The organism is Caulobacter sp. S45, assembly GCF_903642205.1.
Lineage (GTDB): Bacteria > Pseudomonadota > Alphaproteobacteria > Caulobacterales > Caulobacteraceae > CAHJWH01.
On the sequence record NZ_CAHJWH010000003.1, the window covers coordinates 1 to 55,808 of the forward strand.

At 67.6% G+C, this 55,808-nt stretch carries 56 protein-coding genes and 2 pseudogenes; 31 read left to right on the forward strand and 27 right to left on the reverse strand.

Annotated features, from left to right (window positions below; all coding sequences use genetic code 11):
• The 4 genes from HUV06_RS00655 to HUV06_RS00670 all read right to left on the reverse strand — a co-directional run.
• Positions 1–916: aldehyde dehydrogenase family protein (locus HUV06_RS00655; protein WP_217433576.1), on the reverse strand; the 916-nt coding region annotated here is incomplete at its 3' end.
• Positions 917–943: 27 nt separating this feature from the next.
• Positions 944–1,933 carry an amidohydrolase family protein gene (locus HUV06_RS00660; protein WP_174299342.1) on the reverse strand — a complete coding sequence of 330 codons (990 nt, stop codon included), beginning with the start codon at positions 1,931–1,933 and terminating at the stop codon, positions 944–946.
• Between the two features lie 30 nt (positions 1,934–1,963).
• Positions 1,964–3,580 carry an NAD(P)/FAD-dependent oxidoreductase gene (locus tag HUV06_RS00665; protein ID WP_174299343.1) on the reverse strand — a complete coding sequence of 539 codons (1,617 nt, stop codon included), beginning with the start codon at positions 3,578–3,580 and terminating at the stop codon, positions 1,964–1,966.
• Positions 3,581–3,622: 42 nt separating this feature from the next.
• Positions 3,623–4,534 (reverse strand): NmrA family NAD(P)-binding protein, encoded by a 912-nt coding sequence (locus HUV06_RS00670; RefSeq protein WP_174299344.1) that lies wholly within the window; start codon positions 4,532–4,534, stop codon positions 3,623–3,625.
• A gap of 83 nt (positions 4,535–4,617) precedes the next feature.
• On the opposite strand from HUV06_RS00670, the gene HUV06_RS00675 reads away from it, so the two are divergent.
• Positions 4,618–5,520 carry a LysR family transcriptional regulator gene (locus HUV06_RS00675; protein WP_174299345.1) on the forward strand — a complete coding sequence of 301 codons (903 nt, stop codon included), beginning with the start codon at positions 4,618–4,620 and terminating at the stop codon, positions 5,518–5,520.
• Between the two features lie 137 nt (positions 5,521–5,657).
• Here the strand turns inward: HUV06_RS00675 and HUV06_RS00680 are convergent, their stop codons facing one another.
• The 3 genes from HUV06_RS00680 to HUV06_RS00690 all read right to left on the reverse strand — a co-directional run bounded on the left by HUV06_RS00680 (position 5,658) and on the right by HUV06_RS00690 (position 8,327).
• Positions 5,658–6,260, reverse strand: coding sequence for a VOC family protein (locus HUV06_RS00680; RefSeq protein WP_174299346.1), 603 nt, complete (start codon positions 6,258–6,260; stop codon positions 5,658–5,660).
• A 73-nt stretch (positions 6,261–6,333) separates the two neighbouring features.
• Positions 6,334–7,482 carry an NAD(P)-dependent alcohol dehydrogenase gene (locus HUV06_RS00685; RefSeq protein ID WP_174299347.1) on the reverse strand — a complete coding sequence of 383 codons (1,149 nt, stop codon included), beginning with the start codon at positions 7,480–7,482 and terminating at the stop codon, positions 6,334–6,336.
• Between the two features lie 137 nt (positions 7,483–7,619).
• Complete coding sequence (locus tag HUV06_RS00690) at positions 7,620–8,327, reverse strand: GntR family transcriptional regulator (protein ID WP_174299348.1); 708 nt, start codon at positions 8,325–8,327, stop codon at positions 7,620–7,622.
• 84 nt (positions 8,328–8,411) lie between these two features.
• On the opposite strand from HUV06_RS00690, the gene HUV06_RS00695 reads away from it, so the two are divergent.
• The 14 genes from HUV06_RS00695 to HUV06_RS00755 all read left to right on the forward strand — a co-directional run bounded on the left by HUV06_RS00695 (position 8,412) and on the right by HUV06_RS00755 (position 21,525).
• Entirely contained in the window at positions 8,412–9,272 is an 861-nt protein-coding gene (locus tag HUV06_RS00695; RefSeq protein ID WP_174299349.1) for a fumarylacetoacetate hydrolase family protein, read from the forward strand.
• A gap of 56 nt (positions 9,273–9,328) precedes the next feature.
• Positions 9,329–10,285 (forward strand): VOC family protein, encoded by a 957-nt coding sequence (locus HUV06_RS00700; protein WP_174299350.1) that lies wholly within the window; start codon positions 9,329–9,331, stop codon positions 10,283–10,285.
• Positions 10,285–11,913: an FAD-dependent monooxygenase gene (locus HUV06_RS00705; protein WP_174299351.1), complete on the forward strand. Its 1,629-nt coding sequence runs from the start codon at positions 10,285–10,287 to the stop codon at positions 11,911–11,913. Before HUV06_RS00700 ends, HUV06_RS00705 begins: the two co-directional genes overlap by 1 nt.
• Before the next feature lie 533 nt (positions 11,914–12,446).
• The gene (locus HUV06_RS00710) at positions 12,447–14,531 is read left to right on the forward strand and encodes a TonB-dependent receptor (protein WP_174299352.1); all 2,085 of its coding nucleotides are present in this window, start codon (positions 12,447–12,449) and stop codon (positions 14,529–14,531) included.
• Between the two features lie 248 nt (positions 14,532–14,779).
• Complete coding sequence (locus HUV06_RS00715) at positions 14,780–15,526, forward strand: hypothetical protein (RefSeq protein ID WP_174299353.1); 747 nt, start codon at positions 14,780–14,782, stop codon at positions 15,524–15,526.
• A gap of 49 nt (positions 15,527–15,575) precedes the next feature.
• Positions 15,576–15,965, forward strand: a complete 390-nt coding sequence (locus HUV06_RS00720) for a DUF6152 family protein (protein WP_174299354.1) — start codon at positions 15,576–15,578, stop codon at positions 15,963–15,965.
• Positions 15,966–16,040: 75 nt separating this feature from the next.
• Positions 16,041–16,667, forward strand: coding sequence for a nuclear transport factor 2 family protein (locus HUV06_RS00725; protein ID WP_174299355.1), 627 nt, complete (start codon positions 16,041–16,043; stop codon positions 16,665–16,667).
• 119 nt (positions 16,668–16,786) lie between these two features.
• Positions 16,787–17,401, forward strand: a complete 615-nt coding sequence (locus tag HUV06_RS00730) for a VOC family protein (RefSeq protein WP_174299356.1) — start codon at positions 16,787–16,789, stop codon at positions 17,399–17,401.
• A 129-nt stretch (positions 17,402–17,530) separates the two neighbouring features.
• Positions 17,531–18,115 (forward strand): cytochrome b, encoded by a 585-nt coding sequence (locus tag HUV06_RS16115; protein WP_254600804.1) that lies wholly within the window; start codon positions 17,531–17,533, stop codon positions 18,113–18,115.
• A gap of 10 nt (positions 18,116–18,125) precedes the next feature.
• On the forward strand, positions 18,126–18,689 hold the full coding sequence (locus HUV06_RS16120; RefSeq protein WP_254600805.1) for a YceI family protein: 564 nt from the start codon (positions 18,126–18,128) through the stop codon (positions 18,687–18,689).
• A 64-nt stretch (positions 18,690–18,753) separates the two neighbouring features.
• Positions 18,754–19,257 (forward strand): DUF6644 family protein, encoded by a 504-nt coding sequence (locus HUV06_RS00740; RefSeq protein ID WP_174299357.1) that lies wholly within the window; start codon positions 18,754–18,756, stop codon positions 19,255–19,257.
• A gap of 42 nt (positions 19,258–19,299) precedes the next feature.
• Positions 19,300–19,800, forward strand: a complete 501-nt coding sequence (locus tag HUV06_RS00745) for a DUF6644 family protein (protein ID WP_174299358.1) — start codon at positions 19,300–19,302, stop codon at positions 19,798–19,800.
• A 52-nt stretch (positions 19,801–19,852) separates the two neighbouring features.
• Positions 19,853–20,443, forward strand: a complete 591-nt coding sequence (locus tag HUV06_RS00750) for a DUF4142 domain-containing protein (protein ID WP_174299359.1) — start codon at positions 19,853–19,855, stop codon at positions 20,441–20,443.
• Between the two features lie 134 nt (positions 20,444–20,577).
• Positions 20,578–21,525 (forward strand): MBL fold metallo-hydrolase, encoded by a 948-nt coding sequence (locus HUV06_RS00755; protein WP_174299360.1) that lies wholly within the window; start codon positions 20,578–20,580, stop codon positions 21,523–21,525.
• Between the two features lie 61 nt (positions 21,526–21,586).
• Here HUV06_RS00755 and HUV06_RS00760 read toward each other — a convergent pair whose 3' ends face one another.
• Together HUV06_RS00760 and HUV06_RS00765 are read right to left on the reverse strand one after the other, a co-directional pair.
• The gene (locus tag HUV06_RS00760; protein WP_174299361.1) at positions 21,587–22,249 is read right to left on the reverse strand and encodes a glutathione S-transferase family protein; all 663 of its coding nucleotides are present in this window, start codon (positions 22,247–22,249) and stop codon (positions 21,587–21,589) included.
• Positions 22,250–22,253: 4 nt separating this feature from the next.
• Complete coding sequence (locus HUV06_RS00765) at positions 22,254–23,096, reverse strand: fumarylacetoacetate hydrolase family protein (protein WP_217433577.1); 843 nt, start codon at positions 23,094–23,096, stop codon at positions 22,254–22,256.
• A gap of 372 nt (positions 23,097–23,468) precedes the next feature.
• Between HUV06_RS00765 and HUV06_RS00770 the strand changes: the two genes are divergently transcribed.
• On the forward strand, positions 23,469–24,785 hold the full coding sequence (locus HUV06_RS00770; RefSeq protein WP_174299363.1) for an MFS transporter: 1,317 nt from the start codon (positions 23,469–23,471) through the stop codon (positions 24,783–24,785).
• Positions 24,786–24,824: 39 nt separating this feature from the next.
• On the opposite strand, the gene HUV06_RS00775 is transcribed toward HUV06_RS00770, so the two are convergent.
• Together HUV06_RS00775 and HUV06_RS00780 are read right to left on the reverse strand one after the other, a co-directional pair.
• Positions 24,825–25,343 carry a MarR family winged helix-turn-helix transcriptional regulator gene (locus HUV06_RS00775; RefSeq protein WP_174299364.1) on the reverse strand — a complete coding sequence of 173 codons (519 nt, stop codon included), beginning with the start codon at positions 25,341–25,343 and terminating at the stop codon, positions 24,825–24,827.
• Positions 25,344–25,404: 61 nt separating this feature from the next.
• Positions 25,405–26,883, reverse strand: coding sequence for an aldehyde dehydrogenase family protein (locus HUV06_RS00780; RefSeq protein WP_217433578.1), 1,479 nt, complete (start codon positions 26,881–26,883; stop codon positions 25,405–25,407).
• A gap of 158 nt (positions 26,884–27,041) precedes the next feature.
• On the opposite strand from HUV06_RS00780, the gene HUV06_RS00785 reads away from it, so the two are divergent.
• From HUV06_RS00785 to HUV06_RS00795, 3 genes are all read left to right on the forward strand, one after another.
• Positions 27,042–28,154: an iron-containing alcohol dehydrogenase gene (locus tag HUV06_RS00785; protein WP_174299365.1), complete on the forward strand. Its 1,113-nt coding sequence runs from the start codon at positions 27,042–27,044 to the stop codon at positions 28,152–28,154.
• 34 nt (positions 28,155–28,188) lie between these two features.
• Positions 28,189–29,211 (forward strand): amidohydrolase family protein, encoded by a 1,023-nt coding sequence (locus HUV06_RS00790; protein ID WP_174299366.1) that lies wholly within the window; start codon positions 28,189–28,191, stop codon positions 29,209–29,211.
• A gap of 71 nt (positions 29,212–29,282) precedes the next feature.
• Positions 29,283–30,113, forward strand: a complete 831-nt coding sequence (locus HUV06_RS00795) for a hypothetical protein (protein ID WP_174299367.1) — start codon at positions 29,283–29,285, stop codon at positions 30,111–30,113.
• Between the two features lie 13 nt (positions 30,114–30,126).
• Here HUV06_RS00795 and HUV06_RS00800 read toward each other — a convergent pair whose 3' ends face one another.
• The 7 genes from HUV06_RS00800 to HUV06_RS00830 all read right to left on the reverse strand — a co-directional run bounded on the left by HUV06_RS00800 (position 30,127) and on the right by HUV06_RS00830 (position 35,260).
• On the reverse strand, positions 30,127–30,696 hold the full coding sequence (locus HUV06_RS00800; RefSeq protein WP_174299368.1) for an RNA polymerase sigma factor: 570 nt from the start codon (positions 30,694–30,696) through the stop codon (positions 30,127–30,129).
• Positions 30,697–31,164 carry a periplasmic heavy metal sensor gene (locus HUV06_RS00805; protein WP_174299369.1) on the reverse strand — a complete coding sequence of 156 codons (468 nt, stop codon included), beginning with the start codon at positions 31,162–31,164 and terminating at the stop codon, positions 30,697–30,699.
• Entirely contained in the window at positions 31,161–31,463 is a 303-nt protein-coding gene (locus tag HUV06_RS00810) for a hypothetical protein (RefSeq protein WP_174299370.1), read from the reverse strand. The genes HUV06_RS00805 and HUV06_RS00810 overlap by 4 nt, the downstream gene beginning before the upstream one ends.
• 113 nt (positions 31,464–31,576) lie before the next feature.
• Positions 31,577–32,773 (reverse strand): HupE/UreJ family protein, encoded by a 1,197-nt coding sequence (locus HUV06_RS00815; protein ID WP_174299371.1) that lies wholly within the window; start codon positions 32,771–32,773, stop codon positions 31,577–31,579.
• On the reverse strand, positions 32,770–33,714 hold the full coding sequence (locus tag HUV06_RS00820; RefSeq protein ID WP_174299372.1) for a peptidylprolyl isomerase: 945 nt from the start codon (positions 33,712–33,714) through the stop codon (positions 32,770–32,772). The genes HUV06_RS00815 and HUV06_RS00820 overlap by 4 nt, the downstream gene beginning before the upstream one ends.
• Positions 33,711–34,430 (reverse strand): c-type cytochrome, encoded by a 720-nt coding sequence (locus HUV06_RS00825; RefSeq protein ID WP_217433579.1) that lies wholly within the window; start codon positions 34,428–34,430, stop codon positions 33,711–33,713. The genes HUV06_RS00820 and HUV06_RS00825 overlap by 4 nt, the downstream gene beginning before the upstream one ends.
• 215 nt (positions 34,431–34,645) lie before the next feature.
• On the reverse strand, positions 34,646–35,260 hold the full coding sequence (locus HUV06_RS00830) for a YceI family protein (protein WP_174299374.1): 615 nt from the start codon (positions 35,258–35,260) through the stop codon (positions 34,646–34,648).
• 270 nt (positions 35,261–35,530) lie between these two features.
• Between HUV06_RS00830 and HUV06_RS00835 the strand changes: the two genes are divergently transcribed.
• Positions 35,531–36,472 (forward strand): aldo/keto reductase, encoded by a 942-nt coding sequence (locus HUV06_RS00835; protein WP_217433580.1) that lies wholly within the window; start codon positions 35,531–35,533, stop codon positions 36,470–36,472.
• Positions 36,473–36,589: 117 nt separating this feature from the next.
• On the opposite strand, the gene HUV06_RS00840 is transcribed toward HUV06_RS00835, so the two are convergent.
• The 3 genes from HUV06_RS00840 to HUV06_RS00850 form a co-directional block, all read right to left on the reverse strand.
• Positions 36,590–37,348 carry a hypothetical protein gene (locus HUV06_RS00840; protein WP_174299375.1) on the reverse strand — a complete coding sequence of 253 codons (759 nt, stop codon included), beginning with the start codon at positions 37,346–37,348 and terminating at the stop codon, positions 36,590–36,592.
• Between the two features lie 891 nt (positions 37,349–38,239).
• On the reverse strand, positions 38,240–39,178 hold the full coding sequence (locus HUV06_RS00845; protein WP_174299376.1) for a zinc-binding dehydrogenase: 939 nt from the start codon (positions 39,176–39,178) through the stop codon (positions 38,240–38,242).
• 17 nt (positions 39,179–39,195) lie between these two features.
• Positions 39,196–40,059, reverse strand: coding sequence for an alpha/beta fold hydrolase (locus HUV06_RS00850; protein WP_174299377.1), 864 nt, complete (start codon positions 40,057–40,059; stop codon positions 39,196–39,198).
• 188 nt (positions 40,060–40,247) lie between these two features.
• Here HUV06_RS00850 and HUV06_RS00855 point away from each other — a divergent pair, with 188 nt between their 5' ends.
• The 5 genes from HUV06_RS00855 (at position 40,248) to HUV06_RS00875 (ending at position 43,869) form a co-directional block, all read left to right on the forward strand.
• Positions 40,248–40,433 carry a DUF1427 family protein gene (locus tag HUV06_RS00855; protein ID WP_174299378.1) on the forward strand — a complete coding sequence of 62 codons (186 nt, stop codon included), beginning with the start codon at positions 40,248–40,250 and terminating at the stop codon, positions 40,431–40,433.
• Positions 40,430–40,990, forward strand: coding sequence for a VOC family protein (locus tag HUV06_RS00860; protein WP_174299379.1), 561 nt, complete (start codon positions 40,430–40,432; stop codon positions 40,988–40,990). The genes HUV06_RS00855 and HUV06_RS00860 overlap by 4 nt, the downstream gene beginning before the upstream one ends.
• Before the next feature lie 67 nt (positions 40,991–41,057).
• Positions 41,058–41,873, forward strand: coding sequence for a sugar phosphate isomerase/epimerase (locus HUV06_RS00865; RefSeq protein WP_256429983.1), 816 nt, complete (start codon positions 41,058–41,060; stop codon positions 41,871–41,873).
• A gap of 107 nt (positions 41,874–41,980) precedes the next feature.
• Positions 41,981–42,859 carry a transporter gene (locus tag HUV06_RS00870; RefSeq protein WP_174299380.1) on the forward strand — a complete coding sequence of 293 codons (879 nt, stop codon included), beginning with the start codon at positions 41,981–41,983 and terminating at the stop codon, positions 42,857–42,859.
• Positions 42,860–42,939: 80 nt separating this feature from the next.
• Complete coding sequence (locus HUV06_RS00875) at positions 42,940–43,869, forward strand: LysR family transcriptional regulator (protein ID WP_174299381.1); 930 nt, start codon at positions 42,940–42,942, stop codon at positions 43,867–43,869.
• A gap of 618 nt (positions 43,870–44,487) precedes the next feature.
• Here the strand turns inward: HUV06_RS00875 and HUV06_RS16125 are convergent.
• From HUV06_RS16125 to HUV06_RS00900, 5 genes are all read right to left on the reverse strand, one after another.
• Entirely contained in the window at positions 44,488–44,718 is a 231-nt protein-coding gene (locus HUV06_RS16125) for an alpha/beta hydrolase-fold protein (RefSeq protein WP_254600806.1), read from the reverse strand.
• Between the two features lie 60 nt (positions 44,719–44,778).
• Positions 44,779–45,888, reverse strand: coding sequence for an S-(hydroxymethyl)glutathione dehydrogenase/class III alcohol dehydrogenase (locus tag HUV06_RS00885; protein ID WP_174299382.1), 1,110 nt, complete (start codon positions 45,886–45,888; stop codon positions 44,779–44,781).
• Positions 45,889–46,116 (reverse strand): DDE-type integrase/transposase/recombinase, encoded by a 228-nt coding sequence (locus HUV06_RS16545; protein WP_174299394.1) that lies wholly within the window; start codon positions 46,114–46,116, stop codon positions 45,889–45,891.
• 137 nt (positions 46,117–46,253) lie between these two features.
• Entirely contained in the window at positions 46,254–47,954 is a 1,701-nt protein-coding gene (locus tag HUV06_RS00895; protein ID WP_174299383.1) for an ATP-binding protein, read from the reverse strand.
• An 8-nt stretch (positions 47,955–47,962) separates the two neighbouring features.
• Positions 47,963–49,477, reverse strand: a complete 1,515-nt coding sequence (locus HUV06_RS00900; RefSeq protein WP_174299384.1) for an ATPase domain-containing protein — start codon at positions 49,475–49,477, stop codon at positions 47,963–47,965.
• Between the two features lie 169 nt (positions 49,478–49,646).
• Between HUV06_RS00900 and HUV06_RS00905 the strand changes: the two genes are divergently transcribed.
• Positions 49,647–49,850 (forward strand): hypothetical protein, encoded by a 204-nt coding sequence (locus HUV06_RS00905; RefSeq protein WP_174299385.1) that lies wholly within the window; start codon positions 49,647–49,649, stop codon positions 49,848–49,850.
• A gap of 34 nt (positions 49,851–49,884) precedes the next feature.
• Here the strand turns inward: HUV06_RS00905 and HUV06_RS00910 are convergent, their stop codons facing one another.
• Complete coding sequence (locus HUV06_RS00910) at positions 49,885–51,228, reverse strand: M20/M25/M40 family metallo-hydrolase (RefSeq protein WP_174299386.1); 1,344 nt, start codon at positions 51,226–51,228, stop codon at positions 49,885–49,887.
• A gap of 346 nt (positions 51,229–51,574) precedes the next feature.
• Here HUV06_RS00910 and HUV06_RS00915 point away from each other — a divergent pair, with 346 nt between their 5' ends.
• The 5 genes and pseudogenes from HUV06_RS00915 to HUV06_RS16555 form a co-directional block, all read left to right on the forward strand.
• On the forward strand, positions 51,575–52,102 hold the full coding sequence (locus HUV06_RS00915; RefSeq protein ID WP_174299387.1) for a hypothetical protein: 528 nt from the start codon (positions 51,575–51,577) through the stop codon (positions 52,100–52,102).
• A gap of 93 nt (positions 52,103–52,195) precedes the next feature.
• Positions 52,196–53,161 carry a GSCFA domain-containing protein gene (locus HUV06_RS00920; RefSeq protein ID WP_174299388.1) on the forward strand — a complete coding sequence of 322 codons (966 nt, stop codon included), beginning with the start codon at positions 52,196–52,198 and terminating at the stop codon, positions 53,159–53,161.
• Positions 53,158–54,828, forward strand: coding sequence for a Stf0 family sulfotransferase (locus HUV06_RS00925; RefSeq protein ID WP_174299389.1), 1,671 nt, complete (start codon positions 53,158–53,160; stop codon positions 54,826–54,828). The genes HUV06_RS00920 and HUV06_RS00925 overlap by 4 nt, the downstream gene beginning before the upstream one ends.
• Positions 54,829–55,081: 253 nt before the next feature.
• Positions 55,082–55,580, forward strand: a pseudogene (locus tag HUV06_RS16550) (NAD(P)H-dependent flavin oxidoreductase); the annotation flags it as partial.
• Between the two features lie 33 nt (positions 55,581–55,613).
• A pseudogene (locus HUV06_RS16555) lies at positions 55,614–55,724 on the forward strand (glutathione S-transferase C-terminal domain-containing protein); the annotation flags it as partial.
• Positions 55,725–55,808 lie beyond the last annotated feature (84 nt).

Sequence of the window (55,808 nt, forward strand, 5' to 3'; positions counted from 1 at the left end):
CCGCCAGGCCGGCCTTCAGCCGGTCCGCGATGCCGCGCTGGACCAGGATGCGGCTGCCGGTCATGCAGAACTGGCCGGCGAAGACGGTGGAGGACTTCTCCAGCACCGGTAGCACCGCGTTCAGGTCCGCGTCGTCGAAGACGAGGTGCGGGGTCTTGCCGCCGAGCTCCAGGCCCACCCGCTTCAGGTGGACGGCGGCGGCCTGGGCGATCAGGCGGCCGGTGTGGGTGCTGCCGGTGAAGCTGATCACCGGCACATGCGGCGAGTCGACCAGCCAGCGCGCCCCCTCGGCGCCGGACTCGGTGAAGATGTTCACCACGCCGGGCGCGATCTCGGGGATGGCCCCGATGATCTCGCTGTGCAGGGCGGCGGTCTGGGCGGCCTGGGCCGGCATCTTCACCACCGCCGTGCAGCCGGCGGCGAGCGCGGGCGCCAGAGCGCGGATCATCAGATAGGCCGGCGAGTTCCACGGGATGATCAGGCCCGCCACGCCGACGGCCTGGCGCAAGGATAGCGACTGCTGGCCGGGCTTGGGATCGAAGGCCCGTCCATGGCTCTGGGTCGCCAGGCCCGAGGCGTAGCGGAGCGCACGGATGATGAAGGTGGCCTCGAAGGTCGCTTCCCCGCGGACCTTGCCGTTCTCCAGGCACAGGGTGTCTATTACCTCCTGAAGGCGCGCGGCGTAAGCGTCGGCCATGTGGCTGAGTGCTGCGGCGCGCAGCATGGGGTCGTGGGGCCAGGGCTCGGCGCGGAAGGCCTTGCGCGCGGCCTGGATCGCGCTCTCGGCGACCTCCCGGCCGCCCTCGGCGAAGGCGCCGATGACCTCGCCGGTGGCCGGGTTGACGCTCTGGCCCTCAAAGGCGTCGCCCACCCACTCGCCACCGATCCAGTGACGCACGTTGCGCTGCATACCCATGTTTTCTCTCCCTTATCCGTGCATGTTCTACGCCTTGCCGGCGTCCAGCTTGAACAGTTTCTGCGCGTTGGTACGGCCGATCTTGACCCGGTCGGCCTCGCTGATGCTGCAGGCGTCGAACCAGTCGGCGGCGTGGTCGATGTTCTCGAACGGCCAGTCGGTGGAGAACAGGATGCGGTCGGACCCGATCTCCAGCATGGCGTCGATCATCGTTTGGGTGCGGAAATTGCCCGAGGTGGTCAGATAGAAGTTGGCGTGGAAGTAGTCGGCCAGCGGCTTCTCGGCCGGATAGGCCGGCTTCAGCTTCATCCAGGCGTTGCGGTTGTCGATCCGCCACATGCTGTAGGGCAGGCCTTCGCCCATGTGGCCGAGGATGATCTGCAGCGACGGATGACGGTCGAACAGGCCCGACGCCATGAGCCTCAGCGCATGGACCGCCGTCTCCTGCCCGAAGGCCCAGGTGGGGCCCATCAGCCAGGGATGGCCGGCGTAGATGCGCGCGTCCTGGGGCAGCGGGTTTCTTGGATGCAGGTAGAAGGGGACGTCCGCCGCCTCCGCCGCCGCCCAGAAGCCTGCGTACCGCGGCAGGTCGTAGTAGACGGGCCCGTCCACGCCCGCGATCTCGGAGAAGCCGTTCACCAGGGCGCCGCGGAAGCCGAGGTCGCGCACGCAACGCTCCAACTCGCGGGCCGAGGCGTCCGGGTCCTGCAGGGGAAGGGCGGCGAGGCCCTGGAAGCGGTCCGGGCGCTTGGCGACCTCCTCGGCCAGGTAGTCGTTGGCCCTGCTGGCGAGGTCGACGGCGCGGGCCGGGTCGGCCACCGACTGCACCGCCGGAGCGTTCAGGGACAGGAGCATCAGTTCCATGCCATGCGCGTCCATGAGGCGAAGACGCCGCTCCTGGATGTCCAGGAGCCGCTCCCGCAGCTCCGGCCAGATCACGTCCGGCATCTGGCCTTTGGAGTCCTGGAGCGTCTCTTCGAGGGCGAAATGCTCCTCGAGCCCGATCTTGCCGTCCATTTGCGTCCGTTCTCTTCGATGGGGCCGCCGTCAGGTCGCCGAGGCGACGACCTGGTCGAGGCTGCGCCCCTGGTCCTTCAGAATGACTTCGGCGGCATTGCGGCCGGGAAGGCCGCTGATCCCGCCGCCGGGTGCGGTGCAATCGCCGGTCTGGTACAGTCCCGAGATCGGCAGCCGATAGGGGAAGAAGCCGCCCGCGCGCTTGTCGAAGCCATGCACGTTGCTCCGCCACATGGAGGCGTTGCCCCGCTCGATGTCGAGCGGGCTGACGATGTGGCGGGCCAGGACCTTGTCCGGCGTGAGGTTGGCCGTCAGCTTCATGTAGCGGGACATGACCGTGTCGGCGACCTGGTCCTTGATCTCGTCCCAGCGCGCCGGGCCGCCCTTCAGGTCGTAGGTGACATAACCCTGCACCTTCACCGAGCCGCAGCCGGGCGGGACCCGGGTGGGGTCGAAGGCGGATTGATGGCAGACCTGCAAAGGATAGTCCGCGAGGTGGAGTTCGCCTTCCGCCGCGTCCCGGTCTGGGACGAAGATGCTGGCGGGGTCCTCCATCGCCGCCGCCTCAGGCGTGAGCATCGTGCCGCCGGATGCCAGGGGGTAGCGCGGGGGCTCCGTCAGCGCGCAGTGGACGACGAACATCCCCAGCTCCGACTGCATCAGGTCCACCTGCTGGGTGAAGGCCTCGCCCCAGAGCGCGGCGGGGGCCATGGCGACCAGATGCTTGGGATGCAGGGTGGAGACCACCGCCGTCTCCGCGCGGAACCGGCGCCCGTCTGCGCACTCCACGCCCCGGCAGCGGCCGGCCTCAAGGATCAGGCCGGTCACAGGCATGCGCGTCAGGACCACGCCGCCGTGCGCCTTGATGTAGCGGCCGAGCGCGATCGCCAGCATGCCGGAGCCGCCCCTGGGGAACGGCCGCCCTTCGAGGTTGGCCATCATGGACAGGGACTGGCTCCCGGTTCCGAAGTCGCTCCCGGACACGCCGGAGAACCGGCCGCCCGCCAGGGCGGCCGCCTGCAGGTGCGGGCTGCGCCAGACCTGCCGCGCCGCGGCGTAGCCGCTCATCTGGCCGAGCGTCTTCATGTAGCTTGCGGCCAGCGCGTCGCCGGCCGCGGCGGCGCTCTTCAGGGCCGCCATCCGCCGGAAGGTCTCCGCGTCCGCCTTGGACACCTGCGCGATCGTCGCGGCGCTGCGCTCCAGGTCGCCCCTGAAGATGGTGAACGAGGCTCCGTCGCCGAAAGGGTAGTGCATCACCACGTCGGGACGCAGGATCTCGTAGCCATATTGTTCCAGGCGCAGTTCGTCATGCGAGACCAGGGGATTGCTGGCGATCAGGCCGTGAGTGGCGGAGCACCAGTCCTCCTTGAAGCCCGGCAGCAGCCGCTCGGTGGTCTTGCAGCCACCGCCGATCTCGGGCTGGCCTTCCACCACCAGGACGCGGTAGCCCGCCTTGGCGAGGTAGGCGGCGCAGATCAGGCTGTTGTGGCCCGCGCCTGCGACGACATAGTGGAAGCGGTCGGACGGGAGCGGGGGGCGGGGCGACGACGGGGGCGCCGCGACCGCTTCGCGGCCGAGTCCGGCCAGCAGCATCGGAGCGGCGACGGCCGCCTTCACGAGCTCACGGCGGTCCGGGAGACCCGTCATCTCAATCGCGGTCCTTGCCGACCAGGGTGAGGAACTCGACCGTCATCGGGCTGCGGCCTGGAAGCGGCCGTACTCCTTGCGAAGATACTCTTCGACCGTGGTCGGAGTCCGGCCCAGGAGCCAGGTCAGCACATTCGGGTTGCCCACGAAATCGGACTCCGAGTAGCAGGCGCCGATGGCGCGGAACACCTCGAACTCGTAGGGGAAGTCGGCGGAGGTGACGGTCCGGCCGGCGTCCAGCAGCGCCTGCATGGCGTGGTGCTTGCGGTGCTTGACCATGAACGCGTCGGCGCTCACTTCCTCCGCCCGGATCGGGCGGCCGGTGACCTTGGCGAAGCGGTCCGCGATCTCGTAGGCCGTGAGGCAATCGCCGGAGCTGAGCTCGTAGGTCGCGCCGTGATGGACGGCGCCCTCCAGGATCACCTTGGCGGCCACCTCGGCATAGTCGTCCAGCACGATCAGCGACTGGCGCCGGTCCAGCGACCACCACAGCCTGAACACCTCGGTCCTGAACACCGGATAGGACCAGGCCGGCAGCATGTAGTTGGTCGGCTGCAGTATGGTCCAGTTCAGGTCAGAGACGATGATGCGCTGCTCGATCGCCAGCTTGGAGCGGTGCTGGAGCAGCCGGTCCTCGATGGCGTGCAGGACGGAGCTGAACACCAGGTGCTTGACGCCCGCCCGTTCCGCCGCCTCGACCACCGCCAGGCCCATGGCCTCCTCGCGAGGGTGGAGCGAGGGCCCGATGTGGTAGACGGTCTCCACGCCCTCCATGGCGCGGGCGAGCACGGCGGGATCGCTGGCGTCGCCTTGCAGGGCCTCGGTGGCGCCCAGCGCCTTCAGCGCCTGCAGGTCGCCCGAGGCGCGAAGGGCGCGCACCGTCTTCCCGGCCTGCGCCAGCAACGGAATCAGACGTTGGCCCTGGTTCCCGTAGGCGGCTGTGACAAGGATCATGGCGATCTCCCGGCGTTCGGCTTAACGCCCGTTCCTGGCCTGGCCTATAAGGCGGAGAGGATACCTCCAATGCCGTCCAAGCTATGATCCCCGAACGCCTCGACGCCGTCAGCCTGCGTCTCCTGAGGCTGTTCGAAGCCGTCTATCGGACCCGCAACATCTCGCGCGCCGCAGACGAGCTGCGGACCAGCCAGCCAAGCGTGAGCCTGAGCCTCGGACGGCTGCGGCGGACCTTCGACGATCCCCTGTTCGTGCGGGTGGGCTCCAACATGCAGCCGACCTCCAGGGCGGAGGACTTGATCCGGGCCGTGCGCGACGTGCTGCGGATCGCGGGCGATCATTTCGTCGAACGCGCGGTGTTCGACCCGCAGACCTCGGATCGTCGCTTCGTCCTGCACATGGCCGACCCGGCCCAGACCATCCTGATGCCCCACCTGATCGCGCGGGTCTCCCGTCTCGCGCCCCGCGTACGCCTGCGTGTCCGGGAGATCGCAGAGGACAGCCAGTCCATGCTCTCGGACGGCGCGGTCGACCTGATCGTCGGCTATCTGGCTCCGGAGGCCGACGACCTCAGGCAATACAAGATCCACGACGAGCACTATGTGTGCATCGCGCGTGTAGACCACCCGCGGATACGCGACGCCCTGAGCCTGGAGCGCTTCAAGTCCGAGTCCCACATCGTGACCGCGATCGCAGGCACCGGGCACACCCATGTCGAACCGGGGTTTGGCCAGCTCAGGGCCGAAGCGAACATCGCGCTGGAGGTCTCTAGCTACTTCGCCGTCGGCGTGACGGTCGCCCAGACCGACCTGATCGCCGTCGTCCCGTCCAGGCTCGCCGCCCAGCTCGCCGCCGAGGGGCAGGTCAAGGTCTATGAACTGCCCGTCACCAGCCCGACCTTCCAGGTGCGCCAGTACTGGCATAGCCGCAACCACAACGATGCGGGCAATCAATGGATTCGAACCTTGCTGACCAAGATTAACTGAGTCCATTAGAACTGGGAGATGTCCTCGAGCGCCGTCGTCTCAGTGTCGATGTTCTCGAAGCAGGAGGCGTCGTCGAGCGCGTCCTTATGCGGCTCGATCTTGCGGCGCCCCCCGAGCCCGCCGCGCCGCCGCCGAGGTCACAGCCCGCGCAGTACGGCGTCCGGCTCAGGCAGCCCGATGTTGGGGATCACATCCGGCTTATAGTCACCCTGCCGGATGTCGCGGCTGAGCGTTTCGAAGTCTGTTCCGGCCTTGTGCGCCTGAAGCACCTTCTCCGCGTCGAAGAAGGAGCCGATCGAATTGGTCCGGAAATCCTCCGACACCTGCATCCACCGGGTGGACTTGGCCCAATCGCCGAAATTGTCGACCTGCAACTCGACGAAGTTCCGGTCAGGATCGCGATAGTAGAGCGAGATGGTGATGCCGTGGTGGAGGCAGAAGGCCGGCTTGATGTTCTCTCCGGCCATTCGCGAATATGATTCCATAAGCGCGTCGAGACTTTCGTACTCGAAGGCGCTGTGGTGCATGCAATTATGCTGAAATTTGTCCGGATCCTCCACGATCCCCGGGACCGACAGGAAGGCCACCCTGTGGTTGGCGGCGTCGTTGGTGGTCCAGGCGTTGTGCTCGTCCTGGAAAGTGACGGTGACCCCGACGACCTTGCCGTACCAGTCGACCATTTCCTGCAGCCGGCTGGTCCTGAAGGTGACGTGGTGAAGGCTGGGCTTAATTATCGGCATTGCTAGGAGTCTTTCTAGAGGTCGCTTTCGCGCGTGGGCAGTGGGCCGGCTTGATGACCGGCCGCTCCGCGGATCAGGACATGTGCAGGACGGGCTTGATGGCCTGACCCTTGGAGGACGCCGCGGCGGCGTCGTTGATCTCGGAGAAGGCGAAGCTGGTCACCAGACGCTCCACGGGCAGGCGTCCGCGGCGATGCAGCTCGATCAGGCGGGGGATGAAGGTGTGCGGGTTGGCGTCGCCCTGGTTGGTGCCGACGAGGCGCAGGCCCTTGGAAACAAGCTCGATCAGGTCCACGCCGGCCCGCGCCAGGTCCGCGGGCACGCCCACGACCACGCAAATCCCGCTTGCGCGGAGGCTGGAGATGGCGGCCTGGAGGGACGAGGCGACGCCGCTGGTCTCGATGGCTCCGTTCAGGCCCGCGCCCTGCGTAAGGCGCGCCATCTCCTCGGCGACGTCGACGTTGCGGGCGTTGATCGTCTCGGTGGCGCCGAGCTCGCGGGCGAGTTCGAGCCGGGAGTCGTGGATGTCCACCGCAATGATCTGCGCCGCGCCGGTGAGCTTCAGCCCCATGACCGCCGACAGCCCCACCGCCCCGGCCCCGAACACCGCCACCCGGTCGCCCGGGGCCGGTTGGAGCACCAAGGTGGCTGCGCCCACGCCGGTCATCACGCCGCACCCGAGCGGGGCGAGCACCGCGGCGGGGAGGTCCTCCGGCACGGGGATGACAGCGCGGGCCTTGGTCAGCAGGTGGCGCGAGAAGGCGGACTGGCCGAAGAAATGGCCGTGCAGGTGAGCGCCTTCGCCGGTCAGTTCGCCGGCCAGGGTGTCGGACCCGTCGCCCCGAGCGCCCCCGAATAGGTTCAGCCGCGGCCAGTCCTGGCAATAGACAGGCGCCCCGCCGAGGCATTGGGGGCAGTGTCCGCAGGAGGCTGAGCTGACGACCACCCGCTGGCCGACCCGCACCGTCTCCACCCCCGAGCCCACTTCCAGGATGCGTCCCAGGCCCTCGTGACCCAGGACGCCGGGCAGCGGGAAGGGCATCTCGCCCGCGCTGGCCGCGAGGTCGGCGTGGCAGACGCCGCAGGCCTCCACCTCCACCACCACCTCGTCGGGCCGCGGCGGGGAGAGCGTAACCGGGCTGAGCACGAACGGCGCGCCGGGACTTCGGACGACCGCCGCTTCAGTGCTGCGGCCCGAAGGGGAGGGGAGCGCCGCGTCCATACCGTTCATCCTTCGCCCGGGTCACTGGCAACTATAATTCTAGGTGATCTGCTTGTGCTCGACCACGGCGTCCAGTGAGGCGAGACCGCAGAGCCGACGACGAAATAGCCTCGCCGTTGTCCTCACCGGCAGCGGGGTCAGGCGATCACGGCCGCCGAAGCGCGCGAGGCGCTGACGATCTTCAAGGTCGTGGTGCGCAGGTGCGCGCACATCAGCTCGACGAGCCGATCCGCATTCCGATCCAGGGCGGCGTCGACCAGCCCCTGGTGTTCCGCATCGATGTCACGTTCGCCTTCCACATAGATGGAGAGCCCCCGGTAGCGTTCGCTCTGCTGGTACAGCTGCGCGATGATGTCCAGGAGCCGGCGGTTGCCGCAGGCGCTGACCAGCGCTGCGTGGAAGGCGGCGTGGCGATCGACCCACTCCGAGGTCAGCGTCCGCTCGGGGTCCGAAAGCATCTTGCTGCGGCGGAGCCGGTGGGCGGCGGCCAGCACCTGGGCCTCCCATCCCTCGTCCCCGAGCGTCACCGAGCGCCTGAGTCCGATCGCCTCCATCTCGCAGCGAAGGTCGGTGAGATCTTCCAGATCCTGGATAGAGAGCGGCGCGACCACAAAGCCCTTCTGGTCGCGCGAGACCACCAGCTGTTCGGGCACAAGTCTCGAGAGCGCCTCCCGCACCGCCCCTGGACTGACGTCCAGCGCCGCGGCGAGATCGGTGATCTTCAGCCGTTCGCCGGGCGCATAGCGCCCGCCCAGGAGGTCGCGACGAATGCGGGCGTAGGCCAGACTGGTCTGGCTGCGCGGTCCAAGCGGCTCAGAGTTCGTAGACTCGACAAGGCTCAGCATAAGATATTTATTGCCTCAGGAAAGTTGAAATGGCAAGGGCGCGGCGACAGCGCTCGGCGCTCGCGGCGCTGTTGGAGACCCTGCATGAGATTGCTGCGATTTGGAGAAGCGGCCGCGCCTCGGCTCGGCGCGATGAGGGATGGCCGCGTCGTCGCACTGGATGCACTGAAGGCGAGCTATCCAACCATGTACTCAATAGCTGCCGGCGGTCCGCAGGCGCTGCGGGCGGTCGGCGAAGCGGTATCGGCGGCCTCCGAGACCCTGGAACTGGACGGGCTGCGCCTGCTGGCGCCCATCGAGCGTCCGGGCAAGTACTTGGCCATCGGCATGAACTACCAGAAACATGTCGAGGAATCCCGGCGCATCGGCGTCGAGGCGCCCAAGCAGCAGCTCTGGTTCAACAAGCAGACCACCTGCCTGGCGGGGCCCTACGACAACATCGATCCGGGCGTGACCGAGAAGCTCGACTATGAGGTCGAACTCGGCGTGGTGATCGGCGAGCCTGCGAAGGGCGTCTCGGAGGCCGACGCGCCCAAGCACGTGTTCGGCTACTTCGTCGCCAATGATGTGTCCGCGAGGGACTGGCAGTTCCATTCTCCAACCTTCACCCTAGGCAAGTCCTTCGACACGCACGGTCCGATCGGCCCCTGGATCGTCACGGCCGACGAGGTCGTCGACCCGCACAGGCTAAAGCTCCAGTGCCTGGTCAACGGCCAGGTCCGCCAGGAGAGCGAGACCTCCCAGATGATCTTCAACATCTGGAAGCAGATCAGCTATCTGTCCACGGCCTTCACCTTGGAGACCGGAGACCTGATCGCCACCGGAACGCCGGAGGGCGTGGGCGTGGGGATGCAGCCGCCCTGCTTCCTCCAGCCGGGCGATGTGGTCCGCTGCGAGGTTGAAGACCTGGGCTTTATCGAGAACAAGGTCGTGAGGCCGGCTTGAGGCCCGTGCGCCTGCACGGACCCCTGAGCCGGTAAAATTGTGCAAGCGAGGTCGTCATGCCTGTCCTGTCCGCCCTCTCCGTCACCCTTGAAGTCCCCGAGCTCGAGCCCGGCCTGAAGTTCTACACCGACGCCGGGCTGGAGGCCGCCAGCGATGGCTCCGCAGCCCGCCTGCGCTGTCCGGGCCAGGAGCGGGACTCCATCGTGCTGATCGGCGGAGCGGAGAGGAAGCGGCTGCACCACATTGCGCTTCGCGCCGACCGTCTGGAAGAGATCGCCGAACGCGTTCCCGCTGCGGGCGGCAAGGTGGTGGCGCCGCCGGAGGGTTTCTCGGACAATGGCCTGTGGGTGGAGGATCCCCACGGGATGCTGATCCATCTCCAGGACCATCCGGCCGATCCCGAACTCGCCGAAGCCCCGGCCTTCGAGGTCAACGGACCCGGGCGGGTGGTGAGGAAGCGCCGCTCCGCCATGCTGCCGTCCGCCGCCTATCAGCCGGCCAGGCCGCTCCGGCTCGGCCATATCCTGGTGTTCTCCCCCGATGTGGCGAAGAGCGTGGCCTTCATGACCGAGGCCCTGGGCATGGGCCTCGCGGACCGGGCGCAGGACGTGATCGCCTTCTGCTGCGCACGGAAGGATAGCGATCACCACGTGGTCGCCTTCGCCAAGTCGCCGGCGGTCGGCTTCCACCACGCGAGCTTCCAGGTCGGCGACCCCGACGAGGTCGGCCGCGGCGGCCGGGCCTTGGTGGAGAAGACCCGGGAGGCCGCGATGAACGGCGACTGGGGCTTCGGCCGCCACACTATTGGGTCGAATTTCTTTCACTATATCCAAGACCCTTGGGGCTCCTGGTTCGAATATTTTTCGGACATGGACCACATCGATGATTACTCGCTCTGGACTCCCACCAACTACGACATGTCCGACAGCTTGGCGAACTGGGGCCCTGCGGTGCCCGAAGACTTCGTGCACAACTATGAGGCGGACCCGATCCGCGAGACCAGGGCCGCCTGATGCCTGTGGACGTCGACGTTCTGGTGATCGGGGCAGGCCCGGCGGGCCTGGCCATGGCGATAGAACTCGGGAGCCGGGGCGTCAGAGTGCTTCTGGCCGAGCGCAACGTGCGCGGGGGCGCCGCACCCCGGGCCAAGACCACCAACGTGCGAACCCGCACCCATCTCAGGCGGTGGGGTGTTGCGGACACATTGGCCGACGCCTCGCCGCTCGGGACCGACTATCCCAACGACATCCGCTTCGTCACACGACTGGCGGGATACCCGCTGGCGCACTTCAGCGACGCCTTCAACGCCGCCCCCAAGCGCAGCGACCTCTACCCCGAGCACGCGCAGTGGGTCCCACAGTACACCTTGGAGCGGGTGCTGCTCGACCACGTTCGCACCTTGCCCTCGGTCGAGGTCTGCTTCGGCCTCGGCTTCGTCTCGGCCACCCAGGAAGAGGATGCGATGGTCTCCCGCCTGGCGTCGGAGGGCGGGGAGCGCCAGGTGCGCTCCCGATACCTCGTCGGCGCTGACGGGGCGCGGAGCGCGGTGCGTGAGCTGATCGGCGCGCGGATGGAAGGCCGATACGGCATCACCCGCAACTACAACATCGTGTTCCGCGCGCCGGGGCTGGCCGAGGCCCATGCGCAGGGGCCGGCTGTTCAGTACTGGCAGGTCAATTCCGACGGCGCCAGCCTGATCGGCCCGATGGACTCGGGCGATATCTGGTTCTTCATGCCGACGGGCATGAAGGAGGGCGAGACCCTGTCGAACGCCGACGCGGCGGCCGCCATCGCGCGGGCCACGGGCATCGACCTGCCCTATGAGGTCCTGAGCACCGACGAGTGGATGGCCAGCCGCCTCCTGGCCGACCGTTACAGCAAAGGTCCGGTCTACCTCGTCGGCGACGCCTGCCACCTCCATCCGCCCTTCGGCGGCTACGGCATGAACATGGGTATCGCCGACTCCGTCGACCTCGGCTGGAAGATGGCGGCGACCCTGCAGGGCTGGGGTGGCCAGACGCTGCTCGACAGCTATGAGGCCGAGCGCCGAGCCGTCCATGAGATCGTCATGGAGGAAGCGGTGGCCAACAACGCCCTGCTCGGCGGGCAGCTCTATCAGGAAGGGCTGGAGCATGACACGCCGGACGGGGAGGCGCTCAGGCGCGAGACCGGCGAGCGTATCCTCGCCGCCAAGTCGCGGGAGTTCTTCACGCTCGGCACCGTGCTAGGCCTCGGTTACGAAGACTCTCCCGTAATCGCTTCGGATGGCACGCCCGCACCGTCCCGCGACGGCAAGGTTTATACGCCCAGCGCGCGGCCCGGCTCGCTTGCGCCTCACGCGTGGCTCTCCGACGGACGCTCGCTCTATGACCTGTTCGGCCCGGGCCTGGCGCTCGTCGCCGCGCCGGAGGCCTCATCACAGGATATCGCCCGGGCCGAGGCGGAGGCGCGCGAGGCCGGCGCGCGCCTGCGCGTCGTACGCCCCGAAGGCGTGCCGGTGCGGGAGCTTTACGGGGCGGCGCTGACGCTGGTCCGGCCCGACCAGTACGTCGCCTGGAGGGGCATGCGTTGGTCGCCCGACACCCTGCGCCACACGCTAGGCTTTCAGCCGGCGCGCGAGATGGTCAGCGGGGCGGCCTAGCAAACACAACAACCGGCGGCTCTGCGGGCGTTGGCGACGTCTCCCTCGCTCGAGATACCCGACCGTGCGCGCTTTGCGTCGTCCATTACTCTTCAACATCTGGGCGACTTGAAGGGCAGGCTGCACGCTGCTGCGGCATTGCAGCCACATGTCGGGTTTCAGCCCCAATGCAACGATCCTCAGCTTGACGAGGAGAGTTTTTTCTCGATCATAGACGAAGAGCCTGGAAAAAACACAGGTGGAGGTGACTGCGCCTAGCGGCGCCTCAATCTAGATATTAGGGGGGATGCGTGCGACCAAACGCTCTGCTGGCTTGCGCTTCAATTATTGCTCTGTCCTGGGCGACAGCCGCGTCGGCGCAGACCGGCCAACCGGCCGCCGCCTCGTCCGGAGCGTCGTCGTCGTCCGTCTCCACGGGTACGGGCGACCAATCCCCCCCGCCTGCGGGCGCTCCGAACGGGACTGGCCCGTCGGCGGGTAGCGCTCCGTCGCTTGCTGCACCAGCGCCCGACGTCGCGCAACTGCAGGAGGTTGTGGTCACCGCGGAAAAGCGGGAGAGCACCGCGCAGAAGACGGCGGCTTCGCTGGACGTGGTCAGCAGCGACACGCTCGCCAAGCAGAACATCGTGCAGATCCAGGACCTGAACGCGGTCCTTCCCAGCGTCCAGCTGTTGCCCTTCGTCAATTCGATCCAGGTCGCCATTCGAGGCGTCGAGTCGAACTTCATTGATCCACGAGCCGATCCCGCCGTGTCTGTGAGCGTCAACGGTCTTTTCTTCGACCGCCCGTTGCCTACCGGCTTCGCCTTCCTGGACGTGTCCCGTGTCGAAGACTTGAATGGTCCGCAGGGCACTCTCTACGGCCGCAACGCGGTCGGCGGCGCGCTGAACATCATCACCAACCAGCCGACCAACAAGTTTGGGGGCTCGGTGACCGCTGAGGGCGGCAACTTCGCGCAGAACAACTTCACCGGCGTCCTCAACGTGCCGCTGACCGACACCCTGGCCGTGCGGCTGGCCTATGGGCGTGATCGGCGCGACGGCTATCTAGGCGACTATTACGACGACGAAAATTCCGACGTCGCCCGCGCTTCCGTGCGCTGGCGGCCGACCGACAAGCTGACGCTCTATGGTGAAGCCGACTACCTGCACCAGGGCGGTCACGGCTCGGTCCAGGAGTCCTATCCCTGCACCGGCTCCCAGGCCTGGTCGCTCACCGTGCCGGGAACGTCGGCCTACATACCGGGCGTCACGAAGCCGACAGGCTGCACTGACTTCGGAGGCGGGCAGATCGCGACCGGCGGCAGCACGGACACGTTCGACGAAGCCTACCAGGGCCACGTGGATTATGACTTTGGCTGGATGACGGCGACGTCGATCACCGGCTTCGTGGGCACCCACCAGCGGTTCTTCGACCTGCCGAACGCCGTCGTCAACCTCAACAGCACGCGCTCCAACGACTACGACTACTCGGAGGAAATCCGGTTCGCCGGTCACGATCAGGCCACACATGCCGGAGGGCTCGCCTGGCAGGCGGGTGGCTTCTTCTTTGACAGTACGGGAAATTACTTCGAGACCACGCAGCTGGCCTATGATAATCCGATCTTAGGACCGCGGCTCGGCTCGACCAAGGTCACTTATACCGGCCTCCCGCAATCCTCCGAGGCTGGGTTCGTTCAGGCGACCTACGGGATCACCGACCGGCTGCGGCTGACGGGCGGCGTCCGCTACACCAGAGACCACAAGGGCGTGCAACAACCCGGCCTCGCCAAGCTGCAGCAGGACGAGTACCACACCACCTACAAGGGCGGCGCGGAGTACGATCTGGCTCACGGCAAGCTGCTCTACGCCAACATCTCCAGCGGCTACGTGGCTGGCGGCCCCGACGGCGGCAGCCCGACCCTGCCGACGCCGGCGAACCGGGCCCCTGTCTTCTTCCTGCCGGAGACGATCACAGCCTATGAATTCGGTTCCAAGAATCGATTCCTTGGCAACCGGCTGCAGCTCAACGGCGACTTCTACTACTACACCTTCCACAATCTACAGATTACCGAGCCCGCCACTTACAACACCGCTGCCGCGGGCAGCAACCTCTCCGTCTTGAACGCGGGAGGCCTGTCGACCTACGGCCTTGAGTTCAACGGCCAGTTCGCCCTGACGCCCGTCGACCACCTCTCGGCGTCGCTGACCCTGGCGCACGGGACCTATGACGGGGCGACGTTCGCGGAAACGCCCGCCGGAACGCCGACCACGACGAGCATCCCCGCGGGCCAGAAGCTGGTCAACCTGCCGCTCGTGTCGGCCTTGCTGGGCTATGATCACACCTGGCGCATCACCGAGGGCCAAGCCCTGACTGCGAGCGTCAACACCAAGATCTCGTCTTCCTACCCGCTGGAGTTCGGCACTCCGATCATCGCCGCGTATGACACCCAGTCGACTTACGTGATGACCGACGCCAGCCTGAACTACAGCTTCCAGGACAACAAGTACCTGCTCCGGATGTACGTCAAGAACATCGAGAACCAGCCCGTGAACATCTACGGGGAGACGGGCGGCAACCACGCTTACGGCATCTTGGCGCCACGCACCTACGGCGGCAGCGTGACGGTGAACTTCTAAGATCGAGCGCTTCGGCATCTCGCCCTTCGACGGGCGGGTGTAAGCCTTGAGGAGGTGGGTGCGATCGTATATTTCTGTCTGATAGGCAGTTTTAATCTCAAAACGCCGATGCCGCCCCTGCCAGGCGGCGACCGGCGCATCTTGAGGGGCGAGGCTGCACGGCTTGAGAACAGGCCATGGTTTTTGAAGGCTCTTGCATGAACTCGCACCTGGGTAGGGCTGGCGCATCGCGTGTCGGCCGATCGTTGATGTACGGCGTCCTGGCCACCATTCTTGTGGGCGCGGTTGGGATGCAGGCCCTCGCGCAGCCGCCGGCGCCCCGTCCGCCCGAGCACCTCAGCTGGTATGGCGACCCCTCCGCGCCGGACATCAGCGGCGTGTGGGTGCGCCAGCCGTCGACCGGCTCGGCTTCGAAGGAGGGCTGGATGCCGTGGCCGCCCCCGCTAAAGCCCGCTTTCGCGGCCAAGTGGACGGCGCGCGTGGAGGAGGCGAAGGCCGGGACCCGGACCGATGATCCCATCCAGGCCTGCCTGCCCCCGGGCATGCCTCGTTTCATGACCGGGGCCAAGGGGCCGCTTCTGATCCTGCAGACGCCCGGGCGCGTCATGATGTACCGCGATGGAGACCCCGTGCGGCGGATATGGCTGGACGGCCATCCGTTCCCGGACGCCAAGGACCTCGAGAGCTTCTCCAACGGCAACGCCCGAGGCCGCTATGACGGCCGGGATCTGGTCACCGAGGTCGTCGGCATAAAGGACCAGCCGATCGACGGCACGGGGGTTCCTCGCAGCGACGACCTGAAGATCACCGAGCGCTACCACCGGGTCGACGCCGGCACGCTCCGCGTGGAGGTCACCCTGACCGATCCCACCGCCTACGACCGGCCCATGACCGACACCGTCATTTACAAAGCTTTGAACGACCCGTCATGGGAGCCGAAGGAATTCATCTGTACGCCCAAGACGAACTACGATCCGGATGCCTACATCCACTGAACAAGAACAGGCCGCCGGCTACGTCGTGGCGCGGAGGCGGGAGACGCAGATGAACCGCAAGACTATCCTGGGCCTGATTGCGGCGGCGGCGCTGGTTCCGATGCCCGCCTTCGCCCACCACTCCTACGCGATGTTCGACCACACTAAGGAGGTCACGCTGAAGGACGCCACGGTGGTGAGCTGGGAGTGGACCAGTCCGCATACCTGGCTCTATCTCCTGGTGCCGAACGGGACCAAGGATCCGACCAAGTACAGCGTGGAGGGCGGCAATCCGGGACTTCTCCGCCGGCTGGGCTTCAGCAAGGGCTCGATGTCGCCCGGCGACAAGGTGACCGTCTACATTTCGCCGCTGAAGAGCGGTGACAAGGGCGGGGCCCTCAACGCCGTCCAGCTCGGGAGCGGCCAGCTCCTCGGCGAGCGTACGAGACTGATCCAGTAGGCCCCGGATCACCGCCACGCCTCCAGCCTCTCTCGAGGTGGGTCTCTCAGCCATGACGGAATGCAACGGACGTTCATGAACGACAGCCAGCTTGAAGACCGTCAGCTCATTCGCGAGCTTATCGAGGCGTGGGTGATCTGGCGGGACGGCGGCGACTTCGAGCGGCTGGCGAGCCTTTGGCGGCCCGACGGCTTCATCATGACCACCTGGTGCGAGGCGACGGCGTCCGAGTTCGTCGAGCGGAGCCGCCGCGTCTGGGAGGCCGGCGGCCAGGTCTTCCATAGCGTCAACGGCGCGCACGTGGAGGTGAAGGGCGAGCGGGCCATCGCGCTGACCAAGATGCAGATCATCCAGCGGGCGCCCCTCCACGGCGTCATGGTGGACGTGACCTGCCGGGGCCGCTTCTGCGACGCCTTCGAAAAGCAGGACGGCCGCTGGGGCCTGCTGTCGCGCCAAGCCGTCTACGAGGGCGACACCCTGGCGCCGCTCGATCTGGGGGCGGAGGTGAAGCTCGATCCCGATCTGCTCTCCACCTTCCCGCAGGGCTATCGCCATCTGGGCTACCTGCAGACCCTGGCGGGCCACCCGGTGAACAAGAACCTGCCCGGCGCTCGCGAGGCCGTCGAACTCGTTCAACGCTTGCGCGCCTGGCTGGGTGGCGGCGAGCGGGCGCTGATCCGCTCGGCGGCGGCCACCACCTGAGGCCTGTGTGAAGAGGCGTTGGCGGCGGGTCAGGGCGTCCCGGTCGCGACCGCCGCAGAATCATTGTCGCCAGGCCAATGAAGATCGGCTAGAAAATAGACGATCATTGGGAAAGTACCATGAGTGAGCCCATCAGCGGAGCAGCCCCAAGCGACTGCTCCCGCTTCAAGATCAGCGAGACGATCTTGAAGACGGGTCAGCTGGAGGTGATGAAGCCCTGGTATGAGACGGTGCTCGGGGTCGCTCCCTTCTTCGAGCACGCTCCCTCCAAGACCGCGAGGCCCGGCGACTTCGGGGGCCAGACCCGGGCGTCTGATCTTCGGATGTGTTTCTTCCGGCTTTCGGCGGCCTATCCCTATACCCAGGTCATCGGCCTGTTCGAGGAGCCGGGCACCGCCACCGCCGCCGCCAGGGGTGCGCCAGGGCTTCATCACATGCAGCTGATGACGGAGAACGTCGCTGAACTGATCGCCAAGTACGACTCATTTGCCGAGGCCGGCCTGCATCCCCACCGCAGCGCCAACCATGGCCCGTTCACCAGCTTCTATTACCGCGATCCGGACGGCAACAACGTGGAGCTGACGACGCAGAACTTTCCGACCTTCGAAGCCATGACCGAGTTCATGCGCTCCCCCGGCTTCAAGGCCAACCCCTCGGGCGTGGAGCTCAATCCGGAGGCGTTCGTGGGTCGCTTCAAGAGCGGCGTGAGCGTCGAGGAGCTGGTGCGGATCTGAGGACGCGCGGCTTCGACAGGCGGGCTTGGGCGGTCAGGATGCAGTGTCCTCTGGAGGGTGGCTTTGCAGAGCTCGGCTGATCGTCTTCCTCAGGGATCCTTCGGCGGCCCGCATCTGGCGGAGCGGGACTTGGCCGCCAGCCTTCAGAGGGCGCGCTACACTCACGTCGCCATGGCCTTCCACTGGCTGATCGCCGCCCTCATCCTGCTGAACCTGGTGCTGGGCTTTCGCATGGCCTTCCTGAAGGGCCTGGCGCAGTTCAACATCTTCCAGCTGCACAAGTCGGTAGGCGTCACCATCCTGCTGCTCAGCCTGGGCCGGCTGGCCTGGCGGCTGATCAACCCGCCGCCGCCCGAGCCCGCGGGCCTGCAGCCCTGGGAGAAGGCGGCCGCCTTGGCGGTGCACTGGGCCTTCTACGTCATCATGATCGGCATGCCGCTGACGGGCTGGCTGGTCGTCTCCACCAGCCCCTACAACCTGCCGACGCTCCTCTACCATCTGGTTCCCTGGCCGCACCTGCCTGTGGTGCATGACCTGGCCGCGCCGCAGAAGGCCGCCGTCAACCACCTGTCGGGAACCGCGCACGTCGTCCTGGCCTGGAGCACCGTGACGCTCCTGGCGCTGCACGTGGGCGCGGTGGTCAAGCACCAGTTCCTGGACGGCCATCCCGTGCTCGGCCGCATGACGCCGGGCTCAGGCGCGCCGCTCGATTGAGAAAGGTCCCATGATGCGTCTCGCCCTCGCCGCCGCTCTCGTCCTCTTCGCCGCTCCTGCGGTCGCGGCGCCCGTTCCCACCTGGACGGTGGACAAAGGCGCCTCCCGCATCGGCTTCCAGGGGGCGATGAACGGTCAGACGTTCACCGGCGGGTTCAGCCGCTGGGATGCGAAGATCGCCTTCGACCCCGGCAATCTCGCCGCTTCCAAGGTCACCGCCGTGATCGACACGGGCTCCGCCAAGAGCGGCGACCAGACCCGTGACGAGGCCCTGCCGACGGAGGACTGGTTCTCGGTCAAGCTCTTCCCGCGCGCCACCTTCGTCAGCCGCAAGATCGCCGCTGCGGGTCCGGGCCGCTACGTCGCCCAGGGCGACCTGACGATCCGCAACGCCACCCACCCGGTGACGCTGCCCTTCACGCTCGCCATCGCCGGCGACACGGCGAAGATGTCGGGCTCTCTGCCGCTCGACCGCAGCGCCTTCGGCGTCGGCCAGGGCCAGTTCAAGACGGGCGACACGGTGGCGCTCAAGGTCCAGGTCGACATCGCCGTCACCGCCAGGCGGGCGCATTGACGGCGAGGGAAGTTCCGATGGCCTGCGTACCCCTTACGACAATCCGGTAGCCGGACCCCAGCTCATGGCCCTTTCTCTCCATCATTTCTGCGAGTGGCTGGCCAGCACGCCGGTCAGCAACACCATCCAGAACGTGGCGTGGATCATCCCGCTGACCCAGACGGTGCACATCATCTGCATCGCCCTACTGCTCGCCTCCGCCGCCATGCTGGACCTGCGCCTGTTCGGCATCGCCGGCCGCAGCGACAGCGTGGCCGGGACCGCCAAGCGGCTTCTCCCCTGGATATGGGGGACCCTGCCGATCCTGCTCCTGACCGGGGCGATCCTGACGGTGGCCGAGCCTTCCCGCGAGTTGGAGAACTCGACCTTCGTCAAGAAGATGATCCTCATCCTCGTCGCCATCGGGGTTACAGCCGCCCTTCAGCTCGCCCTCAAGCGCGACCCGGCCTTCTGGGACGCGACGCCCGCGCGCGCCCGCTGGGCCAAGGTGCTGGCGCTGGCCTCGCTCGCTCTGTTCGTCGCCATCGTCTTCGCCGGGCGGCTGATCGCCTACACCGACCACCCTTGATGCGGCCCGGCTCAGCCTCGTCCCGCCCGCCGAAAGACCCCGATGTCGATCCAGACCCTGCTCGAAGGTCTCCAGAGCACGCCCGTGGGGACCGCCATCCGCGAGAGCGGCTGGATGTTCCCGATCATCGAATGCGTGCACGTCCTGGCCATCACCTTCGTGGTGGGCACCATCGCCATGGTGGACCTGCGGCTGCTGGGTTTCACCTCGCGCGGGCGCGCCGTGACGCGCCTGACGACCGAGATTCTGCCCTGGACCTGGGGCGGCTTCGTGGTCGCGGTGATCACCGGCAGCCTGCTGTTTTCCTCCGCGGCGCTGAAGTATTTCAACAACACGCCGTTCCGCCTCAAGATGGTGCTACTGGTCCTTGCTGGGGCGAACATGGTGATCTTCCACGCGGTGACCGAACGCAGCATCCATCACTGGGACGAACACCCCTCGCCGCCCATGGTCGCCAAGGTGACGGGCGCCCTGTCGCTGCTGTTCTGGTGCGGGGTGATCGCCGCGGGCCGCTGGATCGGCTTTACCGACTCCGGCTTCTGAGGCCCGGCGGCTCGATGAACCAGGCGGAAGGCTGCCGATGAAGAGGGCGGGGATGACGCACAGAGTGATGGAGGCGGGGAGGATCGGCGTTCTTGGGGCGATCGTCGGCGCGCTGGCCTTGGCGGGACCGGGCGTAGCGGCGGCGCAGAAGACCTTGCCGGCCGCCACCAAGGTCGAGCCCGGCAGCCCCGCCTCCGGCTTCGCGCCCACCGCCTATGCGGTGTCCGCCTCCGAGCTGCAGAACGATGTCCGCGAGCTGGACGCGGCCCAGCGCGCCTTGACCGAGGTCGCCGAGCACAGGGGCTCGCCGCGCATACAGGCCTTCGCCAAGGACGTGCGGGAGGCCTTCGCAGGCGGTCGATCCGGCCTCAAGGGCATGAGCAACGACCAGGGCGTGCCCCTGGTCGGCGGCGCGAAGACGCTCGCGCGCGAACACCAGACGCTCCTGGCCGAGCTGCAGGCGCCGGGCGCCGACGTCGACCGACTGTTCGTCGACGACGAGGTTCTGATCCTTGAGGGCCATATGGGCCTTGTCGAAGCCTACGCCACCGGCGGGACCGAAGCGCGCCTGCGGCAGGCGGCGGCGGAAGCCGCCTCGTCGGACCATCAGCTGCTCTCCACGGCGCGCTCGCTCCAGCACTGAAGCCAGAGGTCGTGATAACGGCTCGGCAGAGCGCGGCTACGACATCCCGAAGCGCAGCGGTGTCCTGCGAGACAGATCAAGCAGGGCGCCGACTTAGGCGCTGAAAAGAAGGGGAGGATGGAAGGATGAAGATGATGAAGAGCGATAGAGCGGGGGGTCTCCGTCGGGCGCTGTGCGGCGTGGCCGTGGCCGTGCTCGCCGGCCCGGCGATGGCGCAGCCGCGGCCTGGACCGCTGGCCATGGAGACCCATGCATTGCGGGGCGGCGCCTATTGGATCAGCGGCGGCCGTTCCAACGACGGCTTCGTCGTCGGTCCGCAAGGGGTGGTGGTGCTCGACGCCGGCATTTCGGCCGCAGAAGCCAAGATGGAGCAGGCCGAGATCGCCAAGGTGACCTCCAAGCCGGTCAGCGCCATCGTCGTGACGCACGCGGATCCCGACCACGTGCTCGGGCTGCTCTACTATCCCACCTCCACGCCGGTGTTCATGCAGGAGAACGCCCGCAGCGAGGTCGTCGCCGCCGCCAACGACCCGGCGGCGCCTCCCGCTTACAAGGCCCTTTACGCCCAACTGGTGGAGCGCCTTCCGCGCGACACGGTCGGCAGGGAACTCGTGACCACGCTCGGCGGGGTGCGTGTCGTCCTGCGGCACTATGGACCCGCCCACACGGCGGGCGACCTTGTCATGTACCTGCCGGACCTGAAGATCGTCTACGGCGGCGACCTGCTGGTGAATTACACCCAGTTTCCCGTGATCCACCTTGCAGGATCAAGCCTGGGCTGGGAGGACTCCATGAAGGCCATACTGGCCTTAGACGCCGACACCTACATCCCGGGTCACGGCCCCATCCTGTCCAAGGCCGAGCTCGCCTCGCGGCTCCGCGACGAGCAGACGCGGCGCGAGCAGATCAAGGCCATGGTCGTCCAGGGCAAGACCCTGGCGGAAATCGAGCAGGCGCTTCCGGACAAGACCGAGGATCCTATGTTCATCACCTACACGGAGGGCGTCTACGCCGAACTGACCCGCGGCTTCCCGCCGCCGAATCCGCCCTGGAACAACATCGTCAAGCGCCCGCACGGCTAGGTTCAGGGTTCCGCAGCGCGCACTCAGCCGAGCAGGGTGGGGCGGCTGCGGCACTCGCCAGTTAAAGGCCTGACGGATCGATCGGCAGTCGCGCCCGCTCAACGGCGGCGCGTTCGCGGTCCAGCATGCGCTGGAAGCTCGGGCGCGCCCGGACCCGCTCGGCGTGCGCAGTCAGGACGGGATGGTCGCCGACGGGAAAGCCGCCGCCGGCGGCGGTGCTGTAGGCCCAGTAGACATAGGTGTCCACGATCGACCAGGTCGATCCGTACCACCAGCCATCGCCGACACGCCCTGAGATGTACTCGCACTCCTTGGCGAGCTTCTTCAGCCCGTCCTCGCGCACGCCGTCCGGATCGCGGGCGGTGAGCCTGAGCGGGTTGCGGATCTGGCGCACGTTGATGTGCAGGGTGCTCGAACACCAGGCCATGTCGCTCAGGCCCTGCGCTCGCACCAGCGGATCATCGCCGCGAGGGAGCAGGCCTGCCGCCGGATGCTGCTCGTCGAGATAGGCCAGGATGGCGGGGTTCTCCGTCAGCACCTGGCCATCGACGCTCAAGGCCGGAACCTTGCCCTTCCGGTTCACCGCCAGGTACTCCGCGCTGTTCTGGGCGCCCGCGCCGGTGAAGATCAGCCGGTCCTCGAAAGGGACGCCGATCTCTTCCAGCGCCGTCATGGTGACGCGCGAGCAGGTGCCCGGCGACATGTAGAGGATGAGCTCCGCCATGGTCCTAGGCCTCGTCTTCGACGACATTGGCCAAGGCGCCGACGCCCCCGATCCGGACCTCCACCCTATCGCCCGCCTTCAGCCAGCAGGGCGGCGTCATGCGCGAGCCCACGCCGCCCGGCGTGCCGGTGGCGATCACGTCGCCGGGACGCAGCCAGGTCAGGGTGGAGCAGTAGGCGATCAGCGTGGGGATGTCGAAGATCATGCGGCTGGCATCAGAGGCCTGCCGCTCCTCTCCGTTGACAAAGGTCTCCAGCGTCATGGGGCCGGACCCCACCTCGTCTGCGGTGACGACCCAGGGCCCCATCGACCCGGTGCGCCAGAAGTTCTTTCCTGAGGTCACGCTGTGCTTCTGGTACTCGCGCACGCTGCCGTCCATGAAACAGCTGTAGCCGCTGACGTAGGACATGGCCTGGTCGGCGGGGATGTGGCGCCCGTCGCGGCCGATGACGATGGCGATCTCGCCCTCGTAGTCCAGCGTCTCGGAGGCGGTCGGGCGGATGACCGGCTGCCCGTGAGCCACCAGGGTGTCCAGCGTACGTTTGAAGATCACCGGATGGGTCGGCTCGTCAGCGCGGGTCTCGGTCAGATGGGCGCGATAGTTGAAGCCCGCGCAGAAGATCTGGGCGGCCGGGTCGATCGGGACGGCGAGCGACACGTCCGCGAGAGAGACGCGCTCGGTCGCCTCGCTCAGAAGGCGCTGCAACTCCGCGAGGGGCTTAACCGGAAGGGTGAACGGGGCCTTGTCGGCGGGGCCGGGGCGCCATCCGCCGAGCACCTGGACCGTCTCGCCGTCCAGCACGCCCTCGGCGCATGAGCCACTCCGTTCGATCTTGACGAGCTTCAACACTCTCTCCGAGGGCTTGAGGCTGGTCCGCCCTCACGTGCCGAGACGTCTCAGCCCGACGGCCGAACGCCGCTGACGCCGACCCGGCGGTCAACTCGATGAGCCGGCAGACGCTCTGCGTCAATGTCTGCAAAACGGCGTTTTGTCGATATTCCTCTTGAGTGACCCCGGCCGACAGATATGCTCCATTCAAGGACCGCCCAACAGGAGGGCGCGGTCTTCACAGGCCGGCTGGTCCTGCCTTGTCCGCCCCGTAAACCTCCTGATCGCTCCAGATCAAGTCGACGATCAACAATCATGAGCAGCGTGACAGCAAACACGGGTCCGGCGGCCCTTGCGTCTGATCCCCGGGTGCTCCTCTCGAACTCGCCGATGAGCCTCTTCCAGTGGGCGGCGGTTCTGACCACCTTCGCCATGAGTGCGCTCGACGGCTTCGACGTGTTGGCCGTCACCCTGGTCGCGCCGAGCCTGCTCCATCAATGGCACGTCAACCCCGCGGCGCTCGGGCTGGTCTTCTCCGTGGGGCTGGTCGGCATGGCTTTCGGCTCCTTCATCGTGGCTCCGCTGGGCGATGTGGCCGGGCGACGGACCCTGGCTCGGATTGCGCTGGCGGTCATGACCGTCGGCATGTTCCTCAGCGCGCGCGCCAACGGTATTGCGGTGTTGGCCCTCTACAGGCTGATCACGGGGGTGGGGATCGGCGCTGTGGTCGCCATCATCAATCCCTTGGCGGCGGAGTACGCCAACATCCGCCGAAGGGAGCTGGCGATCGGCCTGATGGCGGTCGGCTTCCCGCTCGGCGGCGTGCTTGGCGGCCTGTCCGCGGCTTATCTGCTGACACACGGCGGATGGCGCGCCGTCTTCGTGGTGGGCGGCGTCTTCGGCCTGGTGCTGGTGGCGGCGTCCATGGTCCTCCTGCCTGAGCCCATCGCCTTCCTAGTGGAGAGGCGGGGACCCAAGGCGCTCGCGCACGTAAACCGCTTTCTGCGCCGGTGCGGACATCCGTCGGTGCAGAGCCTGCCGCCACGGGCGGAGGTCAAGGCGGCGATTCGGCCATTTGAAATATTCCACGCCAGCCAACTGCGCGCCACGGTGCACCTGTCGGCAATCCTGTTCCTCTTTGTCATCACGGTCTATTTCTTCCTGAGCTGGATACCCCTGATGGTGGCGGCCGCGGGGTTCACGCCGTCGGTGGCTGCGCGGGTCGCGGTCATGGCCAACCTCAGCGGGGTGGTCGGCGGCTCGCTGATCGGATGGGCGGCTGGGCATGTCCCGTTGAAGCCGCTGTCGTTTACGGCCGTCCTCGGCCTGGGGCTCGGGGCCATCCTGTTCGGCTATTCGGGCGGCCATCTGCTCGCCCTGACCTTGACGGCGGCCCTGGCGGGCTTCTTCGCGCACTCGGGCATGGTGAGCATGCACTCGCTGATTGCGCGCACCTTCCCGAGCCACATGCGCGCCTCCGGCGCGGGCTTCGCCCTGGGCGTGGGCCGGGTCGGTAGCGCTCTGGCGCCCGCGCTGGCCGGTTATCTCTTCAACACCGGCATGAGCCGCGGCCAGGTCTCGGTGGTCATGGGCGGCAGCGCCGTGCTGTCCGCGCTGCTCATGCTGAGCTTTCACGTGCACGGCCGTGCGCTCGTGGCCAATCCCTCCACAAGCGAAGACCTGGGCGCGGTCGCGCCGGCGGTCTAGGTTGGTGGGGGTCGCATGCGCGCGGTCGACCAGGGCGGTTCAGGCCTTGAGGCGCCCTGAAGCAGGGATGGCGCGCGACGATCGCGACGCCTGGGCGTTTGGGCCAGTGCCGCTCAGGTCGTCAGCCTCCACATAGGCCTGCAGCCGGGTCTTCAGGTCTCGCATGACGTCGTCCCCAAGCGCTTCGGCCATGCGCCGTTCAGCCTCGGCCACGCCCTCGCGGAAGCGTTCGAGCATCATCAGCCCCGCGGGCGTGAAGGCCACGATCTTGACTCGGCGATCGTCCGGGTCAGGGCGGCGGACCACCACGCCGAAGCGCTCGGCCTTGTCCACCAGCTCCTGCATGCTTTGTTTTGTGATGCGCGCGCGGGCGGCGAGTTCGGTCAGGGGCGTGCCGTCAAGATCGAGGTTGCGGAACAGGGCGAGCTGCACCGGCCTGACCCAGGCAAACTCACCTTGTTGTACGGTGCGAAGCACGTCCCGCTCGAACACGGCCGAGGCGAAGGAGAGCGCCCGGCCGATGTTTTCGACCCGCCAGCTCGCCTCCGAGTCCGACATCGCCCCTCCGGTTCCGCCGCAGATCCTAGCGAGGCGCCCCTGCGGCGCTCAAACCAGGGCTTCAGATAGGCAGGGGCATGGGACCGCGGGTGATGGTGGTCAGCTGAATCTCGGTGAAATCCTCGACCGCATAGTGGCCGGAACGACCCCAGCCGCTATCCTTTACGCCGCCATTGGGCAGGGAAGGTTCGCTGGCCATGGTCGGGCCGTTGATGTGGACCATGCCGCAGTTGAAGCGCTGGGCCAGCTCAAGGCCGCGATCCTGGTCGCCGGTGACGATGCCCGAGCAGAGGCCGTAGTTAGTGTCCGAAGCCTGGGCCAGCGCCGCCTCAGCGCTCGGCGCCGCCTCCACGATCATCACCGGGCCGAAGGTCTCCTCCCGATTGATGGGCGCGTCGGGCGGCACGTGGGTCAGGATGGTGGGTAGATAGATCGTCCCCTGCGCCTCGCCGCCGGTCACGAGGGTGGCGCCGCGCGCGACCGCGTCCTTCACCGAGGCGTCCACCGCCTTCACCGCCCGGTCGTGGATCAGCGGGCCGATGAAGACGCCGGGCGTGGTGGGGTCGCCGGCCTTGAGGGTGCGGGTCTTGGCCGCCAGCCGCTCCACGAAGGCGTCGTGCAGCGGCTGCTCCACCAGGACCTTCCGGGCGTTCATGCAGATCTGGCCCTGGTGGAAGAAGCCGGAGAAGGTGGCGAGGTCCACCGCCAGGTCGAGGTCGGCGTCCTTGAGCACCAGCAGCGGATTGTAGCCTCCGAGCTCCAGCACGATGCGCTTCAGCGACTGGCCGGCGCGCCCCGCCAGCATGCGCCCGATGGCCGAAGAGCCGGTGAAGTTGATGCTGCGCACCTCCGGCCGCTCGAAGAAGACATCCGTCACCGCCTCGTGCTCGCCCGGCGCATGGGTGACCACGTTCATGACGCCTGGCGGGAAGCCCGCCTCGTCGAGCACCTCGGCGAGCAGGAGGCCCGCGGAGATGGGCGCGAACTCCGAAGGTTTCAGCACCACCGTGTTGCCGAACACCAGGGGCAGCACGACGGTGCGCCAGGCCAGGCTGAAGGAGCCGTTCCAGGGCGAGAAGCCGGCGACGACGCCGAGCGGCTTCCGCACCGCCATGGCGAAGCGGCCGGGCACGTCGCTCGCCAGCACGTCGCCTATGGGCAGATAGCCCCAGCCCGCCGCCTGGCGCAGCATGTCGATGGACCAGCGGATCAGGAAGCCACTGAAGGCCGCCCCGGCGCCCGTCTCCAGCGCCATGGTGGTGGCGAACTCCTTGGCGCGGCGCTCCACGATGTCGGCGGCCTTGAGGAACAGGGTCTGGCGCTGGCGGGGCGTCGCCTCGGCCCACGCCGGGAAGGCGGCCGCGGCGGCGTCCACGGCGGCCTGCGCCTCCGCCCGGCCGCCGGCTGCGATCTCGGCATAGAGCGCGCCGTCGAAGGGGTTGTAGTCGGCGAAGGTGCGGCCGCCCGTCTCGCCCCACTGGCCGTTGATGTAGTGGGTGGTGCGCCCGGTCGCCCGGCGCATCGGCGTCATGTCGTTCATCGCTCTCTCCCTTGGTCGTTTCGCCGGCGGAGCTTGCGGCCGAGGCGTAGGGCTGAGCCGCTGCAGCCGTCCGTTGACATCGTCAGGCTGTCTGACTATTCCCGCCGGGCGGATGATGCAACACGGCGCGACAGAGACGCCGTGAGCGGGAGGCCGAGGTGGTTCCAGTCCTGCCATTGCCGCGCCTACTGTTCGGCGCTGGCGCCCTGTCGGGTCTGGCCGGCGAGCTGACGCTGTTGGGCGTGCGACGGCCGCTGCTGCTCAGCGATCGCGGGCTGGAGCGGGCGGGCGCCGTGGCCGCCGCGCTCCGGGCGCTTCCGCAAGGCGTGACGGCCCACCTCGACACGCCCGAGAACCCCACCGTCGCGGGGGCCGACATCGCCTATGCCGACTACCGCGCGGGAGCCTGCGACGGGGTCGTGGCGCTCGGCGGCGGCTCGGTGATCGACACCGCCAAGATCCTGGCGGCGCTCGCCGGAACGGCCCTGCAGGGCTCAGCCGAGCTTCTGGGCCAGCCGGAGCGGATCGGGCGGAACACGGTCCCGCTGGTCGCGATACCCACCACCGTCGGCACGGGCAGCGAGAGCTCGCCCGTCTCCGCGCTGCATACCGTGCCGGGAGGACCGGCGATCGGCACCCGCAGCCCCTTCCTGGTGCCGCGCGTCGCGATCTGCGATCCCGACTTGGTGCGCACCCTGCCGCGCCGGCTGATCGCGGCCACCGGCGTCGACGCCTTGTCCCACTGCATCGAGGGCTTCTTCGCCGAACCCGCGAACCCGGTGATCGACGCCTTGGCGCTCGACGGGATCGCGCGGGTGTTCGCCGACATCCGCGCGGCGCTGGAGCCCGAGGGAGACGCAGCGCGCGCGTCGCTGATGGCGGCCGCCTTCGCCGGGGGCGCCGCCATCCACAAGGGGCTGGGTCCCGCCCACGCCATCGCGCTGGTCTGTGGGGACCAGGACCTGCACCACGGGACGCTGATCGCCGCCGCGCTGCCGGTCACGACCGAGCTGCTGGCGCGCCATGTCCCCGGCAAGGCGGCCCGGGTCGCCGCGGCGCTGGGGCTCGCGACCGGCGAGGAGATCGCACCGGCGCTCCGCACACTGATGCGCGAGCTCGGCCTGCCCGCCACCTACAAGGCGGCGGGCTATGTGGCCGGCCCTCTCGACACGCTGATCGACGGCGTCGTCGCCAGCCACTTCAACCGCACCAGCGCCTATGTGCCGACCCGCGAGGAGTATGGGACGGCGCTGCGGGCGCTGGTGGCGTGAGCGGTCCCATACGGCGACAGGAGCCAGGTCCAGGATGCGTCTGATCGCCACCGAGGAGGCCTTCGCGCCGCGCGAATACTTTGAGGAGTACCTGAAGCTCGCCGAGACGCTGGACACGGCCGAGGCCCGCTATCTGAAGATGTACTACAAGGGCCCCCTGGTCGAGCGGCTGTCCGACATGGACGTGCGGCTGGCCGAGATGGACCGTTTCGGCGTGGACATGCACCTGCTCGGCATCACCGCGCCGGGCGTGCAGGCCTTCGCCCCGCAGCTCGGCGGCGACATGGCCGAGCGCGCCAACGACGAATTGGCCAAGGTCATCCGGGCGCACCCGACCCGCTTCGCCGGACTGGGCGCGGTCGCCCCGCAGGACCCGGAGCGCGCCGCAGGCGAGGTGAAGCGCATCATGACCGAGCTGAAGCTCGGCGGCGTCATCATCAACTCACACACCCAAGGCGACTTCCTTGACGCCGAGAAGGTCTCGCCGCTCCTCGAGGCGCTCGTGGCCCATGATGCGCCGCTCTACATCCACCCCAACTTCCCCCCGCCCTCCATGGTCGGGCCCTACTCCGACTATGGCATGATGGGCGCGCTCTGGGGTTTCGGGGCGGAGTGCTCGCTTCACGTCGTGCGCATGATAATGGCGGGTGTGTTCGACCGCTTTCCCAAGCTCAAGGTCGTGCTCGGCCACCTCGGCGAGGGCCTGCCGTTCTGGCTCGACCGGCTGGACAACCGCTACGCCAACATCCTGCGCCGCGGCGGACTTGAGCCGCTCGGCATGAGGAAGCTCGAGAGGCTGCCCAGCGAATACTTCCGGACCAACTTCCACATCACCACCAGCGGCATGAACACGACTGCGCCGCTGGAGTTCGCGCTGAAGATGTTCGGCCCGGACCGGATCATGTTCGCCATCGACTATCCCTACGAGCAGACGGAGGAGGCGGTGGGCTTCCTGCGATCCGCTTCGCTGGACGCCGGAGCCCTGCGCAAGATCGCGCACGAAACGGCGGAGACGGTGTTCAACATCGCCTCCGTTCAGGATAGAGTTTCCGTCTGAATGACGATGATCACCGCCAGCCTCCCGCGGGCGCGAGGCGGTGGCGCGGGTTCAGACAGAAGGAGACGTCCATGCGCAAGACCCTCGGCCGGATCGGACTTGGCCTCTTCGCCGCGACGGCGGCGTTGGGCGTCGCCTTCGCCCAGCCCAGCACGCTGAGCGAGCGCTGGCCGCCCGCTGGTGTCTCCTACTACGGTGACCCCAAGGCGCCCGACATCTCAGGCCTGTGGCTTGGCGTGGCCATGGGCGTGCCCGGCCACGGGGTAGCCAGCAATACCGGGGCGACCGCCGACGGGCGGCCGCCGGTCTATCTTCAGCCCTGGCCGCTGCCCTACACGCCCGCCTACCAGAAGATCGCCGACGAGCGTGCGGCGGCGACCAAGGCCGGCCACGCGCTCGGCGACATCTCCTCGCGTTGCCTGCCCTTCGGCCTGCCGCTGATGCTCGTCTCCAAGAACTACCCGGACGAGATCACCCAGACGCCGGGCGAGGTGACCTTCTGGATGTACGCGACCTTCCCCGTGGTCATCTGGACGGACGGGCGGGGCCATCCCAAGGACCTCAAGCCCAGCTACAACGGACACTCCACCGGCTACTGGATCGGCGACACGCTGTACGTGGACACCGTCGGGATCAATGCGACCACGACCCTGGACGGCCAGCGCGACCCGCACGGGCCGAACCTGCACATCAAGTGGAGCGTGCAGAAGGTGGCGCCAAACATCCTGCACACCCACACCACGCTGTACGACGACGACGCCTTCACCCAGCCCGTCACCCTAACCAACATCTGGGAGCGCAAGACCGAAAGGAAGTGGGAGCTGCTGGACGATCAGTCCTGCTTCGAGAACAACGGCGCCTTCAAGGACACCAAGGTCGAGCCGGGCTTCATGAAATTCTGAGCGGGCGCAGCGCCTATCGCTTCAGCGTCGCCGCGAGCTTCGCGCGGGCGCGATAGACGCGCACCTCCACCGCCTTGGCGCTGAGGCCGAGCACCGCGCCCGCCTCCGCCTGCGACAGGCCTTCCAGGACGGTGAGCACCAGGGGATCGCGCAGGCCGTGGGGCAGGGCGGCCAGGGCCGCCTCCAGCGCCCTGACATCCTCGCGGGCGATGAGGCTTGCCTCGCCGTCTGCAGTCGGGTCGGGCCTGTCCTCCACCCTGCGGCCGCTGCTGTCGAACAGGCCGGAGATGACGCGCCGCACGCTCGCACGCCGGCCGTGGTCGCGGCACTTGTTGAGCGCGACGCGGCGGAGCCATACGTCGAAGGGCCGCCCGGGATCGTAACTCGACAGGGCCCGCCAGGCCGAGACGAAGGTGTCCTGCAGCACGTCCGCGGCATCGTCGGGATCGCGGACGTAGCGGCGGATATAGCCGTGTATCGGGCCCTTGTGCCGGCCCATCAGTTGGGAGAAGGCGGAGCGGTCGCCCGCCAGGCTCAAGCGGGTCAGCTCGGCGTCGCCGGGATCGCCGCCGGTCGCGTCCATCTACATGATGTCGGCGATGATGCGGCCGTCGAAGATCTTCTGCTGCTCCCGCGTCAGGACCTTCCTGAGGTCGACGATGTAGTTGACTGTGGAGGTCTGCATTTGCCCGACATTGACCTGGATTTCTCCGATCGCCGCCTTGGCGTCGTCGTTCAGCGACATGTCGTTGGCGAGCGCTGCGGCCAGCTCCGAGTTGGAGGCGTGCAGGTCCGCGAGCGCCAGGTTGTAGTCGAGCGTATAGTTGTGGTCGATCAGCTCCACCTGCCGCTTCTGCTGGGCAGATAGGTGGATCTCCTCGGACAGCATGCGGTCGACCCGCTCGCGGAACTGGACCAGGCGATAGTCAGGGTTCGGACGGGAGGAGAGTCCGAGGCCCTGGGGCATGTGGCTGGCGAGGCTGGCGCCCAGCAGTCCGCAGCAGAAGGCGATCGCCGCGGTCAGGAGCGAACGGGTGACGAGCGGCTTCACCGCAGGACCTGGAAGGTCCCCGCCTCCGCCACCGTGCTGCCGTCCAGCAGTGTCAGGGACGGCTCCGGGTCGCGTGGCCCGGCCACGCCGGTCCCGTGCTCATAGGCCTGGTAGGAGAAGCCCATCAGCAGCGCGCAGGCGCCGATCGCGCACTGCAACACGACTCCGGACCTGAGCTGGCTTCGACCGGCCTCGCGCGCGTCGACGCGCCGCCAGACCGCCGCTTCGATCCCCTTCGGTGCGTCCAACCCCATCCGGGAGGCCATCTCACCGAGGAGGTCGTCCAGTCGGTCGCTCACGGTTGCATCCCCAAGCCGGCTGTGCCGCCACTCCTGTACGCGATGGACCGCCGCTTCCCTCAGGGCTGTTCACGCCCCCGGCGCACACGTCCTTACGACGCAGCGTTCGGCCGTCAAGCGAAGCTGCGGCCCACGAACCAGTAGACGCCGATCCCGACCAGGGAGGCGGCGGTCACGTCCACCACGATGGGGCGGGGCAGGGTCAGCTTCAGCTTGGACAGCAGCAGGACCGAGCCGGTCAGCAGCACCACGATGGTCAGCTGCCCGACCTCCACACCCAGGTTGAAGCCGACGAGGAGCTCCGCCAGGCGGTTGGGCGGCAAGGGTTCGCTCAGGAGGTCGGCGGCGAAGCCGAAGCCGTGGATCAGGCCGAACACCAGGGTGACCACCAGGCGCAGCCTCGCGGCGTCGCGGATGTGGCCGGAGACCATCAGGTAGTTGGACGCGAATAGCCCCGCGCCGAACAGCAGTAGCGGCGGCAGCAGGCCCACGCCCATCAGCCGCATCGCCGTCATCAGGAACAGGGCGCCCGCGGTCCAGAGCGCGAGCAGGCCCGGGCGATGGGTGGCGACCGAGATGTTCTCGATACCGATCAGGGCGATGGTCAGCGCCACCAGGGCGTCGATGAACTCCGCATGCGGGCGGATGACGCCGGTGAAGGCCAAGGCGAGCGTCAGGCTGTGGCCGAGCGTGAAGCCCGTGATCACGAAGGTGAGGTCGCGGAAGCGCCGGGAGATCAGGACCAGTCCGAGCAGGAAGGACATGTGGTCGACACCGGTGAAGATGTGCATGACGCCCATGCGCATGAAGGTCAGGAAGCCCGCCTGGGCCAGCTCCCCGCCGCTCGAGGCGGACAGGTCGACGTCGTGGTCGCCGGCGGTCAGGACGTCCTGCGCATAGTCGCCCTTGGCCGTCTGGATCTGGGCCAGGTTGAAGTGGCTGGGGACGAGGTCGAAGAAGGCGGCGTTGTGCAGCACCATCTTGCGGGTGGAGGGGCACTCGTAGAGGAACTCGATGCGGCGATAACCTGGCGCGGCGGCGATGGCGTGCGGCGGCACGGCGAGGGGGCAGGGCGCGCCGTTCGCGGTGACGCCTTCGCGGGCGTTCAGGTAGGCGATCAGCGCCCGGTCGTCGGGTGGCCGGCCCTTGGTGATGCGCGAGGCCTCCACGTCGGAGACGGAGAAGGTCAGGTGAACCGCCGCCCCGTCCACCAGCCAGCTCGAATGCGACTCGCTTCGCGTGTGGGCGGTCGCCGGAGCGGCTTGGCAGAAGGCGAGGAGGGCGGCGACGACGAGGAGAATGCGCTTCACTTGAAGTCGCCGGCGATCTTGATGTCGGCGCGGCGGCGCAGGAAGCGCTCGTTGCCGGCCTGCAGCCGGGCCACCTTGGCCGCCAGGAAGTCGCGGAGCACGCGGTCGTGCGCGTCCTGATAGCTGGCGGGTAGCGGCTGCTGGTTGTGGGTCATCACCAGGATGTGCACGCCGTCCGGCTCAGCCACGGGGGCGGAGACCTCCCCGTCCTTGAGCCTGCGGGCGACGGCGAACAGCGCGTCGCCGAGATGGATCCTGGCGGCGAAGTAGAACTGGGCGTCGCCGGTCAAGCGCCCGGACCCCTTCAGGTCCAGCGCGGCGGGGGTGGAGCCGCTCCGCAGCGCCGCGACGATCTTGTCGGCGCCGGTCGCCTGGGCGGAGGGCAGGCGGACGTCCTGCACCGTCATCTGGCCTTCGCCGGCATAGGTGTCCTGGTGGGCGTCGTACCAGCCGTGCAGTTCCGCCTCGCTCGGGCGGGAGGTCAGCGCGTCCTGGGCGACCACCGCCTCGGTGCCGGCGACCAGGGCCTGGCGAACGTCGGTGTCGTCGGTGGGGGCGCCGAGCTCCACGCCACGCTGGACGTAGAGCTCCTCGCGGACCATGTCGGCGAGCACCTTGTGCTTCTGGGCCGGCGTGGCCTCGCCGAGCGAGACGTCGTCCAGCGCCCGGAGCTGGCCGATGACGTCAGCGCGCAGGATCGGCACGCCGTTCACCGTGGCGGCGTCTTCCGGCGGCACGACGAAGGTGCGCGTGCCCTGGGCTGTGAAGAGGCCAAAGCCCGCGATGAGCAGGCCCGCCAGCGCGCCGACGCCACAGAGCAGGAGCGAACGGCGGGCGTTCGGCTGGCGAGGATTCCACAGGGTCGGCCGCCCTACCGCGTCCGGCCGGCCGGACGCGTCGTCTGCGAGGTCGAGGTGATCCTCGACAGCCGCGTCATTCATCGGGGTCCCGCGGGCTTGGCGTTTGAGGGTTCGAGCGAGGCGACGTAGACGGCCACGTCGCGCAGTTGGTCGGCGTTGAGGACGCGGCCGAAGGCCGGGCTCATCCCCGCCCGCCCATGCTCCAGCGTGCGGTAGATGTCGTCGTGGGAGCCGTGGCCGTACAGCCAGACCTCGTCGGTGAGGGCGGGCGCGCCAATGGCGTCGTCGCCCTCGCCATTGTAGCCGTGGCAGTCGTAGCACCCGCCATAGTCCCGGTAGAGGGCGCCGCCCCGCTGCGCGGCGTCAGGCCGGGTGGCGCGCCCGGTGAAGGCGAGGAGGTACTGGGTGATGTCCTCCATCTGGCCGGGCGTGAGCGAGGGCAGCGGCTCGGCCTTGTAGGGGTGGGCAGTGCCGAAGGCCGGCATGGAGGCAAGGTCGAAGCCCTGCTTGTCGTCGGCGCGGATGCCGTGGCGGGCGATCTCCTCGATCTCCGCAACCCGGCCCTGGCCGTAGAGATGCGTACCATCGGAGAAGTCGGGGACGCCGCCACCGTGGTCGCCCTTGCCCTCCGCGCCGTGACAGCTGGAGCAGTAGCGCTGGTAGACGGGTCCGCCGCGGGCCACCGCAGTGCGGCGGAGCGCGGGCGTGGTCAGGACGGCTTCGGGGTCGCTTCGGAGCACAGCCGCCTGACCTTGAACGCGCATCACCTCAAAGCCGAACACGGCCAGGAGGACCAACAAGATGGGCGTAAGGGCGAAGAGCCGGCGCCGCGGGGGAGAGGAGGCCATAAAGAGACTTCTGATCGACAGGCGCGGCGATCTTCCTGCAACTCGCAGAAGCCGTCGCCGCGCCTCACCCCCCTGATACGCCGGGGGCGTCGGGAGCCCTCATGACCTGGGCCCCTCCGCGTCGCGCTTGGGCGGACACGGGCCCGCCTTGCGCCAGACCTCCGTCAGGACGTCTTCGTGAAGGCGCCGCTGAGGCGCAGCGTCACCACGTCGCCCACCACGGGCACCAGCTTCATCACGCCGAAGTCGCTGCGCCGGATCATGCCCTCGGCGTCAAAGCCCACGGTGTAGGCCTTGCTCAGCGGATTGACGCCCGCGCCGTTGAACCGCACGTGCAGGGTCACCGGGCGGGTCACGCCATGCAGGGTGAGCTGGCCCATGACGTCCGCCTGGCCGGGGCCGGTGGGCGTCACCTGGGTGGAGACGAAGGTGGAGGTGGGATACTTGGCCGCGTCCAGGTAGTCGGGCTCCCTCAGTTCGCCGTCAAGCTTGGCGTTGGTGGTGGTCACCGAGGCGATCGGCACGGTGATGGAGAGCTTGTCGGCGGCCGGCCGGTTCGGGTCGACGGTCAAAGAGCCGCTCGCCCCGGTGAAGTCGCCCCACCAGGTCGAGAAGCCCATGTGCGACAGGCTGAACTCGATGCGGGTGTGGCCCGCTTCAACCTTGTAGACGCCAGGCTGCACGGCGGCGGGGTCCGGGTTCCCTGGGATGGCGGCCTGCGCGCCTCCGACGATCAGGAGGGCTGCGCCAGCGGTGGCGAGGAGCTTCAGGGAGGCCATGGCCAGGGTCCTTTATTCTTGGGCGGGATTGAAGACCAAGGGGCTGGTCGAGACCTGACGTCGAAGCGGGTCCGGAGCCAGAGATTCCAGAGTTTCTAGCCGATCGGCCGAGAGGCAAAAAGCATAATCCGGGCTGTTATCTCCCCTTCCAGCGGAACAGAGCACATATTGCTATGATGCAGCCCGTCGTCGCCGGCGGCGCTGATGACGAGCGGGTCGGTAAGAGGTAGCCTCATGAAGACGACACGTCTCGGTGCGAATGGACCACAGGTGTCGCGGCTCGGCGTCGGTTGCAGCCGCATGTCGGCTCCACCTCGCGACGATGCAGAGAGCATCGCCACTCTCCATGCTCTGCTCGACGCGGGTGTAAACTTCCTCGACACCGCCGACTTCTATGGCATGGGCCACAACGAGGCGCTCATCGGTCGCGCCATCAAGGATCGACGGGATCAGGCCTTTCTGAGCGTGAAGTGCGGCATGATGCTGTCGCCGACCGGCGCCTTTCTCGGTCTCGATGGTCGGCCGAGCGCGGTCAAGAACTTCTGCGCCTACTCGCTCCAGCGATTGGGCGTCGAGGTCATCGACCTGTACCAGCCGGGACGACCCGATCCGGCGGTTCCTTACGAGGAAACGATCGGGGCCGTGGCCGACTTGATCAAGGACGGCAAGGTTCGCTATCTCGGCGTTTCGGAAGTAGGGGCGCACGATCTAAGACGAGCGCACAGCGTGCATCCCGTCGCGGCCCTGGAGATAGAGTACTCGCTAGCCTGTCGCTTTATCGAGGACGAAATCCTGGTGGCCGCCCGGGACCTCGGCCTGGCCCTGGTGGCCTATCGCACCCTGGCCGACGGGTTGCTGAGTGGGGCGGTCACGGAAGAGCCGACCAGGGGCCCGACCGTCCATCTGACCCCGCCCCGTCTCAAAGGTGAAAACCTGAAGCATAACCTGCAAGCGATGGTGGCTCTAAGGGACATGGCCGCCCAGAAGGGACGAACGCCGGCGCAGCTGGCCTTGGCCTGGCTCCTTAGCCGGGGCGAGGACGTCATCGCCTTGATCGGAATGCGGCGTCGTTCGCGGCTCAGGGAAAACCTCGAGGTGTTGGATATCGCCTTCGACGCGGAGGAGCTCGCCGGCCTGGATCGAGCCTTTGGACCAGGTGCTATAGAGGGGGAACGCTACCCGCCGTTCGTGATGAAATACGCCGCGCGATGAGCGCGGAGGCGATCCAGGCTAAGCGTCCGCTCCCTGATCCTTCGCACCCGGCCAAGCCTCACCTCCGTTTTGTCGAGCTCGTCCGGCAACCACGGAGGCGCGGGACGCATGCAGGGTTTACGGATTAGCGGCTTGGTAGGTGAAGCCGTAACTATGGGCCCGGTCTATGGCCGGAGAGGGCGGCCCACCTTTCAGTATGCCCTTGAAAACGGCCGGAACGTCGCTGGTGGCGATGCGGAGCAGCATCAGGTAGCGCGGGCTGGTCTCGGACGCGGGACCGAACTGCACCGGGCTGCGCACGCCCCTCTGTCCACTGACCACGCCGGGATTGGCCAAGAGCTCGGGAAGGTGGACGGCGTCGTACCAGCTGTTGAAGCTGTCGTCCTGGCCCGTGACCACAGAGTGGAAAGCCAAGACGGCGTAACGGGCGGCGACGCCCGGCTTCGCGCCGGCAGGCTCGCCGCCCACACCGTTGATCGGCGGACTGAGCGCTCTGTAGGTCGCCGTCGTCACGGTCGCGATCTCCGGCCCAGGCCAGGCGTCGCCCGCGTCTCCGAGCCGCGTCACAGCCTCGGCGGACCTCTGCGCCTGAGCTGTGGCGAGCGTGTAGAGCACCAGGTCGCGAGGAGTGTTCATGGGCGCGTGGCGAAGCTCTGGACCTGGGACGTAATGCTGCACGCCCATGACGCCGGGAGCTTCCGTCGCGCGATCTGTGTGTCGCCGGTCGGCGAACCAGCGGGCGTAGGCCGCCTCGCGGCCGGGCCGCGGGTCGCTAAACACGAAGAAGAGGTAGACCTGCTTGGCGGCTATCGGCTCCGCCGCTCGGGTCGCCGTCGCTCCGCCAAGACCGAGCAGGCTGACGAGGCCTGCAACCACGCCTGTCACCAAAAGTCTGCGCGTCGGTGTAGTTAAGGACATTGATTCATTCCGAATCCGAGTGGATAAAGTATTTGTCGGAAATTTCTGGTCTCATCTCTGTCATTTTGCAACGGCTGGCGGCGAGTTCGGCGCTGCGATCGTCACCCACAAGGATGATTTTGTCAGCGTAGAGTGAAGGCTTCCCGAGAAAAGCTCCGCAGGGCGCCTTATCACCGACCCTTCGGCTTCCCGGTTCAAGCCTCTGCTTTTCAGAACGGCCTGGAAACTTATCGACCTGGTCCGGCCGTTCCCTACCATGCCGACTGCGTCGCGAGGACGCCTCTCATCGAACAATGGACGCCAGCGATCGATGCGCCTGAGACCCGCCCTGGTGCTGACCGTTGCTGTGGCGGGATCCGCGGCCGCCGCTGAACCTGCGCTTCGCTTCCAGGTCCCGGCCACCGTGTCGCCCGAGGCGGCCAAGGCCCTCGGCGCCATCTACGCTGTGGCGTCCGCCAATCCGCCGCACTCCAGGCCGACGTCGCTGCAGGATTGGGATCGTCGAAGGACGCTCGCGAAAAGCGCATGCTGCCCGCCTCCAAGGCGTTCTTCAAGCGTCACTTGAAGCCCGGGCCGTCTTCAGCCAGTCGATGTAGGCTCCCGTGATCGGTGGTCCTGGAACCCTGGAGTGTTCGTAGGTCAGGGTCTGGGGCGTGCAGCAGGGCGCGTCCTGCGGGTGGACGAAGACCACCGCCGAGCGGGCGTCGAGTTTCTCACAAATCCAATCCGTGTAGACTCCATAATCTCTCCTCCTGGCGCGAAACAGGGCTTGAAAGATCCGTCTGCGAATAAAGGCTGAAATATATCGTCGTGACACGAGGAAGCTGCCGTTCGAACGGTCGTGTCGAATCAATTTGCGAGCACAAGTCTCGTCGTTCCACTTGCCTTCTGGCGCATCCATGCCTCCGAGAAGTTCGACAAGGGCATCACCTCGTAGTCCAGCGTGATCTCGCCCGCGATAGCGAGCCGGCAGAGCTCGGCATAGGCCTGCGCTTGCAGGGCGAGCGGCGTGTGGTAGTAGGCGAACCCCAGCACGTCGAGGGACGCCCGCCGCGCGGTCTGGGCATGCAGGTGGATACCGGGCGCCAGTCCGGAGCCGACCTGCACCATGCGTCCGCTGTGGGCCATCACACCCAGCGCCGCTTCGGCCGGCGCTCCGTTCAGGTAGTCGATAACCACGTCGACGCCCGCGCCCGCCACCTCCCGGTAGGCCTGGGGCAGGTCGGTCCGGTCCAGCCGGACGATGGCGTCGGCGCCTTGCGCCAGCGCGCGGGCCAGCGCGTCTGGCCGCCGTCCCGCTGCGATCACCCGTCCGGCCCCGAGCCGCCGCGCCGCCGTTACAGCGATGGATCCGGTCACGCCCGTGGCGCCCAGGATCATCACCGTCTCGCCGGGCTGGAGCCGAGCCCGCCAGGAAAGCGGCAGCCAGGCCGCCAAGCCCGCGTTGCCGATGGCGGCGGCCAGCGCGTCGGGCGTATCCTCCGGCACCGGCAGGCCGTAGCCAGCGCGCAGCAGCGTGCTCTCGGCCATGGACCCATGAGGCGCGACAAGGCTCACCGCATTGCACCACAGCCGACGCCCATCAGCGGCGCGCACCACCGCCTCGCGCCCGACCACGAAAGGCCGCGCCTCCGGGGCCAGGTAGTGGCGCCCTTCCGCGGTGGCGACGTCCAGGTTGGTCAGGGCGGCGGCCAGCACGGCCACCACCTCCGCCTCCGATCCGCCTCGCGGCTCGGGGAAGCTGGTGTAGTGCGGCGGCCCTGGCGGGTCTGCGATGACGGCCCTCATGGCGGCGCTCCTCCGGCTCAGGCGGCCAGGAAGGAAAGGAGGCGTTCGGCGAACGCGTCCGGCGCCTCTTCGGGGATGTAGTGGCCCACCCCCGCCATGGCCCCGCCCTGCGTCTGCGGCGCCTTGGCCTTGAGGGCGGTATAGAGCGCCTCGCCCACCCCGCCCTCGCCGCCAAGCGCCAGCACCGGCATGCTGGGCGCGGCCGCCGCCTTGTTCTGCGCAATGCTGTGCAGAAGCGCGCGGTAGTAGGCGAAGCCGGCGGCCATGCGCCCCGGGCGGCTGTAGTTCTGGACGTAGTGGTCGAGATCGGCCTCGCCGATGGCGTCCTTGACCATCGTCTTGCTGCGGAACAGCCAGTCCAGGAACGCGCGCTCGCGGCCCTGCGTCAGGAGTTCCGGCAGGTCGTCCACGGCGTTGAAGTAGAACTGGAACACCTTGGGCGCGGCGGCGAGCGGCAGGGCCGCGTCCGCGGTCACGCCTGGGATGGCCGCCTCGGTCAGGACCAGGCTCTCCACGGCTTGCGGATGGCGGGTCGCCCAAGCGTAGGCTACCCAGGTCCCCACATCGTGGCCCACTAGGGCGAAGCGCGCGATCCCAGCCCCGGCGACGGCGGAGGCGAGCAGGTCGGCGACGTGGCCGGTGTCGTAGGCCACGCCCTGCGCCAGCAGGTCGGACCCGCCCATGCCCGGCAGGTCCAGCGCCAGCGCGCGGTAGCCGGCCTCGGCCAGGATCGGCTGCACGCGGCGCCAAGCATAGGCGGTCTGGGGCCAGCCGGGGACCAGAAGGACGATCGGGCCGTCCGCCGGCCCGGCCTCGTGGGCGGCGATCTTCAAGCTCCCGGCCGCGGTGAGGGTCACGAGGCGGATGGATTGCGCGGCCATGGCGATCTCCGGGCTGGTCTCACCTGCCAAGGCGGGCATGCCCTGGGGACGGCTCAATGCAGGATGATAGTCCCGGTCCAGCGGCGATGGGCTTGCCTGTTTCGCAAGACCCGCTTGCGATCTTGGCGATGAACGGCCGTCGCTGCGCGGGCTAGGTTGCAACCTCCTGTCGGACGGTGGCGAATACCATGAAGGCCTTCCTGCTCTCCTTCCTCGTGGGCCTCCTGGTGGGCGTGCTTTATGCGGCGTTGCGGGTGCGCTCGCCCGCGCCGCCGCTGGTGGCGCTGACGGGACTGCTCGGCATGGTGCTGGGCGAGGCCGCTTGGCCGCGGGCGATGGCGGCGATCGGCGCCCTGCTCGGAGTGAAGGCATGAAGCTCGCGCCGCTGGCCCTGAACCACGTCGGGATCACCGTGCCCGACATCCACGCCGCCATCGACTGGTACGGCGAGGTGTTCGGCTGCACCCACATCATGGGCCCGCGGCTGCTGGAGGCGGACGCCCGGGCGACGGCGGAGACCGGCGCGGTCTTCGGCCCCGACTTCCGGCGCATGCTGCAGGCGCACCTCCTGACGGGCAATGGCGTCGGGATCGAGCTGTTCGAGCCGCTCGACCCCAGGCCGCTGCCCCCCGCGGAAGGCGTGGACTACCGCCGCCACGGTCCCTGGCACGTCGCCCTCACCCATCCGGACGTGGAGGCCATGGTCGCGCGCATCGTGGCCCATGGGGGCCATAGCCAGACCGAGCCACACGCCTTCACGCCCGGCCGGCCCTGGCGGCTGGCCTATGCGCGAGATCCGTGGTGGACCACCCTGGAGATCGTCTCCCACAGCTACGCGGAGATGTTCGCCAACTGGCCCCAGCCCGGCGCGGAGACCACGCCGACCCTGGTGGACCGGGCGGAGGCGGCGCGCCTGCGCGCCGGGGCGTGAGGGCGTGTTCTTCGCCCTCAACACGTTCCTGTGGTCGCCCCGCTTCTAGGCGCGTCACCTGCCGCTCCTGGAGCACGTCAAGGCGCTGGGCGCCGACACGATCGAGCTGCAGCGGAGCGGCTTCGAGGCGGACTTCCCGGTGGACGCCATACGGCGCGAGCTGGAGCGCCTGGACCTCGGCTGCACCCTCTCGACCTCGCCGCCGCGCCCGGAGCTCTGCCTGCTGCACGAGGACGCCGACGCGCGACGCGCCGCGCTTGGCTACCTGCGCGAGGCGATAGGCGTGGCGCGCGACCTCGGCGCCGGCCTCGTCGTCGGCCCGCTCTACGCCCCGCCCTGGTGGTTCAGCGGGGCGCGCGCCACGCCGGACCAGCAGCGATGGGCGGTCGAGGGCCTGCAGGCGCTCGGGCCAGACCTGTGGGCGGCCGGCGTGCAGCTCGCGCTAGAGCCGATGAACCGGTTCGAGACCTTCTTCCTGAACACCGCGGCGCAGGCGGTCGCGCTGTGCGCGGCGGTGGACCACGCCCAGGTCGGGATGATGCTCGACACCGCCCACATGGCGGTCGAGGAGACCGATCCTTGCGCGGCCATGCGCGCCGCCGGAGGCTGGCTGAAGCACCTGCATCTGCCCGAAACGGATCGGGGGACGCCTGGAACGGGGCGGCTGATCGACTGGCCGGGGCTGTTCGCCGCCCTGGCCGACATCGGCTACGGCGGCTGCTGCGCCATCGAGAGCCTTCCCTTCGAAGATCCCGAGGTCGCCCTGAAGACGCGGAGCTGGCGCGACCTCGCCCCCTCCACTGACGATCTCGCCCGTGACGGTCTCGCCTTCCTGAAGCGCACCTGGCGGGCGTCGCTCGCGTCCAAGCACCCGACGCCCTGATGCCGATTGCGCGGGTGAAACGAGGGACCTGTCCGCCGTCGCGGTCCTGGCGCCGGGATCGGCGAGCCTGCGCGATCCTGCCGCTTGGTTTCAGCCTTGCGCTGGCCTTGGGGCCGCGGGGCGCCGACGCCGGCCAGACCGAGCCGCTGCCGCCGCTGGACCTCGGCCAGACCAATATCCTGGACGGCGAGGGTGGCCCCGGCCGGCTGCTGGAGATCATCACCTTCGGCTCCGGTGCGAGGCGGCTGGCCGACGCGGACGGGCGCAGCGTCCCTGGAGACAACGACCAGCAGATCATCTCGGCCGTCGCGCACCCGATCCTGGTCTCCCCCGCCTCCGTCCTGGGGGCGCACCCCGGCGTGGAGGTGCTCGTCCCGGTCAGCCATGTGAACAACGGCTTCGCGGCGAGCGGCGCCGGCCACGACACCGGACTCGGCGACACGACCGTGGAGCCCTTCCTGGAGTGGTCGAGCCCCCATCCGAAGGCCGGGACCGTCTCGGCCCGGCTGGCCCTGGGCGTGATCGCGCCGACCGGCGACCACCATGCGGCTGCGGCCGTCAACACGGGCCAGGGCGGCTGGCAGGTCTCGTTCTATCTCGCGGTGACCTGGCGCGTCTCCTCCCGCTGGGAGTTGAGCGCCCGGGCGATCTACGACTGGAGCGGGTCGGCGAGGGGACGGTCTGCGGCCGGCTCACGGCGGCGCCTGCAGGCGGGCGATCAGTTCGCGCTGAACGCCTCGGCTTCCTATGCGCTCACGCCGGCTTGGCGGGCCGGGCTCGGCGGCTACCTGCTGCACCAGATCGGGCCGGCCCGCGTGGACGGCGTCTCCATGCCCGACAGCCTGCAGCGGGTCTTCGCGCTCGGCCCGGTCGCCCGCTGGCAGGTGGGGAGGACGGCCATCCTGGTCGCCGCCTACGGCGAGTTCCAGGCCCGCAACCGGCCCGAGGGCATGAGCGCCAACGTCCGCCTGCAGCATCCCTTCTGACCCGCGGGCCGGACCCCGGCTGCAACGGCGCCGCTCCGGTCGCGTTGACGGACGGGTCGGAGCCGAGGGGGCCGGCGCACATGGCCGACGAGGTCAGCGATCTTCGCCTCTTCACACGCATCGTGGCGGCCGGCAGCCTCTCGGGCGCGGCGCGCCGGGCCAACACATCGCTCACCTCCGTCAGCCGCAGGCTGTCGGGCCTGGAGAATCGTCTGGGCGTGCGCCTCATCGACCGGGGCTCGCGCAAGTTCACGCTGACCGACGAGGGGCAGCTGCTGCACGAACGCGCCGTGCCTATCGTGCAGGCCCTGGACGCGGTGGCAGCCGAACTCAGCGCCCGCTCCAGGCCGCCCCAGGGCCTGCTCCGCGTCAGCGCGCCCCATGAGATCGGACGCCGCCAGATCTCAGGCCTGTGCCGGGCTTTCGCCGAACGCCACCCCAAGGTCCGCATCGAGCTCACCCTGACGGACGTCCGCCCGGACATCCTGGAGACGGAGCTGGACGTCGCCATCCAAACCAAACGCCCCTTGGAAGGTGAGGTCGTCTACCGCAAGCTCCTCAGCAGCCGGCGGGTGATCTGCGCGGCGCCCTCCTACCTCCTGGCCCGGGGGCGGCCCAACAGGCCGGAGGACCTGGCGCACCATAACTGCCTCTGCGTCACGCGGGGCGCCCGCATCTATGACCAATGGACGGTCCGGGGGCCGCAAGCCCCCGTCAAGGTCGTCGTCTCCGGATCGCTGACCAGCAACAATACCGACACGATCCACCGCTGGGCGCTCGACGGCGCGGGCGTGGCGATCAAGGCGCTGTGGGACATAGAGGACGACCTGCGCGCCGGCCGGCTGGTGGAGCTCCTTCCCGCCTTCGCCTGCGACGACATCCACCTCTACGCCACCCACTTCACCCGTCGACACGTGCCCCCCCGTATACGCGCCTTCATCGATTTTCTGGTCGAGCACCTGCCGACCCAGGGCGCCGAGGGGCTTGAGCCCTCCAGGCTCCTCGCCTGATCGCGGGAAGCCAAAACACTTCCGTTGCTTCGCAACGTCCCATCTCGAGCCAAGCCAAGCGAGAATGAACTCTAATCCATGCCTCATCTCCGATAGCGCCGGAGCCCAGGCCATCTTAGACGCGGTGCGCAAGCGCTGGGCCCGGCTGGAGACCCTGTTTGCTGACAGCGCCTACAACCGCAGCAAGCTGATGGACAGGCCGCCTTACACGACTTCTTCATCGGAATCGTCCGCAAGCCCTGCCTTGAGGCGCGCAACCACGAGCGGCGCCTCGACATCTCCGAGTCTTTCATCCGCGCCGCTAGACTCTCGGACAAAGAGGGAGCAGCTCTGATCCTCCGTACCGTCGAGATGGAAGAAAACACCACCGTGCGAGTGCCGCGCGGCTTTGTAATCAGAAGGTCGAGGGTTCAAGTCCCTTTGTGGGCATCCTACGCAACGAGCATCTATAAGGTGCCCCGCCGTTCTTAAGCTCCTCTTAGAACGGCATACTTGCGCGTAAGGGCCTGTCGCATCTTTGGCGGCTCGCGGCCAACGAAGTGGGGAGCGTTCGGCTGGCGCAGCGCGCGCCTGCCCTCCCAGAGTGAGAGCGCGTCGAAGCAGGCGCCGAGGCCAAAGTCATGGGCCCTTGCGGGTCATCCGGAACGCCCTCGCGCCGGGCGAGGTGTCAAGGGCCACGAAGATCAGCCCGAGCTCGGCGCAGGCGGCGCGGTGCTCACCCTTCTCCGTGACGTTGGCGTGGGTGCAGGTCAGGCCGGACAAATACCAGACTACCGGCGGCTTCTCGCCCCGGGCGTGCTCCGGGACAAAGGCGCTGAAGGTTATGGGTCTTCGTCTGGACGCTCCCATGACGATAGACGCCCTGCACGCCCCCGTGCCCCCGGACCTGGGACCCGGTCTCCAGCTCCATCAGTAGACCACCACGCTGCGGATGCTCTCGCCGGCGTGCATCAGCTCGAAGCCGCGGTTGATCTCCTCCAGGCTGAGGCGGTGGGTGATCATTGGGTCGATGGCGATCTTGCCGCCCATGTACCAGTCCACGATCTTCGGCGTGTCGGTGCGCCCGCGCGCGCCGCCGAAGGCCGAGCCCTTCCACACCCGCCCGGTGACCAGCTGGAACGGGCGGGTGGATATCTCGCGGCCGGCCTCCGCCACCCCGATCACCACCGACACACCCCAGCCGCGATGGCAGCATTCCAGCGCCTGGCGCATCACCGTGGTGTTGCCGGTGCAGTCGAAGCTGTAGTCCGCGCCGCCGTCGGTCAGCGCGACGAGGTGCTGGACGACGTCGCCCTGGATCGTCCCGGGGTTGACGAAGTGGGTCATGCCGAAGCGGCGTCCCCACGCCTCCTTCGAGGGGTTGAGGTCCACGCCGATGATCTTGTCGGCCCCGACCAGCCTGGCGCCCTGGATGACGTTCAGCCCGATGCCGCCGAGCCCGAACACCACTACATTCGAGCCCGGCTCCACCTTGGCGGTGTTGACCACCGCGCCTACGCCGGTGGTCACGCCGCAGCCGACGTAGCAGGCGGTGTCGAAGGGCGCGTCCTCCCGGATCTTCGCCACGGCGATCTCGGGCAGCACCGTGTAGTTGGAGAAGGTCGAGCAGCCCATGTAGTGGAAGATGGGAGAGCCCTTGTAGCTGAACCGGCTCGTGCCGTCGGGCATCAAACCCTTGCCCTGGGTGGCGCGGATGGCGGTGCACAGGTTCGTTTTGCGCGACAGGCAGCTTTTGCATTGGCGGCACTCGGGCGTGTAGAGCGGGATGACGTGGTCGCCGACCTTCACGCTGGTCACGCCCGCCCCGACCTCGCGCACCACGCCGGCGCCCTCGTGGCCCAGCACGCTCGGGAACAGGCCCTCGCTGTCCAGGCCGTCGAGCGTGTAGGCGTCCGTGTGGCAGATGCCGGTGGCCTTGATCTCGACCAGCACCTCGAAGGCGCTGGGCCCGTCCAGGTCCAGCTCCACGATTTCGAGTGGGCGTTTGGCCTCGAAGGCAACGGCGGCGCGGGTCTTCATCTAGTAACCTCGTATGACTGCGTGGATCGGTCGTGAGCAAGGCCGGTTGTCGGCCCAGCGGCCGATCTCCTGATGGTCGGCTATGCCGACCTCCTTCAGGGCGGCCTTGTAGGAGCGCAAACCATCAGTGGTGATCGCCTTAGGCGGGCCGTGCCGCTTCTGGGCCTTCTTGATGAACTTTAACGCTGCGGCCTTGTCCCGTTTCTTGGTGACAACATCAGCGTTCAGGGATCCAACGAAATCATGGCCGGAGGCGTCTTGGAGCTGTCGGCCTTTGAAGTGGCCAGCGGCGACACCTTCACCCTTTCCAGCGCTTACGGGAGCGCCAGCCTCTCCGGCTTCACCCTGTCTGGCGGATCAGGCGGTCAACTCGTGGCTGACTTAGCCCAATGAGAGGCTCCCGACAGGCTGTTTTGGACGACTTGCTCGAGCCGTTCCGCCAGCGCGCCTACGGAATAAGGCTTCTGCAATAGCTCAAAGCCATGGGTGCCTTCCTGAGCCACGACATGGCTATAGCCGCTGGTCAGCAGGACCGGCAGTGTGCGGAAACGGTCTCGCAGTATTCGCGCCATGGTCAAGCCATCGATGCCAGGCATCATGACGTCGGAGAAGACGGCGTCGAAGCCGTTTGCGTCGGCGCCCAGATAGGCGAAAGCCTCCTCCGCATTGGCGGCGCGGGTCGGGCTGTGGCCCAGGTCAGCCAGCATCTCCACGGCGAATCGTCCGACGGCGTCATTGTCCTCCACGACGAGGACGCGAAGGCCGGCCCGCGGTAGGGTCGTGCGTGCAAGCTCGACCACCGGCTCGATCCGCGCGGTGCGCCGCCCGGAGGTGCGGGGCAGATAGAGCCGGAACGCCGTGCCCTTTCCCGTCTCGGACAGCACCGTGATCTCGCCGCCGGACTGCTTGGCGAACCCGAACACCTGGCTGAGCCCCAGTCCTGTACCCTTGCCCACCTCCTTGGTGGTGTAGAAGGGCTCGAAGATGCTGGGCAACTGCTCGGCCGGGATACCGCAGCCGCAATCCGACACGGTGATGGCGACGAAGTCGCCGGTGCTTCCCGCGTGGCCGCGCACCGAGGGGACGTCGACCACCGCTTCGATCCGGAAGGTGAGCTTGCCCTCGCCCTGCATGGCGTCGCGCCCATTGACGGCAAGGTTGATGAGCGCAGTCTCGAACTGGCTGACGTCCGCCTTGGTGAAACAGGGGATGGCGGCGGGCTGGACCTCGATCTCGATCCGCGAGCCGACGAGGGGGCGCACCAGCTCGGCCACGCTCTCCACCTGGGCGCCGACATCGAACTCCACAGGCACGAGCGCCTGCCGTCGCGCAAAGGCCAGGAGCTGGGCTGTGAGCTTCGCGGCGCGATCCACGGTCTGCGAGATGGCGTCAACGTAGCGGAGCCGCCGGCTTGCGGCGATGTCGTCACGGCGCAGGAAGTCCACCGAGGATCGGATGATCGTGAGCAGATTGTTGAAGTCATGGGCGACGCCGCCCGTGAGCTGGCCCACAGCCTCCATCTTCTGGGACTGGACCAGCACCGCCTGCATCCGCTCTCTCTCCTCGATCTCGCGCACGAGACGAAGGTTGGCGCGGGCGAGATCGGCCGTGCGCTCCTCGATGCGCTGCTCGAGGGTGGCGGCGAACTGCCGTCGCTCCTCCAGGTGTTCGCGCGCGACGTACTGCCGGCCTCGGGCGCGCAACGCAGAGCCGACGCCTCGTTGTAGCGTCTCCGCGCTTATCGGCCGTTCGAAGATCACGATGTTGCCCAGATCGGCCAAGGTCTGCTGCGCCGGGGCCGGCCGAGGACCCACGCGCTGGGCCGCCAGCACGATGATCGGAAGATCTGACCAGGGCGGCTGATCCCGGAGCCAGGTCGCGAACCCGGCTAGAGTCTGTCCCCCGAGGGCTTCCTCGGTAACGATGACGGCGCCGGCGCCTTCAGCCACCCGCGCCTCCAGATCGGCGACATCGGTGCAGACGTGGATCGTTCGATCCCTCAACGTCTGTGCGATGACCGAGGCGTCACGACCCCGAGGAGCCAGGATGAGGACGCGATTATCCATGTCCGTGTTCAACTGGGAGGCTCGAAGGCACGAGGCTCTGTCGGCAGCATCGCCAGCCGGCCTCTGTAGGCCTGCACCCCGGCCATGACGCCCTGGAAATCCGTCAAGGCTTCCCCGACCCGAACCCCCGATGGGCCCAGACGGAACTCACGAATCGTTCGCTCATGAGCACTGGCGCGGCTCTTGACGACGGACAAGGCGGTCAGGATCTGACCACTGGCTTCGAAAAAGCGGAACAGCAGGATTGTATCGCTGAGATAGCTCAGGTCCACGTCTGTCCGCATGTCGCCGACCAAGCCATGCTGGCCGAGCACCAGCAGTGTCGCCACGCCGAGCTGGTTCAGATAGTTCAGGAGTTCGTGCATCTGCAAGAGGAGGTACTTTTCGCCCGGCATGGCCTGAAGGTAGGCGTTCAGGCTGTCGATGACGACGAAGGCGGCTTGATCATCGGTGACCGCGCGCCTCACCCAGCTCGAGAACTCACCCGGCGAGACCTCGGCTGGATCGATCTGGCGGATGGCGAGCTGGCCGTTGTCGATGAACGGCCGCAGGTCCATCGACATCGCCTGGGCCCGCGCGAGCAGTGTCGTCAGCCCTTCGTCGAACAGGAAGTAGGCGCAGTTCTGGCCCCGCTCCAACGCGCTCAGGATGCATCGTATGGCCGTGGTGGTCTTGCCTACCCCGGACGGACCCATGAGCAAGGTGTTGGTGCCGCGCGCGAGGCCGCCGCCCAGGAGCGTGTCGAGCTCGGCCGTCCCGGTCGACAGGAGCGCCGGCTCGAAATCGCGGCGGTGCTCGGCTGCGATGAGGCTTGGAAACACCTCGATGCCGCCGGTATCCAGGGAGAAGTCGTGGAAGCCGCCGCGAAACTTAATCCCGCGCATCTTCACCACCCGAAGCCGGCGCCTCTGCGTCCCGAAGTCCTGAGCGATCTGCTCCAGGGTTATGACGCCATGGGCGATGCTGTGTAGCTGAAGATCGTTGCCGCTGGAGGTCTGGTCGTCCAGCAGCAGCACGGTGCAGGTGCGGTTGGCGAAGAAGTGCTTCAGCGCCAGGATCTGGCGGCGGTAGCGGAGTGGATTTTGTGCAAGGAGCCTCATCTCCGAAAGGCTGTCGAACACGACGCGCCGAGGCCGTTCCGCTTCCACGCGGGCCATGATGGCGCGCGTGGTCTCTCCCAGCTCTACATCGGACGGATGGAGGATCGACTGTTCGGCGTCCGGGTCCAGCCCCGCCTCGTTGACCAGTTCGTGGATCGACAGACCTTCCAGCGACCAGCCGTGAGAGGCGGCGACGGCGCGCAGCTCGAACTCGGTCTCCGAAAGGGTGATGTACAGCCCCTCTTCTCCGAGTTCCCGCCCCTTCAGCAGGAATTGGAGCGCCAGGGTCGTCTTTCCCGTTCCGGGCGTACCCTCCAGGAGGTAGATGCGCGATGGCGTCAATCCGCCGCCGAGTATGTCGTCCAGTCCGGTCACGCCCATGGGAGCCCGGTCGGCGCTCGCGGCAGCCTTGGAAGTCAGCATGATCTATCCGTCGGTCAGACACGCCCAAAACACCCGACGCGCTCTCAGTCCGTTCATAGCAAATGGTGTCGGCGGCGCTACGTTGCTCGTACATCCATCTTAAGGCGTAGCTTCAGCCCGGAAATCGGCGAGACGCAATCCGGTCGCGGCGCTTGCCGGCTCCTCTGCGGTGGCTCAGACGCGCCGGCCTGCGCCGGCCAGGGATGCGCCGGCTCCAGCCTCCGCGGGCGGGGCCGCATTGCAGCACATGGCGGGCTTTTCCGCCCAGCAGATCACCGGGGTGTCCATCTCCCACAGCGGCCGCGTCTTCGTGGACCTGCCCCGTCGGACGGTGGACGTTCCAGTCGCTGTTGGCGACGTGAGAACGGCATGATCACGCCCTTTTCCGGATAGCGACGCCGTAAGACCTACCGGGTCAAGATAGGGAGAAGAGCCAGGTAGTAGTCTACCGACGGCGGGATGGTGGCGATCGGCGTTCTTTCGTTCAAGCCATGGCTGAAGTCTTCCGACTCCTTGATGAAGACGGGACTGGCGCCGTAGCTCGGGACGTCGTGGTATCGGAACCACATGCTATCGCTGGCGCCGGACGCCATGCTGGGGAAGACCGGCACGCCCGGATAGACGCTGGCCATCGCGGTCTCCACAGCGCCCGTGAAGTCAGGCCGCATGGGCGAGGCGGCGGTGGCGACCGAGCCTTCCGTGACGTCCCGGAAGCTCACGGCAGGATCGTCGGCCACCTTCTGCAGCTCGGCCATGATCGAGGCGCGCGGATGACCGGGAAAGATGCGGCAGTTGATGTTGGCCTCGGCCCGCTGGGGCAGGGCGTTCTCGGCATGGCCGCCGCTGACCAGGGTCACCACGCACGTGGTGCCGATCTTGCCCACCGTGGCCGGGTTGGCCGTCAGGGTGGCGATGGCGTGGCTGTCCCGCGGGTCGGCGGCGAAGGCCTTCATCGCCGCGCCCGTCTGCGCGTCCTCGTACTTGGCCGCCTGGACGAAGTAGGCCCTGGTCAGGGGGCTCAGCTCCGGCGTGAACTGGTGATCGTGGATGCGCAGCAACGCCGCCGCCAGTTCGTCGATGGCGTTGAGCCTGCGCGGCTCGGAGGAGTGGCCGCCGGGATTGGTGACGGTGAGCTGGAAGTCGGCATAGGTCTTCTCCGCCCCCTGCCAGGTGAAGTATTCGGGCGCGCCGGTCTGCTCGTTCAGCGAGCCGCCGCCGCCGTCAATATTGAGCACCAGATCGGCGTTGGAGAGCTTGTCGGCGATGATGGCGCTGGTCTTCATCACCGTCTCCTCGTCGCCGGAGAACTCGATGATGATCGTGCGGCGGGGGCGATAGCCCTCGCGCTTGAGCTCGATGAGCGAGGCGATGGCGATCGTCCCGTCCAGCTTCATGTCGGTGGCGCCGCGGCCGAACAGGTAGCCGTTCTCCACCACCGGGGTGAACGGATCGCGCTTCCAGTCCGCAGGCCTGGCCTCGACCACGTCCATGTGGCCGGAGATCACGAGCGGCTTCAGGCCAGGGTTGGCGCCGGGCCAGCGCGCGACGAGATAGGCGGTGTCGCCGACCGGTGTGATGCTCACGTCGGAAGGCGTGAAGCCGCCCTGCACCAGGGCCGTCCCATAGAGCGTGGCAACCTGCGGCGTCTGGTTTCCAGGCCCGGCCACCGAGCGCAGGGCGATGGCCTTCTCGGCCAGGTCCAGCGCCTGGGCGTCGGCTTGCGCGTGCTGTGCTGGCGCAGCTTGCGCCATGGGCCCAGTCAGGAGCAGCCATGATCCGAAGCCTGCGAGGAACCGCCTTATGCAGATATCCGTCATCGTGTAATCCCCCACTCGTCACCGATCTGACGCTAGCAGCCCCGGGTGATCTAGTCTCGCCCGGGCGCGAGGTGCGGGTGTGTGGTGATCCATAACCGAGTCCAGCGCGTTGTCGCCTGCAACCGAGCGTGCTTTTAGATCGGGAGCCCTGAAGCGTCCTCGCTGTGCTCAGTCGCTCCGGGATCTCCGGTTCCAGACGCTTACCGTGTGGCATTCCCGGCGGGAAAAGGCCGATCCGCTCACGTCGACCCTCCTGCACACCACGGGGTCAGGCGATGACGTGTCCTTCGGCGCCGACGACGGAGCCGCACCAGCGGGCGGAGTGCTCGGCCCGGCCGGGGTGACCGGTTGGGCCGCGACCGCGGCCGCTGACGCCTGCAGCAGCGCAGCTGTTAAGATGATGGACTTCCACATCGCGCTCTCCTCTTCGACCGGAGCCGGTAACACGAGAGCGGCGAGCCTCCGCCGCCGCCGGACACGCCGGCCGGATTTCGCCATCTGGCGCCCATCTAAGAGGCGGCGCTGCCTGGGATCGGCGTGCACAAGCGGCACGGCGTGGCCGTCGCCTCTCGCCAGCGCGCTCGCTCAGCACGACATCGCCCTCACCGGTACGGGCTCCATCATCCTCTCCGACAACACCGCCAACCTGATCGAGGCGGTCAGCTCCAAGGACATCCTGGTCAACGACGGCGATACGATCTCCGGCGCGGGCGCCATCGGCGGCGGCCCATCGGCTCCTGACGGGCTCGCCTTGAGCCGCGAGAGGCTGTCCAAGTCCGTGGGCGCCCTGGCTGCGCTTGCGTCATAGCCGATCATCTGAACTCATGCGCCGGAGGCCAAAGGCAGTTTGTCATCCTCGCCTGCCCGTCGGCCGAACGGTTTGGAGACCAAGCTCTTGCGGGTGCCTGCCATCGACGTCGAGAGGGACGGACGCGTCGCCCAGTTTCACGGCTCATGGTATCGCGGCGAGCACACGAACTTCATCCCGTCCAAGGCGGATCTGAAAGAGCCACTCGCGCTGGACAGATACGTCCTTGCGGGCTGGGAACCGCCGGCGCCGTTCATCCGCAGGCAATCGTGCGTCCTGGCCTTCGGCAGTTGCTTTGCAGCCAACGTCACGAAACATCTTGCGCGCCGGGGCTACTCGGTCCTCGGCAACGACCTGACGCTGCAGACACACATAATCCGTTTCGCGGAAGGCATGGTCAGCACGCACTCCATGCTCCAGCAGTTCCAGTGGGCGTTCGAAGGGCGCCAGTTCCCACCCAACATCTGGATCAGCAAGGACAAGGAGATCGCCGATCTCACGCCCGCGGTCCGCGACCAGACACGGCGGCTCATAGAAGCCACCGACGTCTTCGTGCTTACGCTCGGCCTCTCCGAGATCTGGTATGACAAACCGTCCGGCGAAGCCTTCTGGCGCGCCATACCGAAGGCCTTCTACGACCCGGAGCGCCACGGCTTCAGGGTCTCGACCGTGGAAGAGAACAGCCGGAACATCCGAGACATTCTCGACATCATCGCTCGCGCCCGACCGGGCGCGAAGGTCGTGCTCACCCTTTCCCCCGTGCCGCTGATGGCCACCTTCCGGCCGATCTCCTGCATAACCGCAAGCTCCGTCTCCAAGGCCATCCTTCGTGTCGGGATAGATCAGGTGATGTCCGAGGCGAGACCCAACGTCCACTACTTCCCGAGCTACGAGATGGTGCTGTCGGCCTACGACGCGCCGTTCCAGGAAGACAATCGCCACCCTCGCGACGAGATCGTCAGCGAAGTCATGGATGTCTTCGAGAGGTTCTACTGCTTGTCTGACGATGGATTGCGAGGCGAGGGCGGCGACGGCAAGGCCCGTTCCGGCGCTGCATGACCACGGGTCCGGATACCGCGCTCGTCTTCACGACGATCGAGCGGCCGCAGTGCGCCCGGCGGCTGATCTCGTCCGCTCACGACCACCACCCGGAGCTTGCCATCTACGTTCTGGAACAGTCCGACGTCGCGACGGCCCTGGAGGCGTTCTGTACGGACCTCGGCGCGACCTATATCCGGCTGCCCTATGACGCCGGGGTCTCCGTCGCCAGGAACGCAGCCACTGCGGTCGTGAGGCAGCCCTATTTCATCATGGCCGACGATGATTTCGTCATCGATCGCCCGCTGCCCATTGAGACCGCACGGAGGTTCCTCCTCGCCATGCCGGACTTCGTCATGGTCGGCGGCGACCTGGATGAGCCGTTCAGACCGTCCAAGGCGAGGGCCAGCCTTACAAGCCACCGGGGCCGCAATATCGCCATCGACCAGACCGGCGGCGGCGTCATCTTGATCTCAGCCGAATTCGCGGGCAACGAAGCCATCTCGTTCGAGAACGAGACCTTCTATCCTTGCGACATGCTTTCGCAGTGGGGCCTGTGCGACACTGAACGGTTCCGCAGCCACGGCCTGCAGTGGGACGAACGTTACAAGACCGGCGGCGAGCACATCGATTTCTTCCTGTCGTTAAAGCTCAACGGTTCGGCGGCCCGCTTCGCCTACTGGTCGGGTTTCCGTTGCCTGCACGACCAGAACCGTCATGAGCCGTATCAGGTCCTCCGGGCGCGGCCAGATTGGCTGGAGCAGTTCAGGCTGAAGTGGGGCCTCAACTATCAGTACACGGTCGGGGGAGGCCTGCGGCGTTTCGACGAGACATGGGGCACTGGCCGTTCGCCGGAGACCCCCGTCGCCCCGGTAGCAAAGCGGCGATCCAGACCCGTCGGCAAGGCCGCCAAAGCTGAGGCTCGAGACGCCAGAGCTTTCGCTCCGCAGAATAGCCTGGCCGGGGTCATGGATCGGGCCGAGGGGCCTTCGCCCTTCCGCACGATCGGTACGAAGCTGATCGTGGCCTGCTCATCGCGCACCGGCAGTTCGCTGCTCTGCCAAGCCCTTGCGCCTTACGGCGCGCGCATGGACGAGTTCTTGAACCCGCGCCGCCTCAAGGATTTCATGCCTGAGGCTTCCACCGCAGATTTCCATGAATACATCAGCAATCTTATCCGGCCCGTTTCGACGGCGTTCGGCATCAAAGGCGGGCTGCACATGATGCGCACGCTGGCCTTTTTCGGAGAACTTCCCGAACATATCCCGGAATGGAAGTTCGTCTTTCTTACCCGGGAGCAGGTGTTGAGCCAGGCTGTTTCCCTCTCGATTGCAGAGAAAAGCGGCGTGTGGCGGCAAGGTGACGTTGAAGAGGCGCCGCTGGATGAGCTTGTCTATGACAAGGCGGCGATACAGAAGAACATCAGCGACATCCGCCGCGTCAACGCGACATGGGAAACGTTCTTCGGAGCGTACGGCATCCAGCCATTGCGAATGACGTATGAGCGCCTCACGTCGGACATACCAGCAAGCGTCGAGCATATTGCTGACGCGCTGGGCCTTTCCCGGAATGACCATCAGGTTGACTGGACGACGATAGATCTTCCTGCACAGCAACGCACAAGGCTACATCGTGAGTGGAAGCGAGAGTTCCTTCGGGATCGCGCTGAAACAAGGAGCGGCGACTGAGCGGCCCGTGGTCTTGGTTGGCGCCGACCTGCGCCATCACGGCCCTGTCCTTAGCGCACAGCCTGATAAGGGCTGCCGCCACATCGCTGAAATGAGCCGGCAGGCGAGGAACTGCGGGTTCTGCCAAAGAGCGCCGAAGTCACGGCTTGCTTCGAGGCCCACGACGCCGGGATCATGTTACCTGAAGGCTTCTTGCAGACGCTCAAGGGGGGCTCGTCAGGGTAACCAGCGACAGCGGGTGAGCGGGCGCAAAGTGGTTGCGGGCGCGGGCGGCCACGCCGGCCGGCTTTCGCCTTTCGCCTTTCGCCCTGGTTCAGGAGCTGCGAGCCTGGTTCGACGGGCCGATCGCGCTCTCCGGCGCCATCGCCAGCGGCCGTGCGATCCTGGCCGCCCAGGCCTTGGGCGCGGACTTCGCCTACATCGGCTCGCTCTTCATCGCCACGGCTGAGGCCAATGCGGCCGAGGGCTACAAGCAGATGATCGTGGACAGCTCGGCGTCGGACATCGTCTATTCCAACCTGTTCACCGGCGTGCACGGCAACTACCTGCGCCCGTCTATCCTGGCCGCGGGCCTTGATCCTGAGGGCGACGTCAGCCAGATGAGCCTCGGCTCGGGCGGCGCCAGCAAGGCCAAGGCCTGGCGCGACATCTGGGGCTGTGGCCAGGGCATTGGCGCGGTGGACGGCGTGGCCCCCGTCGAGGAGGTGGTGGGCCGGCTGGGGCGCGAGTACGCTCAGGCAAAGGCGTCGCTCGACGACGTCTTCACGCCTCAAGCCTTCGCCCGCCGGCTCGAGCCGATGAGCCGGCGGCTCGCGGAGAACGACTACCTTGCCGCCAGCCGGTTCACGCTGGCCGACGTGTCCGTCGCCTACGCGCTGGGCTTCGCGGACTTCCTTGGCGAGGCTGGAAGCTTTCCTTCTGCCGTCATCGACTATCGCGCCGCCTCGCTGCGCGTCCCGCCTATCGGCGCGCGTATGCGC

Excerpts from the sequence above, each read along its gene's own strand:
- HUV06_RS00860 (WP_174299379.1), top strand. The coding sequence starts at position 40,430 with ATGAAGCTCGCGCCGCTGGCCCTGAACCACGTCGGGATCACCGTGCCC.
- HUV06_RS00725 (WP_174299355.1), top strand. The coding sequence starts at position 16,041 with ATGAACGACAGCCAGCTTGAAGACCGTCAGCTCATTCGCGAGCTTATC.
- HUV06_RS00875 (WP_174299381.1), top strand. The coding sequence starts at position 42,940 with ATGGCCGACGAGGTCAGCGATCTTCGCCTCTTCACACGCATCGTGGCG.
- HUV06_RS00750 (WP_174299359.1), top strand. The coding sequence starts at position 19,853 with ATGACGCACAGAGTGATGGAGGCGGGGAGGATCGGCGTTCTTGGGGCG.
- HUV06_RS00900 (WP_174299384.1), bottom strand. The coding sequence starts at position 49,477 with ATGCTGACTTCCAAGGCTGCCGCGAGCGCCGACCGGGCTCCCATGGGC.
- HUV06_RS00845 (WP_174299376.1), bottom strand. The coding sequence starts at position 39,178 with ATGAGGGCCGTCATCGCAGACCCGCCAGGGCCGCCGCACTACACCAGC.
- HUV06_RS00830 (WP_174299374.1), bottom strand. The coding sequence starts at position 35,260 with ATGGCCTCCCTGAAGCTCCTCGCCACCGCTGGCGCAGCCCTCCTGATC.
- HUV06_RS00925 (WP_174299389.1), top strand. The coding sequence starts at position 53,158 with ATGACCACGGGTCCGGATACCGCGCTCGTCTTCACGACGATCGAGCGG.
- HUV06_RS00790 (WP_174299366.1), top strand. The coding sequence starts at position 28,189 with ATGCGTCTGATCGCCACCGAGGAGGCCTTCGCGCCGCGCGAATACTTT.
- HUV06_RS16125 (WP_254600806.1), bottom strand. The coding sequence starts at position 44,718 with ATGGGAGCGTCCAGACGAAGACCCATAACCTTCAGCGCCTTTGTCCCG.
- HUV06_RS00665 (WP_174299343.1), bottom strand. The coding sequence starts at position 3,580 with ATGACGGGTCTCCCGGACCGCCGTGAGCTCGTGAAGGCGGCCGTCGCC.
- HUV06_RS00780 (WP_217433578.1), bottom strand. The coding sequence starts at position 26,883 with ATGAACGACATGACGCCGATGCGCCGGGCGACCGGGCGCACCACCCAC.
- HUV06_RS00695 (WP_174299349.1), top strand. The coding sequence starts at position 8,412 with ATGAGATTGCTGCGATTTGGAGAAGCGGCCGCGCCTCGGCTCGGCGCG.
- HUV06_RS00720 (WP_174299354.1), top strand. The coding sequence starts at position 15,576 with ATGAACCGCAAGACTATCCTGGGCCTGATTGCGGCGGCGGCGCTGGTT.
- HUV06_RS00745 (WP_174299358.1), top strand. The coding sequence starts at position 19,300 with ATGTCGATCCAGACCCTGCTCGAAGGTCTCCAGAGCACGCCCGTGGGG.
- HUV06_RS00895 (WP_174299383.1), bottom strand. The coding sequence starts at position 47,954 with ATGGATAATCGCGTCCTCATCCTGGCTCCTCGGGGTCGTGACGCCTCG.
- HUV06_RS00885 (WP_174299382.1), bottom strand. The coding sequence starts at position 45,888 with ATGAAGACCCGCGCCGCCGTTGCCTTCGAGGCCAAACGCCCACTCGAA.
- HUV06_RS00820 (WP_174299372.1), bottom strand. The coding sequence starts at position 33,714 with ATGAATGACGCGGCTGTCGAGGATCACCTCGACCTCGCAGACGACGCG.
- HUV06_RS00740 (WP_174299357.1), top strand. The coding sequence starts at position 18,754 with ATGGCCCTTTCTCTCCATCATTTCTGCGAGTGGCTGGCCAGCACGCCG.
- HUV06_RS00855 (WP_174299378.1), top strand. The coding sequence starts at position 40,248 with ATGAAGGCCTTCCTGCTCTCCTTCCTCGTGGGCCTCCTGGTGGGCGTG.
- HUV06_RS00660 (WP_174299342.1), bottom strand. The coding sequence starts at position 1,933 with ATGGACGGCAAGATCGGGCTCGAGGAGCATTTCGCCCTCGAAGAGACG.
- HUV06_RS00715 (WP_174299353.1), top strand. The coding sequence starts at position 14,780 with ATGTACGGCGTCCTGGCCACCATTCTTGTGGGCGCGGTTGGGATGCAG.
- HUV06_RS00910 (WP_174299386.1), bottom strand. The coding sequence starts at position 51,228 with ATGGCGCAAGCTGCGCCAGCACAGCACGCGCAAGCCGACGCCCAGGCG.
- HUV06_RS00700 (WP_174299350.1), top strand. The coding sequence starts at position 9,329 with ATGCCTGTCCTGTCCGCCCTCTCCGTCACCCTTGAAGTCCCCGAGCTC.
- HUV06_RS00775 (WP_174299364.1), bottom strand. The coding sequence starts at position 25,343 with ATGTCGGACTCGGAGGCGAGCTGGCGGGTCGAAAACATCGGCCGGGCG.
- HUV06_RS00760 (WP_174299361.1), bottom strand. The coding sequence starts at position 22,249 with ATGGCGGAGCTCATCCTCTACATGTCGCCGGGCACCTGCTCGCGCGTC.
- HUV06_RS00850 (WP_174299377.1), bottom strand. The coding sequence starts at position 40,059 with ATGGCCGCGCAATCCATCCGCCTCGTGACCCTCACCGCGGCCGGGAGC.
- HUV06_RS00795 (WP_174299367.1), top strand. The coding sequence starts at position 29,283 with ATGCGCAAGACCCTCGGCCGGATCGGACTTGGCCTCTTCGCCGCGACG.
- HUV06_RS00675 (WP_174299345.1), top strand. The coding sequence starts at position 4,618 with ATGATCCCCGAACGCCTCGACGCCGTCAGCCTGCGTCTCCTGAGGCTG.
- HUV06_RS00755 (WP_174299360.1), top strand. The coding sequence starts at position 20,578 with ATGAAGAGCGATAGAGCGGGGGGTCTCCGTCGGGCGCTGTGCGGCGTG.
- HUV06_RS00770 (WP_174299363.1), top strand. The coding sequence starts at position 23,469 with ATGAGCCTCTTCCAGTGGGCGGCGGTTCTGACCACCTTCGCCATGAGT.
- HUV06_RS00680 (WP_174299346.1), bottom strand. The coding sequence starts at position 6,260 with ATGCCGATAATTAAGCCCAGCCTTCACCACGTCACCTTCAGGACCAGC.
- HUV06_RS16120 (WP_254600805.1), top strand. The coding sequence starts at position 18,126 with ATGATGCGTCTCGCCCTCGCCGCCGCTCTCGTCCTCTTCGCCGCTCCT.
- HUV06_RS00685 (WP_174299347.1), bottom strand. The coding sequence starts at position 7,482 with ATGGACGCGGCGCTCCCCTCCCCTTCGGGCCGCAGCACTGAAGCGGCG.
- HUV06_RS00690 (WP_174299348.1), bottom strand. The coding sequence starts at position 8,327 with ATGCTGAGCCTTGTCGAGTCTACGAACTCTGAGCCGCTTGGACCGCGC.
- HUV06_RS00705 (WP_174299351.1), top strand. The coding sequence starts at position 10,285 with ATGCCTGTGGACGTCGACGTTCTGGTGATCGGGGCAGGCCCGGCGGGC.
- HUV06_RS00800 (WP_174299368.1), bottom strand. The coding sequence starts at position 30,696 with ATGGACGCGACCGGCGGCGATCCCGGCGACGCCGAGCTGACCCGCTTG.
- HUV06_RS00730 (WP_174299356.1), top strand. The coding sequence starts at position 16,787 with ATGAGTGAGCCCATCAGCGGAGCAGCCCCAAGCGACTGCTCCCGCTTC.
- HUV06_RS00670 (WP_174299344.1), bottom strand. The coding sequence starts at position 4,534 with ATGATCCTTGTCACAGCCGCCTACGGGAACCAGGGCCAACGTCTGATT.